Source organism: Nonomuraea sp. NPDC049486 (assembly GCF_040676925.1).
Taxonomy (GTDB): Bacteria; Actinomycetota; Actinomycetes; order Streptosporangiales; family Streptosporangiaceae; genus Nonomuraea; species Nonomuraea ferruginea.
On record NZ_JBFAPV010000003.1, the window covers coordinates 563189 to 620279 of the forward strand.

Here is a 57091-nt window from a genome sequence, read left to right on the forward strand (position 1 = left end):
CGGCGCCACGTTGAAGTCGCCGCACGCCACCACCGCGCGCCCGGCCCGCAGCTCCGCCCGCACCGCCTCGCCGAAGGCGGCGAACCAGGCCAGCTTGTACGTGTAGTGCGGCGAGTCGAGCGTGCGCCCGTTCGGCGCGTAGATCGACCAGACCCGCAGCCCTCCGCAGGTCGCGCCCACGGCCCGTGGTTCGGGCGTGACCGTGACGGTGCCCTTCGCCGAGTCGAAGCCCGGTTCGCCGGGGAAGCCGGGTGACATGTCCTCCAGCCCGATCCTGGAGAGCACCGCCACCCCGTTCCACCGGCCGTCGCCGTGAGCGGCCGTCGCGTACCCGAGCGCGGCCACCTCCCGCGCCGGGAAGCCGTCCGCCGGGCACTTCGTCTCCTGGAGGCAGACGATGTCGGGCTCCTTGTCGGTCAGCCAGTCGAGGAGGCGCGGCAGCCGGGCCTTGACCGAGTTCACGTTCCACGTCGCCAGGCGCATGGTGCCAGCTTGTCAGAGGCGAGGTAGCGTCGCGGGCGTGCGGCTGGAAGGAATGCCGGCGGGTCACCGGCTGCGTTACGGGCCCGCGGCCGAGGGCATCGAGCGGCTGGAGGCGTCGCTGGTGGGCGTGGCGTTCTCGCCGCACCGCCACGACACGTACGCGATCGGCGTGACGCTCGCCGGCGTGCAGACGTTCCGCTACCGGGGCGAGTCGCGTCACTGCCTGCCGGGGGAGTGGCACGTGCTCCATCCGGACGAGGTGCACGACGGGGCGGCGGGGACCGGCGGCGGGTTCGGCTACCGGATCTTCTACATCGACCCGGCGCTGGTGCAGGAGGCGCTGGGCGGGGCGCCGCTGCCGTTCGTGGCCGACCCGGTCATCCGGGGGCGCGGCGTGCCCGCGCCGCTCGCGGCCTGCCTGGCCGGGCTCGACGAGCCGCTCGACGGCTTCGCGCGGGTGGAGGTCGGCGTGCTGGTCGCCGGGATGCTGGCCCGGTACGGGGCGGGACGGTACGGGTCGGCGCGGTACGGGCGCCGGGGGCCGCTCCCGATGGCGGCGCTGGGCCGGGTGCGTGAGCTGATCGCGAGCGACCCGGTGGTGCGGCGGCCGGTCGAGGAGTTCGAGCGGGTGGCAGGGCTGGACCGGTGGACGATCGCGCGCCAGTTCAGGGCCGCCTACGGCACCAGCCCGACGCGCTTCCGCACCATGCGGCAGCTCGACCTGGTGCGGCGGCTGCTCCTGGCGGGCACGCCGGCGCGCGAGGCGGCGGTGGCTGCGGGCTTCGCCGACCAGGCCCACATGACCCGCATGTTCAAACGCGCCTACGGCCGCACCCCGGCCGCCTGGCGAGCCGCCCTCCCCTGACCTCCCGCAGATCCTCCGCACAGGCGGTCGCCCGATCGGGCGGGACCCGTCCGGTACGGGCGATCGCCCGAGCGGGTCAGGTCGGGTCCGGGTGGAGGGGGCGGTCGTCCGGTCAGGTCGGGTCCGGGTGGCGGGTCGCGGTCCGGTTTTCGAGGGCGTGGATGACGGCGGCCATGTCCTGGGCGCCGTGGCCGAGTGCGAGCGTCTCGCCGAAGAGCGCGTGGCAGACGTCCAGCAGGGGCGAGGCCAGTCCCCGTTCCCTGGCCGCCTCGGCGATCAGCCGGTTGTTCTTGAGCACGTCCGCGATCGCCGCCTGGGCGGTGAAGTCCTCCCGCACCAGCTTGGCCGCCTTGGTCCTGGACACGTCGCTGGCCATCGGCCCCGAGTCGAGCACCTCGCGCAGCCGGTGCACGTCCAGCCCGTGCCCGCGGGCGAAGTGCACCGCCTCCGCCAGCCCGGTGACCGTCGTGATCAGGAACACGTTGACGGCCAGCTTCATCAGCAGCGCCCCCGGCACCGGCCCGCAGTCGAAGGCCTCGGCGCACATCGGGCGCAGCAGCGGCCGTACCTCCTCGACCGTCCCGGCGCGCCCGGCGAGCATCGCCACCAGCCGCCCCTCCTCGGCGGGCCGGCGTGACCCGGAGACGGGGGACTCCACGTATCCGCCCCCGGCGGCCAGGACGTCGGCCTCCAGCCCCGCCGAGTAGCCGGGCGAGGTGGTGCCCATGTGCACGATGACGCGCCCGGCCACGTTCCCGGCGAACCGCGGCGTGCCGCGCCCCAGCACCGTGTCCATGGCGGACTCGTCGGCCAGCATGAGGATCGACACCCGCGCCCGCCGCAGCACCTCGTCGGGGCTCGCGCCCACCTCCGCCCCCGCCGCGCGGACCGGGTCACAGCGTCCGGGGGTGCGGTTCCACACCACGAGGGGGATCCCGGCGCGTGCCAGGTTCACTGCCATGGGCTGCCCCATCAGGCCGAGCCCGAGGAAACCGACGTTCATGGGGCTTGTTGTAGCCGGAACGGCCGGTCCGGGTCTTGTACGGTTGTGACACCTCGCCACGCCGTGTCCGGCGGTGCCTTGATCGTACGGATGCGTGCATCTAGCCTCGTTCTGGGTGTTCAAACCTGTTCGGCTAGGGGGGCCACATGGCAAGAACGCGCAAAATCACTGTGGCGACGGCGGCGGTCGTACTCACCACATCCGCTCTGACCACGCCGGCGGCGGCCGCGAAACCGCCCCGCTGCCCGCTGATCTTCGGCCACGGGGGCTATCCCGACAACCCCGGCGCCAGCCTCAAGGACCGCATCCGCCAGGCCAACAACCCCAGCGCCGTGCGCCACATGCGGCGCTCCGGCGCCCAGGGCGTCGAGGCCGACGTCCAGCTCACCAAGCACGGCACCAAGGCCGTCATGTGGCACAACACCACCACCAACGGCCTGACCGGTCCCCGGCGGGCGATCACCGACCTGTGGTGGAGCACCGGCGACGGCAATCTCAGGTCCCGCCGGATCTCCCGCGGCCCCTACAAGGGCGAGAAGGTCTACACGCTGCGCGCCTGGCTGCAACATGTCGCGTCGGTCCGCATGATCGCCCTCCTGGAGGTCAAGCCGGAGGCCAAGCGCGTCCTGGCCAGCAAGGCTCACTCCGCCGCCGCGTGGCGGGAGCTCTCCTACCCGCTCCTGGAGCGGCAGGACCTCCAGCCGATCATGGTCTACTCGACCGACCCGTGGATCCAGAACCAGCTGGCCAAGCGCCACCCGTCGCTGCTCAAGGGCGAGCACGCGCGCTGGACCGACAGCGTCGTCTGGGACGAGCCGCCGCCCGGCTGGAAGGGCAACACCCACCGCTGGCAGAGCATTCTCAAGCTCCGCCCGATCAGCATCATGACCAACTACCCGCTGGAGTACCGCCGCTGGCTGGAGGGCCGGTGCGACTGACGGCTACCTGGCCGCGCTGAAGTCGTTCAGCTCGCGTACGGCACGGTCCATGTCGTCGGCGGTGCCGAGGCGCAGCAGCTTGGTGTAGAGGATGTCGCCGGCGGCGGCGCCGCGGCGGATCGCCAGCGCGCGGGCGGTCATCCGCGCCTGGATCTCGTTGACGATCACCTGCGGGTCGCCGCCCCAGCCGTACGCCGACAGGAACTGCCGCAGCCGCTTGGGCCTGGCCTCGAACGCGGTGAAGCCCTCAGCGGCGGCCACGTGCCGGGAGTGCAGCGGCACCCAGCTCAGCGCCATCCACGCCACGTCGGACTCCACCGAGACCGGGCCGGCGAAGTCCCAGTCGAAGAAGCCGGTCAGGCGGCCGTCGTGCCAGGCGGCGTTGAACGGGCTGGCGTCGTTGTGCGCGATGATCAGGCCGGGCCGCCAGCGCCCGCCGCCGCGCCAGGCCGCGTCCGGCGGCGGCACGAACCCCGCCACGGCCTTGTGGTAGTCACGCAGCCACCAGGCCACCTGCCGCAGCGCGTCCTCGGTGCGGGTCCACTCGGGCCACACCTGGCGGGTGCCCAGCGTCTCGCCTTCGAGGAAGGTCAGGACCTCCCGCCCCTGGCTGTCGACGCCGACCACGCGCGGCGCCCCGGCGAAGCCGACGCGCTCCAGGTGTCTCAGCAGCTCGTGGACGGCCGGGGTCCACGAGCGCACGGTCCTCCTCACTGTCGCGCCCAAGCGGGTCGCGCCCCCGTCGTTGCCTCCATCGAGGCGAGTCTCCAACTCTCACCCACCTGCCTCTGGGCTCGCAGGAACGCCTCAACCCAGGCTCTCAACAGGCAGGGCAATCTCCAAGATGGAGAACTGCCAAGGAACAAGCTTTGTCCACATTTGGACATACAAAAAAGCCAGCTAAACGGGTGTATCTGCTTATACGCCGATTTTTCGTGCTTGACAAGATCTTGTCAGGCCATCCGGCCGGTGCTACCTCTTGCGGATGCGGGTGAAACCGCGCGTCCCGGGCACCACTGGAGGGAAAACGTGCCGACCATACCCTGGTTACGCAGCACCGTTGTCGTCGCCGCCACCGCGGCGTTAGTCCTGCCCCTCGCCACGCCGGCCCTGAGCGAGCAGACCCGAACCGCCGGCAACGACCCGATCGTCCACGACTTCCAAGCAGAGGAACACGGCAAACCCGACGTCGACAACCGGCAGGGAACGGTCCCGCCGCCGATCGGGGCCAACGCGCGCACCGCCGCGCCCGAGGCGACCGTCCGATGGAACGCTCTCGGCACCCCCGCCGTCGTCACCGCCGCCCAGCCGCTCGCCGAGGGCCTCGGGTCAGACCCCGAGCAGGCCGCGCGCGCGTACCTCAAGAACAACGAGCGGCTGTTCGGCCTGTCCGCCGAGGCGGTCGACGCGCTGGAGAAGGTCGCCGTCAACCCGATCGGCGACGGCCACGCCGTGCTGCTGCGCCAGCGCTTCGGCGACCTGCCCGCCGGGGTGGACGGCATGGTCGCCGTCGGCGTCCATGACGGGACCGTACGGCACGTCACCTCGACGCTGTCACGCGAGAGCGCCGCGCCGCCGGCGGCCACGCTCAGCGAGCAGCAGGCGCTGGAGATCGCGGCGAGGGACGGCGAGATCGACCTGGCCACCGCCGTCACCAAGCGGGTCACCAAGGTCGCGGTGCCCGCGCCCGACGGCGTGCACAGCGCGTACGAGGTCGTCCTGATCGGCGGCGCCGACGGCGAGGCCGCCGCGTACACCACGCACGTGGACGCGGTGAGCGGCCGGATCCTGGTCCGCGAGAACCTCGTCGACCACCACCACGACGCGGACAACCCGAAGTGGGACGTCTTCCCCGCCAACCCGCCGGCGAACTACTCCTCCCGCGACACCCGCGAGACCTGGTGCCACGAGGGCGAGCGCGGCTGTGACTACGTGCCCGGCGGCGACCCGGCGACCGGCAAGGCGTGGGACGTGGACCACGCCACGGACCAGCCCACCGGCACCAGCCTCGGCAACGCCGCGCGCACGTACGAGAACCGCGCCAGCGGCGACCCGTTCACCGTCGGCACCCGCAGCAACGTGCTCACGCCGAGCCGGAACTACCAGTACCCGTGGCGCAACACCTGGTTCGAGGCCAAGTGCAACCCGGCCGTGTTCGACCAGGAGGGCGAGGCCGACCTGGAGGCCGCGATCGCCAACCTGCACGTGATGCACAACCGCATGCACGACTGGTCCTACCGGCTCGGCTTCACCGAGACCGCGTGGAACATGCAGCAGGACAACGGCGAGCGCGGCGGGCTCGGCGGCGACCCCGAGCAGGGCAACGCGCAGGCCGGCGCCCGCGACCTGACCGTGCGCGACAACGCCAACCAGATCACCGGCCCCGACGGGGTCGCGCCGATCACCAACATGTACCTGTGGCAGCCCATCGCCGGCGCCTTCTACGCGCCGTGCGTGGACGGCGACTACGACATGTCCGTGATCGGGCACGAGTACAGCCACGCGATCTCCGGCCGCATGATCGGCGGCCCGAACGCCGGCTGGAGCGGCGCCCAGGCCGGCGCCATGAACGAGAGCACCTCCGACCTGATCTCGATGGAGTACCTGTTCGAGTACGGGTTCCGCCCCGCGGGCAAGACCCCGTACGTGACCGGCGGGTACGTCACCGGTGACCCGGAGCGCGGCATCCGCAACTACGACATGTCCAAGTCGCCGCTGAACTACAGCGACATCGCCTACGACCTGGTGGGCCAGCAGGTCCACGCCGACGGCGAGATCTGGACGGCGACCCAGTTCGACGTGCGCGAGGCGTTCGTCAAGAGGTACGGCAAGGGCACCGCCAAGCAGCAGCGGGAGTGCGCGGACGGCAAGAGGCCGGTGGACAAGTGCCCGGGCAACCGGCGCTGGGCGCAGATCTCGTTCGACGCGCTGCTGCTCATGGCCTCCGGCGCGGTCAGCTACGTCGACCACCGCGACGCGCTGCTCGCCGCCGACACCATCCGGTTCGGCGGCAGGAACCACGACATCATGTGGCGCGCGTTCGCCGCTCGGGGCCTGGGCGCGGCCGCGGCCAGCAACGGCTCCGGCGACCCGGACCCGACGCCGAGCTTCGTCGACCCCGAAGGCCGCAACGGCTCGCTCAAGCTCAAGCCGCTGGGCGAGGCCAAGGGCGCGGCGCTGCGGCTGTACGTGGGCGACTACGAGGGCCGCGCGGTGCCGGTCGCCGACACCGACCCGGCCACCGAGCTGGGCGACACCGTCGAGATGACGCCCGGCGTGTACGACTTCGTGGTCACCGGAGCCGGCTTCGGGCACACCAGGATCAAGGGCGCTGTGGTGCCCGGTGTCACGCTGCCGCTCCCGCTGGCCCTGACCCGCAACCACGCCTCCGGCTCGGCCGGCGCCACGGCCGCGGGCGACGGCGTCAACCACGGCAGGCTCATCGACGAGACCGAGGCCACGAACTGGGCCTCGCTCACCGGCGCCCCGGCCGGCAAGTCGGTCACCGTGGACCTGGCGGGCGACAAGCCCGTCAAGATCCGCCGCGTCCAGGTGAGCGCCATGCTGCGGCCCAACGTCAACGACCCGGCCGACCCGGGCGGCCAGAACCGGTTCTCGGCCCTGCGCTCGTTCGAGGTGCTGGCCTGCGCCAAGGACTGCGCCGATCCGGCGAAGTTCAGGAAGATCTACACCAGCCGGGCGGACGCCTTCGACACGGCGCTGCCCCGGCCCCGCGGAGCCGACCTGCTCATCAAGTCGTTCCGCGTGCCCGCCACCGACGCCACCCACCTCATGATCCGCGCGCTGACCACCCAGTGCACGGGCAACCCGCTGTACGCCGGAGAGCAGGACGAGGACCCCAACTCGGCGACCGACTGCGGAACGGCCAGCCCGGCCCGCGACCAGGTCAGGGCCGCCGAGTTCCAGGCGTTCTCGCACTGACCGCCGGCCCTGCGGCCCGCGCTGTGCGCGGGCCGCAGGGCCCAAGCATGCGAAACTTGCGCATTTCTGGGGCCACTTGGGCGATCGGTGACGGTTTGGCATGGATTATGCGTCGCTATGATCACGCAGTCTTGTGGTGAGGGGATCTCGGACCGTTGTCTACGCGCAGTCGCACTACATCCGTGGAGGCCCCGTGCGCTTACCCGTCGCCATAGCGGCCGTCGCCGTATCCGCCGCGCTCCTCACCTCAGGAGTGGCCGTCGCCGAACCCGTCCAGCAACCCGCACCGCCGTCCCGGGACTTCGGCAACGGGCCGGACCGCAACGAGGAGGCCGCCGGCCTCGGCGAGCGGGCCTCCGCCCTGCGCGCCGCCCCCGGCGAGGACTTCCGCCGCCGTCCCGGCCATGACCAGGGCTACCCCCGGCGGAACACGCTGCCCGTCCCCGCCGAGAACCCCGCCGACGCCGCCATCAAGCTCGGCCTCGTCCCGTACCACGGCATCGCCGCCAAGCTGAACGACCTGCAGCGGCGCAGCGACCGGGTGAGCGCCGAGATCACCGGCCGCAGCCACAACGGCCACGACCTCTACCTGGTGACCGTCACCGCGCCCGAGAGCCGCGGCGAGGCGCGCGAGCAGGACCGGATCCGCGAGCGCATCGAGAACGACCCCGCCGGGGCGGCCCGCGACCGGAAGCTCGTCAAGAAGTACAAGGCGCCGGTCTTCTTCAACGGCAACATCCACGGCAACGAGTGGGAGGGCACCGACGCCGTCCTGCGCGTGATCGAGGAGCTCGCCACCAGCACCGACCCCAGGACCGCCGCCCTGCTGGGGCGGACCAGGCTGTACTTCAACGTGACCGCCAACCCCGACGGCCGGATCGCCGGGACCCGGCAGAACGGCGCCGGGTTCGACCTGAACCGCGACTTCATCACGGCCTCCCAGCCCGAGGTCAGGGCGATGCGCCAGATCATGATCGACACGCAGCCGGTGGCCATGCTCGACCTGCACGGGTACGTCAACGGCACGCTCGTCGAGCCCACCACGCCGCCGCACGGCGCGAACTACGAGTACGACCTGTTCATCACCAACGCCTACCCCAACGGCCTGGGCATCGAGGCGGCCATCCTGGCGCTCGGCTACACGCCGGAGGCGGACGGGGTGTTCCCGCCGCAGATCCCGTTCCGGGACTCCGCCGAGGGCTGGGACGACTGGCCGCCGATCTTCACCCCGCAGTACGCGCCGTTCCAGGGGGCGGTCGCCTCGCACACGATCGAGTTCCCGATGCGGGTGAACGGCTCCGACTACACCAACCGGCCCGTCGAGGAGCTGCGCCGCCGCTCGGCCATCAACGTCGACATCGCCGCCGCGGCCGTCCGGGCCACGTACGCGTTCGTGGACTCCCGGCACGACCGGATCATCGCCGACCAGATCGAGGTGTTCAGGCGCGGCGCGGCGGGAGAGCCGGCCAAGGAGGTGCCGCTGGGCATCGTGCCCGGGTTCGGGCCCGAGGACGTCTACACCACCACCTACCCGCGCGCGTACGTCATCCCGGCGGGCAACGCGCAGCGCTCGGCCACCGCGGCGGCCCGCCTGGTGGACCACCTGGTCGCCAACGACGTCCGGGTGGAGCGGGCGAAGCTGCCGTTCCGGGCCGGCGGGAAGACCTATCCGGCGGGCTCGTACGTGGTCGACATGCGCCAGCCCAAGCGAGGGCTGGCGAACGTGATGCTGGAGCCGGGGCAGGACATCTCCCCACGGGTCGACGCCATGTACGACATCTCCGGCTGGAGCCACGCCCTGCTCTGGGGCGCCACGGTGGACACTGTCGCCTCCGGCTCGCTCCACGTGGTCGGCGTGCCGGTGAGCGCGGCCGCGCCGACCGGGTCCGTGCCGGACGGGCGCGGGCCGCTGGCGCTGGCCGTGCGTGACGCCAAGGAGGTGCGGGCCGTGAACGACCTGCTCTCCCAGGGGGTCGAGGCGGTCTGGGCGGACGGCGCCGTGGTCGTCCCCGCCGGGGCCCGCGGCGCCGCCGAAGCCGTGGCCGACCGCTACGGCGTGGCCTTCACCAGGGCGCGCTCGGGCGACGGCGTCCCGCTGACGCCGGTCCGCGTCGCCGCGGCGGTCTCCGCCGACGAGCTGTTTACGCTGCGCGAGCTGGGCTTCGCCGTCACCCCGGTCTCCACCGCCGTGCTGAACGCCGGCTTCGACTGGAGCGGCGCGGACGTGCTCGTCGTCTCCAGCGGGCTCAGCTACGCCGCGCTCGACCCGCAGGCCAGGGCGGCGCTCGACGCGTTCCTCGCGAGCGGCGGCGTGGTCACGCGCGGCGGCACCGGCGCGGCCTTCAACGCCGCCGCGGGGCTGCTCACCGCGACCTCCGTGGCGGGCCGGGGCGATGCCAACGGCGTCGTCAGGGTGACGAACGGCGACGGGCAGGTGGCCGGTGACGCGCCCGCCCACGCGTTCGTCTACTCGCCGCGCTGGTTCACCGGCCTCGGGCCCGAGGTGACGGTCGAGCAGTCGTACGCGGCCGGCGACCCGCTCGTCTCCGGCCACTGGCGTCCGAACCCGGACGGCACCGGCGGCCAGGACGCGGCGGCTGGTCAGGCGGCCGTGGTGAGCGGGCGGGACGAGCGGGGCGCGGCGGTGGTGCTCTTCGGCACCGAGCCGCTGTTCCGCAACCACCCGAAGGGCCTGTTCCCGCAGGTCGCCCGGGCGCTCTACTGGTCCGCCGCCGTCACCGGCAGCCCCGTGACCACCCGATAGCCGGCGTGGCCGGCGGCCCCGCGCGGGCCGCCGGCCCGTCCGTCAGTCCGGCGCCGGGACCAGGGGCAGGAACTGGTCGTAGAAGTCCGTCTTGATCCGCAGGACCCGCTGCTCGGTCTCGCGGAAGCCCGCCGCGGACTCCTCCCCGGTGACCAGCTCGGCCAGCCGGGCGCCGAGCTGGTCGGAGTGCGTCGCGGACGGGAGGGACTCCGCGCCGAGGGGGTGCGCCTTGGCGTCGTGGACGAGATGGGGATGGTAGAACCTCGACCGGTTCACGCCGTCGCCGGTCAGCGCCTGGGCCATCCTCGGCCAGAGCCGCCCGTACTCGGCCGCCACCAGGATCTCGCCCCAGAACCGCAGGATCGTCACGAGCCTCAGGTCGGCGTCGGGCCCGCGGCCCGCCTCGGCGATCAGCCGGAAGATCGCGGTGGTCGCCTCCACCGTGACGGCGGTCGGCGCGGTCTCCACCAGCGCCTTCCTGGACACGCCCAGCCGGAGCATGTCCGCCTTCATGTCCTCCCGGTGCGAGGGCACGCGGCCGTCGCCGCCGGGGTACTCCTCGCGCAGGATGACGCGCGCGATCCGGCGGCTGGACTCGTCCTCCAGCAGGTCGATGGCCAGGTCGTAGGCGGGGGTGAAGGCGAGCGACAGGAACCGCCGCTGGAGCAGCACGGCGGCGAAGCCGTCGGCGGAGAGCAGGGCCGCGCCGGCCAGCACCGGGTGCCGCTCGAACCGCGCGACGAGGTCGTCCTCGAACGCGTCCAGCTCCTTCATGTGGGCCTCCTGGGCGGGATGTCCTTGAGTGATGTGCGCCAGTCGGAGAGGTCGACGTCGTGGCCGACGGCCCAGAGCATGTCCAGCTCGCCCTGGATCTCCGCGCCCATCGGGGTGTCGGCGCCGTCGATCTCCAACTGCGTCGAGTCGACGGCCAGCTTGCCGTGCAGGAACGAGCTGACGAAGTAGCGGTCGTCGGCCCGGTAGACGGCTATCGACGGCAGGGAGTCGTAGATGCGGACGCCGAGCAGGTGCTTCTTCGCCCCGGCCTTCTTGTGCACCGAGGCGAGGACGGACAGGCACCGCTCCACGTTCGCCGGCACGTCCTCTTCGAGCGCCGGGTCGCGCACCACCCGCAGCGCCTCCTCCCGGAGCTTCGCCACGGCCGACCGGGGATGCAGGAGCAGGACGCGCACCCGGACGCCGCGGTGCAGGGCCTCCTCCAGCGCGTCCTCCAGCCGGTGCAGGTGAGGTATCCACGTCTGCAGGATCGCGGCCTCGCGCCTGGCCGCGACCAGGTGGTCGATGAACACGTCCTCGGCGAAGCGGCGGTGGATCCGGGTGACGCCGCCGTAGTGGGAGACCTTGCGATCGCGGGCGATGGCCTCGACGTCGAGGGTGACGATCAGGTCCTTGATCTTCTCGATCGCCCTGAGCCGGTCCAGCTCCAGGAGCAGGAAAAGCGTCACCGTGCTCAGGATGAGCAGCGTGATCTTCGGAATGGCCGCGCCGAGCATGCCCGGGTCGAACCAGCCGAACAGGGCGGCGGCCGAGACCACCGCGCCCAGGCCCACCGTGAGGGTGAGGGTGACGCGCTCCGCTATGTGACGTATTCCGCTGGCCATGGCAGATCCCGGGGGGTTGCGCGCTGCGATTGACTGCGACGATAACCGCGGATCGGCCGCCGCGCTGCGGGAGTGGTGAAGTGCGGTGTTTCGTCCCCGCGCAGGGCGGTCCCCGAGGCGCTGGCGTAGGATGGAGCGATGTTCTGCCGCGTCAGGGACGGCGTCGTGCCGGAGAGGGACGGATGAGGCTCACGCTCGGCTCCCGGACGTTCGGAGAGACGCCGCTGCTGATGGCGATCGTCAACCGCACCCCCGACTCCTTCTACGACCGCGGCGCGACGTTCGCCCGTGAGGAGGCGCTGCGCCGGGTCGACCAGGTGGTGGCCGAGGGGGCCGACATCGTCGACATCGGCGGGGTGAAGGCGGCGCCCGGCGGCGACGTCGACGTGCGCGAGGAGATCGAGCGCACCGCCCCGTTCGTGGCCGAGGTGCGCGAGCGCCACCCCGACCTGGTGATCAGCGTCGACACCTGGCGTCACGAGGTGGGCCGCGAGGTCTGCCAGGCCGGGGCCGACCTGCTCAACGACGCCTGGGGCGGGGCCGATCCCAAGCTGGCCGAGGTGGCCGCCGAGTTCGGTGCGGGGCTGGTGTGCGCCCACACCGGCGGGGTCGAGCCGCGCACCCGGCCGCACCGGGTGGAGTACGACGACGTGGTGGCCGACGTGATCGAGCGGACCGTCGCGCTGGCCGAGCGGGCGGTGGCGGCCGGGGTGCCGCGCGAGCGTCTGATCATCGACCCGGCTCACGACTTCGGCAAGAACACCTGGCACTCCCTGGAGGTGACCCGGCGCGTCGACGAGCTGGTGGCCACCGGCTGGCCGGTGCTGGTGTCGCTGTCCAACAAGGATTTCGTGGGCGAGTCGCTCGACCTGCCCGTGGGGGAGCGGTTGATGGGCACGCTCGCCGTGACCGCGCTGTGCGCCTGGCAGGGGGCGCTGGTGTTCCGGGCGCACAACGTGCCGGAGACGCGGCAGGTGCTCGACATGGTCGCGGTGACGCGCGGCGTCCGCCCGCCCGCGCGCACCGTACGGGGGCTGGCATGATCGTCGCGGCGGCGACCGTTCCCGGTGCGCCGCTGCTGCTGCCCGGCGTCACCGGCGGGCCCGTGCGGGAGGTCGCGAAGACGCGCGAGGCGATGGCCGCGGCCGTCACCGCGCTGCTCGACCAGGGGGCGGAGGAGATCGTCGTGGTGGGCGGCGCGCCCGCCACCCGCCCGTTCCCGCCCGACGCCCCCGGCCCCGAACAACGCGTGGCACCGGGCTGGCGACGGCCGCATCATGACCGCCGGTCCGCGCCCGACGAGCGGCGGGGCGGGGCTGGTGCTTCGCCGGAGGTGCCCGGCGGCCCTGAAGAACGGGTGGCACCCGGCAGCCCCGGTCGGCGATGGCCGGGTCTTGACCATCGGTCCGCGCCCGACGGGCGGCGGGGCGACGAGGTGCTGCCCGAGGGTGCTTACTCAGAGGTGTCCGAGCCGGGTGGCGAGAGTGTGCCGGGGCCGGCTGGTTCCGGGGGGAGAGACGGTGCGGGGGTGGCGGTGGAGGATCTTCTTCCGGTGTCGCTCGCCGTCGGGCGGTCCCTGCTGGGAGGGTGCCCGGTGCCGTGGACGTTGCGGGGGGTGGGTCGTGACGAGTCGCGTGACCGTTGCCTTGAGCTCGGCCTTGAGCTGAGGGAGGGCGGGCGTCCGGCGGGGTTGCTGGTGGTCGCCGACGGCAGCGCCCGGCGCAGTGAGAAGGCTCCCGGTCATCTCGACCCGTCCGCGATCGAGCTCGACGCCCGGATCGGGGCCGCGCTCACGGCGGCCGACGCCGGCGCGCTGCTGCGCCTCGATCCCGCCGCCTGCGAGCGCGCCCTGGTCGCCGGGCGGGCCGCCTGGCAGGTCATGGCCGCCGCCTGCGAGGACAGGCCGTGGCAGGCCCAGGTCCTGTACGAGGAGGACCCGTTCGGCGTCGCCTACTGGGTCATCACCTGGACCTGACGCGGGCCCCGTAGGTCACCTGGACCTCATGGGACCTGGCGTCAGCTGGGCTTGGACGCGAGCCCGGTGTGCGGCGCAAGGAGTGCCCACCCTGGAGGGGATGGTGGGCGGACGTCTCAGCGCGTGGCCGCGTGGAGTGCCCAGTCGCAAGGAGTGCCCACCCCGGAAGGACGGGGTGGGCGGGCGGGTGTCAGCGGAGGCTTGCGTGCTGGGTGGCTGAGGCCCAGGTGCGGAGGTAGGACTCGGCGCCGGCGGCCAGGTCCTGGACGATCTCCGGGCCGGCGATGATCCGCATGTCCTCGATCCAGTCGGGCACCAGGCCGTAGTTCGCGACGCCGTCCTGGTTGACGTCCCAGACCCGCTCGCCGGTGCGCTGGCGGTCGAGGGTGACGCCGTCGAGGGAGGTGAAGGGGTACGTGACCGGGTTCGACGCGTTGCCGGCCCGGGGCGCGGGGAGGCGGCCCATGCCGTTGGCGTCCAGCCCGTACCCGTAACCCGGCACCTGGTGGGCCTGCCGGAGAGGCTCGGTGCGCCGCCACTCGTCCACGAAGTGCTCGGCGTCGTGGCCGTACTGGGTGACCATGCCGCCGAGGGCGTAGATGCGGTCCAGGTAGTGCGGGTCGGTCCAGCTGTGGGAGGAGATGACGCCCGGGTAACCGGCGGCTTCGAGCAGGTCGAGAGCGCTGTCGGCGGCCTTGACGCTCATGTGGTCGACCTCGATCATCATGCCGCGCCGCATCATGCCCTCGATCATGTACTGGCCGAGCGAGGTCAGGCCGCGCGTGTTGCAGTGCGGTGCCGCGGGATAGATGGGCAGCGAGACGCCCGGCGGCAGCAGGCGGGCGATCTGACCGGGCAGCACGCCCGCGGGCTCGATGGTGTTGTCGTGCTCGGCGGTGGTGCAGGTGCGCGCCTGCCAGAACCTGCCGGTGCCGAGCAGGTTGCCGATGTTCACGATCGCGCCCTGGGTGCCCGAGTCGAACCGCACCCCGCACAGCGCGTTGTCGTACTTGTGACAGGCGAACATGCTGCGCACGCCCAGCTCGTACATCTCGTCGAGGCCGCGGTCGATCTGCGCCCGCGTGCACGCGGAGATGCCGAGGACCTGCCGGCAGCCGAACGGCTCGGAGGTCTCCACCCCGAGCACCACGGCCAGTTTGCCCGCCTGGACGACCTGCCGCGCCTCGGCGGGGTCGCGGACGATCCGGAACCAGCCGCGGCCCGGCCCGCCGTGCTCGGCGTCGATGTGGGCCTGCAGTTCGCGGGCGCGCTGGGCCTGGAGCCTGATGGAGTCCATCTCGTCGCAGCCGTGGCGTCGCAGCGGGTAGATGGCGCACAGCTGGCGGTTGGCGACCAGGTGGTTGACCATCACCCGCAGCCCGCCGCGCCAGGCCCGCTCCACCCAGGTGTAATACGCCTGCTGGTGGGTCAGCGAGTCGTGCGCGGGCCAGTCGCGGAACGTCGGCCAGCCCACCGGGTCGTGGGTGCCGGTGGGCGAGCCGGTGCGGGTGAAGTTCTCGAACCAGGCCAGCTCGCCGTTCGGCAGGTGGTCGGGGCAGTCGCGCAGCGCCTTGGCGATGCCGTCGGGATCGAACGGCTTGCCGCACATCAGCATGCCGCCGAACGCCTCGTACGAGAACAGGTGGCTGTGGGCGTCGACGAGGCCGCGCACGTCGGCGGCGGCCGAAGCGGTGGCCGGGGTGGTGGCGGAGGTGGCGGTCGCCGGCGCGGAACTCTGCGCGATCAGCGAGCCGGCCAGGAGGACGAGGCCGGAGGTGATGCGGACGAGGGATCGGAGGCTCTTCACGGACACCTCACAAGTGGGGGGTGCACTCAGCATCCGCCGCCCTCAAGGACCCGGCAAGGCCCAAACATGAGCTGCTCTCATCAACTCGCGAGCCGGACCAGCCGCGTGATCGTCACCAGCACCCCGGCGGCCGCGGCCGCCAGCAGCGCGATCGACAGCGGGGCGGCGTAGTACGTGACCTGGGCCCAGGTGACGGTCCGCCCGTTCATGAGGGTCGAGACCAGGTCCGGATAGGCGGCCAGCAGCGCGACCGGCAGCAGCGCCGGGACCAGGCGCACCGCGATCCGCCACCGCGGCCTGCCCGCCCGCTCGGCGGCCCAGCGCCGCGCCCGGAGCGCGCCCGTGATCCCGAGGCCCGCCGCCAGCAGCGCGATCGCGGCCAGCACCAGCTCGAACAGCTGCCGGTCGCCTCCGGGCACCTCGGGCGCCCGGCCCTCGCTCATGGCCACGAGGCCCGTCATGACCGCGTAGGTCTCGTCGGTGAGCCCGGCGCTGTCCGTCATGACCGCGAACCCGTACCCCGTCCCGGGGGAGATCGCCTGGACGGCGTTGTAGGTGAACAGGTTGCCCGAGTGCACGAGCAGGCCGGACTCGCGGCCGGGGCTCCAGCCCATCCCGTACTCGTGGATCCCGGAGGGGGCGTGCATGGTCTCCAGGCTCTGCCGCTGCACCAGGGGGCGGCCGTCGCCCGTGTGGAGCCTCAGCCACCTGCCCATGTCGGCGGCGGTGGTGATGACGCCGCCGCTGCCGCTCTCGTCCAGGAACCCGTCCAGCTCGGGACGGGGCAGCCAGAGGCCGAAGATCGAGTTACGGCCGTCGGCCGGTCTGACGACCTCGTCGCTGACCGCGCTGGACGTCATGCCCAGCGGGGTGAAGATCCGCTCGAGCAGGTAGTCGCCGAAGCGGCGGCCGCTCGCGGTCTCGACCAGCCTGGCGGCCAGGTTGTAGTTGACGTTGCAGTACTCCCAGCGGGTGCCGGGGGCGGCCGCGAGCCGGTCGTCGGCCAGCCGCGAGGTGTAGTCCGCGAGCGAGGCGGCGTCGCCCAGATCCGTGACGTCCACCGAGGTGTCGGACAGGCCGGAGGTCTGGTTGAGCAGCTGCCGCACGGTGATCCCGGCCGCCCGCGGGTCGGCCATGCGGAACCCGGGAAGCTGCGCGGCGACCGGCTCGTCGAGCCGGATCTCGCCCCGCTCGACGAGCGTCATGACCGCCGCCGCGGTGAACGACTTGCTGACCGAGGCCACCCGCATCGGGGTGCCGGCGGTGATCGGGGCGCCGCGGGAGTCGTGCCCGTACCCGGCCGCGTGCACGACCTCGCCGTCCCTGGTCACCACCAGCGACATTCCGGGCACGCCCGTCGACTCCATCGCCTGCCGGGCGTAGGCGTCGACGGCGGCGGCCGTGAGCTCGCCCGGCACGCGGGCGTCTCCGTCGAGGGCGGCGGGGGTGAGGGCCAGGACCAGGGAGAAACCGGCCAGAAAGGACTTCATGGGCAAGCACCGTACGAAGCCCGGTACCCCTGCCGGATCCGCCGAACGTCCAGTGACACCCCTGACGAAGGTGAGGAGTCTCGCCTGAGTCAGGCGACGGAGCTGTACAGGGGGTCGCCCGTCCACGCGTAGGTCATGTAGACGACGCCCGCGTCGGTGGTGGTGCAGCCGGTGAGCTTGAGCCCGGCCGGGAGGGCCCCCTCGGCGAACATCCGCTTGCCCTCCCCGAGGACGACGGGGAAGACCATCAGGCGGTACTCGTCGACCAGCTCGGCCCTCTGCAGCGTGCGGATGAGGTCGCTGCTGCCCTGGGTGATGATCTCGCCGTCGGTGCGCCGCTTCAGGTCGGCGACCGTCTGCGCGGCCTCGCCCGCAAGGACCTCGGTGTTGCGCCACTCGGCCGTCATCGGCGACCTGGTGGCGACGTACTTGGGCATGCTGTTGATCTCGGCGCCGCCGTCCTCGTCGGACACGTGCGGCCAGTACGAGGAGAGGATGTCGTACGACCTGCGGCCCAGCAGCATGCCGTCCGCGCGGTCGAGCTGGTCGCCCATGATGCGGTTGAACCCCTCGTCCACGTGCGGGGCCAGCCAGCCGCCGTGCTTGAAGCCGTTGTCGTCGTCCTCGCCGGGCCCGCCGGGAGCCTGCATGACACCGTCCAGCGAAACGAAGGCGGAAACCACCAGCCTGCTCGTCATCTCGTACTCCTTCTTCCCGATACGGGCCCTTTCTCCGAGCCCGCCGTGTTCATGTCCCCAAGGCTGCCGATGCCCTCTTAAGAGATGCTTCAGGTTTCCTTCAGCGAAGGGCCGGTCCCCCCGAAAGGAGGGACCGGCCCCGGCCGTCACGGTATCCGGGCGTAGCCCGCGGCACGGGTGGTGAACGTGCCCCGGCCCTGCGTACGGCTGCGCAGATGGGTGGCGTAGCCGAACACCTCGGCCAGCGGCACCGTGGCGGTGGCCACCACCGTGCCGGCCTTCGCCGCCGTGCCGCTGATCCGGCCGCGCCGGGCGGCCAGGTCGCCCAGCACGCCGCCCGCGGCCTCCTCCGGCACCGTCACCGTGACCTCGACCACCGGCTCCAGCAGCGCCATCACGCAGGACCGCAGCGCCTCGCGCAGGCCCAGCCGGCCCGCCGCGCGGAAGGCCGTCTCGGAGGAGTCCTTCACGTGCGTGGCGCCGTCGGTCAGCGTGACGCGCAGACCGGTCACCGGGTGGCCGCCGAGCGGGCCCTCGGCCAGCGCGTCGCGGCAGCCCGCCGCCACCGCGCGCACGTACTCGCGCGGCACCCGGCCGCCGGTCACCGCCGACTCGAACGCGAACCCGGTGCCCGGCTCCACGTCGAGCACCACGTGCGCGAACTGCCCGGCCCCGCCGTCCTGCTTGACATGCCGGTAGAGGAGCCCGGACACGCCGCGCACGACCGTCTCGCGCAGCGCCACCCGGGGCCGGCCCACGGCGACCGCCATCCCGTGCTCGCGGCGCACCTTCTCCACCGCCACCTCCAGGTGCAGCTCGCCCAGGCCGGACAGCAGCGTCTGCCCGGTCTCGGGATCGGTCCGTACGGACAGGGACGGGTCCTCGTCCGTCAGCCGCGCCAGCGCCGACGACAGCCGCCCGGCGTCGGTGCTCCGGCGCGGTTCGACGGCCACGGACACCACGGGCTCGGTCGCCGACGGCGGTTCGAGCAGCAGCGGCGCCTCCCGTGCGCACAGCGTCGCGCCGGGACGCGCCGCCTTCGGCCCGGCCACCGCGACGATGTCCCCGGCGACCGCCCGGTCCACCTCGGTGTGCCGGTCGGCCTGCACCCGCAGGATGCGGGCGACCCGTTCGGTGCGTTCCGCGCCCGCGTCCAGCACCGTGTCACCCTTGCGCAGCGTCCCCGCGTACAGCCGCAGGAACGTCAGCCGGCCCGTCGCGGTGGAGCTGACCTTGAAGGCCAGCGCCGCGAGCGGCGCCTCGGGGTCGGCGGCGCGCTCCTGCTCCGCGCCGGCGTGCGTGCCGCGCACCGGCGGCACGTCCAGCGGCGAGGGCAGGTACGCGACGACGGCGTCCAGCAGCGGCTCGACGCCCCTGTTCCGGTACGCGGACCCGCACAGCACCACGACGCCGTCACCGGAGCGGGTGAGGTCGCGCAGCGCCGTCTGGAGCGTGCCGGCGGAGATCTCCGGTCTTGCGCAGAACTCCTCCAGCGCGCCCGGGTGCAGCTCGGCCACGGCCTCCTCCAGCAGTCTGCGGCGCCGCCGCGCCTCGTCCAGCAGGTCGTCCGGCACCGGGCCTTCCCTGAGCACGTCCCGGTCCCAGGTCAGGGCCCGCATGCGCGGCAGGTCGACGACGCCGGTGAAGGCGTGCTCGCGGCCGATCGGCAGCTGCGCGACCAGCGGCGTCACCCGCAGCCGGTCGCGGATCGAGGCGACGGCCGTGTCCAGGTCAGCGCCCGCCCGGTCCAGCTTGTTGACGAAGGCGACGCGCGGCACGCCGTGGCGGTCGGCCCGCCGCCACACCGACTCGCTCTGCGGCTCGACGCCCGCGACCCCGTCGAACACGGCGACGGCGCCGTCGAGCACCCGCAGCGAGCGCTCCACCTCGTCGGAGAAGTCGACGTGGCCGGGAGTGTCGATGAGGTTGATCCGGTGTCCGGCCCACTCGCAGCTCACGGCCGCGGCGAAGATCGTGATGCCGCGGTCGCGCTCCTGGGCGTCGAAGTCGGTGACAGTCGTCCCGTCGTGCACCTCGCCGCGCTTGTAGGTGGCGCCGGTGGCGTACAGGACGCGTTCGGTCAGGGTGGTCTTGCCGGCGTCGACGTGGGCGAGGATGCCCAGGTTGCGGACGACGGCAGGCGATCGAGTGGTGTGACGGCGCACGGTCCATGACCCTTCTTGCGGGATGGAGAACAGGACGGCGCGATGTGCCGGACGAGAAGAGGGGCAGGGCAGAGCAGGGCCCCGCCCGGGAGGATCAGGGGTTCGTCACGGCGTCCGGTGGCGGGCGCGCAGCCGGCACCGGGCCGCCGGAGACACCAGGATCACCTCGTACCGCGACGGGGGGACGGCGGCCGCGGTGCTGTGGTGGCGCACGGCGGGCTCCCCTCACACGTCGGAGCGCGCCACTGCGGCGCGCGGTACGGCGGCGAGTCTAATGATCGCGAGGGTGACGCGGAACCGGTTTTTCTGGTCAGCGTGACGTCCAGCGGGGGCCGTCGAGGCGCTCGCCGTTGTGCAGCGCGGTGAACAGGTCCTCCCACAGCGGCATGACGACCTCGGGCGAGTAGCTCTGGGCGGTCCTCGCCGCGGCGGCGCCCAGCCGCCGGCGGGTGTCGATGTCGCCCATCAGGCGCGACAGCGCGGCGCCCAGCGCCTCCGGGTCGCGCGGCGGCACCAGCACCCCGTCCACGTCGTGCGTCAGCACGTCCGCCGGGCCGGTCGGGCAGTCGAAGGCCACCACAGGCAGCGCGTGGCCCATCGCCTCGATCATCGCCATCGGCAGGCCCTCGATGCGGGAGCTGAGCGCGTAGATCGACGCCGCGGCCATCTCGTCGTGGATCGTCTCGGTGCGGCCCATCAGCTTGAACCGGCCGGTCAGGCCCGCCTCCTCGATGCGCTCGCGCAGCTTCTCCTCGGACGGGCCGGTGCCGAAGACCTTCAGCTCCCACTCGGGGCGCTCGTCCGCGATCGACGCGAACGCCTTGATGAGGTAGTCGAAGCCCTTCTGCTTGACCAGGCGGCCCACCGCGATCACCACCGGTGCCGTGTGGTCGGAGTGCACGCGCCCCGCCATCGGGATCCCGTTGGGGATGCGGATGACCGGGCAGCCGGGGAGCGCCTCTCGGTATTCGGCGCGGCTGGTCTCGGTCAGCACCACGACCGCGTCGAAGCGGCTGTAGTGGCGGCTGATCTGCTCCCGCACGGGCTTCCGGTACGAGCCCAGGTTCATGTGGTCCTGGGCCACCCGGATCACGCCGGACGTGGCGCGGCGGGCGGCGATGAGGTTCAGCGCCGGGCGGGTGGTCACCAGGATGCCGTCGCTCAGCGGGCTGACGTAGTCGATGACCGCGCGCTCCACGCGCTCGGTGAAGTAGCCGGCGGCGAACTCGCCCGCGGGCACGATCTTGCCCCGCGCCCGGCGCCACACCTTGCGGGCCAGGGAGTCGGTCTCGACCGCCGTCCGCTGGTCGACCAGGGCCCACACCTTCACCCGCGGATCGATGGCGAACTGCGGCTTGGTCCGTCGGCGGACCGCGCTGACGATCTCCACGTCGTGACCCGCGGCCGCCATGGCGTTCGCCTGGTTGACCACGGTGCGGATGGTCCCGCCCATGCCGTAGGCGTGCAACAGCATGTACCGGATCTTCATCTCTTGCGTCTCCGAGGCATGTCTCAGCCGGATGGCGTCCCGGGGCCACCCGTTTCATGCGGATCGAGGCTAATGCCTCTAGCTGGGAGTTCACTGGCAACGGCCCATGGACCCGCTCAGCCAGGGTACTGGCGATCCGGAGGACAATGATCAACGGAACGGGCGTCAGGGGCGGATCGAGCGGCGCAGCAGGGCCCAGGACCGCTCGGCCGCGGCCGGCCGGGCCTCCGCCGAAGCGCTGGACAGCACCCCGGCCAGCATGGCGATGACCAGCAGCAGGTCGTCAGCCGTGACGTCGGGGCGCACGGTCCCGTCGCGCCGCGCCTGGTCGAGCTTGCCCGCCAGCAGCCGGGCCACCCGGGTGCGCACCGCGGCCATGCGCTCGTCGGCCGAGGTGACCAGGTCCAGGAACGCCACCGAGGCGACGGTCTGCTCGATGATCCGCGCGAACAGGTCGTCGAGCGTGGTCGCCCGCTCGGCGGCGAGCGATTCCAGTTCGGACACGTTTCCGTCGAACACCGCCAGCGCCAGGCTCGCCCGGTCGGGGAAGTGGCGGTAGAGGCTGCCCTGCCCCACACCGGCCCGCCGCGCGACCGCGCTCAGCGGAGCGCCGAACCCGGCGGTCGCGAACAGCTCCCGGGCCGCTGTGACGAGCGCCGCGCGGTTCTCCGCCGCCGCGCTGGGCCCTCTGTTGGCTTTCCGTACGTGCGCCACGGCAGCAACGGTAGCCACCGGACAGTAATGTCCTGGGGCTTGCGGCGAAATGTCCAGTACGTGCCATGGCCATTCCGGTCAGGAGGCGCGAGGGGAGCCGAGGCTGCGGGAGAGGGCGCGGGCGGTGGCGCGCAGGGCGGGGGCGAGGGCGCGTGGCTCGGCGCCGGAGGCGGGGACCACCACCGACAGCGCCGCCACCACCCCGTCGTCGGCGCCGCGGACGGGCGCGGCGACGGTGAGGAGCGGCCCCGGCTCCGACCGCTCGGCCACCGCCAGCCCCGTCTGGCGCACCCGCGCCAGCGTCCGCCGCAGCGCGGCCGGTGAGACGGGCAGCCCCTCGGGCTCGTGCACCAGCGGCTCCGCCAGCACCCGGTCCTGGAGCTCGGGCTCGGCGTGCGCCAGCAGCACCAGGCCGACGCCGGTCGAGTGGAGCGGCAGCCGCCCGCCGACCCGGTAGAGCACGTCGACGGCGTCCCTGGCCGACAGCCGCTCCACGAGCAGGGCCTCGTGCCCGTCGCGCACCGCCAGCAGCACGTGCTGGTGCGTGGCCTCGTACAGATCCTCCATGTACGGCAGCGCGGCCTCGCGCAGCCCGTGCCCGCGCGGCGCGAGCGAGGCGAGCTCCCACAGCCGCAGCCCGATCACGTACCGGCCGCCGCCGTCGCGTTCCAGCGCGCCCCAGTGGAGCAGGCGGCGGGCCAGCCGCAGCGCCGTGCTCGGCGGCGTGCCGGTGGCGCGGCTCAGCTCGGCCAGCGTCATCGCCCGGCGGGTCGCGGAGAAGGCGCCGAGCAGCGCGAAGGCCCGGTCGATCACGGGGGCGCCGTGCGGCGGCCGGTGTCCGCGTGGAGCGTTCGTCACCCGTGCAGTGTGCCAGTGACGCATGCCATTGAGTGAAATCCTCCCTGGTGCGCGCCGGGGCCACGCCCTAGGGTTTGCCGATCAAGACAGATGTGGAGGCGACGATGACCGCGAACCCCGGATCCGACCGGCTCGACGCCCTGCTCGCACAGGTGCTCGGCTCCGTCGGCGGCGCGGACCCGCGGGTGCGCGAGCTGGTCGGCGGCCTGGTCGCCCACCTGCACGCGTTCGTGCGCGAGACCAGGCCCACCGAGGCCGAATGGCTGCGTGCCGTCGACTTCCTGGTCCGCGTCGGGCAGACCTGCACCGAGACCCGCAACGAGTTCATCCTGCTGTCCGACATGCTGGGCGTCACCTCGGCCGTCGACGAGGTGAACCACACCGGCCCGCCCACCATGACCCCCAGCTCGGTCGAGGGCCCCTTCCACTCGCCCGCGCCGCCCCGCCCCATGGGGGCCTGGATCGCCGAGGGGCCCGAGCGGCACCGCGGCGAGCCCGCCGTCGTGCACGGCCGCGTCACCGACTGCGACGGCAACCCCCTCGCCGGCGCGGTGCTCGACGTCTGGCAGTCGAACGACACCGGCCTGTACGACAGCCAGGACGCCGAGCAGCCCGACGGGAACCTGCGCGCCCTGCTCACCACCGGCGACGACGGCGCGTACTGGTTCCGCACGGTGAAGCCGAGCAGCTACCCGGTGCCGACCGACGGCCCCGTCGGCGAGCTGCTGCGGGCGATCGGCCGCCACCCCATGCGGCCCGCGCACGTGCACATCAAGGTCCAGGCGGCCGGGCACCGGCCGCTCACCACCCACATCTTCGTCGCCGGCGACCCCTACCTCGGCTCCGACGCCGCGTTCGCGGTCAAGGACGCGCTCGTCACGGACTTCCTGCCGTCCGCCGACGCGCGTTTCGGCATGGACGGCCCGTTCCTGGCGGCGGAGTTCGACATCAGGCTGGTCGAGGAAGGAGACCCGCGGTGAAGCTCGTCGGCATGGCCGCGCGCGACAACGGACGGCACGTCACGGTCGGCGTCCTGGCGGACAGCACCGTCACGCCCCTCGCCGAGGTGACCGACTTCTACAGCGACGTCCCGTACTGGCTGGACCGGGCCCGCCAGGCGGGGCCCGGCGGGGTGCCGCTGGCGGAGGTGGAGCTCGCGCCGCCCGTGCCGCCGTCGGCGCGGGTGCTGTGCGTCGGGCTCAACTACCGCGCGCACGCGGCGGAGGGCGGCTTCGAGCCGCCCGCGCACCCGACCGTGTTCGGCCGGTGGACGGCCTCGCTCTCGGTGACCGGCACGGCCGTGCCGGTGCCCGCCGGAGAGCCGGGGCTGGACTGGGAGGGCGAGGTCGCCGCCGTCGTCGGCGCGCGGCTGGCCGACGCCGGCGAGACCGAGGCGGGGGCGGGCGTCCTCGGGTACGCAGCCTTCAACGACATCACCGCCCGCACCGCCCAGAAGCTCACCAGCCAGTGGACTCTCGGCAAGAACGCCGACCGCAGCGGCCCGATCGGCCCGATCGTCACCGCCGACGAGACGGGGAGCCCCGCGGACGGATGGCGCGTGGTCACCCGGGTCAACGGCGAGGTGATGCAGGACGGCGACACCAGTGACATGATCTTCACCGTGCCCGCACTCCTGTCCCGCATCAGCGCCACGCTGACACTCCACCCCGGCGACGTCATCGCCACCGGCACCCCGGAAGGCGTCGGCTACGTCCGCACGCCGCCCCGGCTGCTGACGCCCGGCGACGTGGTCGAGGTGGAGGTCGACCGGCTGGGCGTGATCCGGACGCCGGTCACCGGCCCGGCCGGCAGGAGGGGCGCGTGAGCCGGGTCCTCGTCGCGGGAGGCGGCCCCGCCGGGCTGGCCGCGGCCGTCGAGCTCGGCCGGCGCGGCGTCACCGTCACCGTGGTCGAGCCGCGCACCACGATCGACCAGGACCGGCCGCGCGCCAAGACCACCAGCATGCGCACCATGGAGCACCTGCGCCGGTGGGGGCTCGCCGACCGGCTGCGCGCCGCCGCGCCGCTGCCCGTCTCCTGGTCGCAGGACGTCCTGTTCTGTACGAACCTGCTCGGCGTCGAGCTCACCCGCTTCCCCCACGCCTTCGGCCTCCACCCCGAGCGCGACGAGCGGTGGGCGGAGCCCGGCCAGCAGGTGCCGCAGCCGATCGTCGAACGGCTGCTGCGCGAGGCGGTGGCCGAGCTGCCCGCCGTCACGCTGCTGACCGGGGTCGCCGTCACCGCGATCGACCAGGACGGCGACCGGGTCCGCGCCCGGCTCTCCGACGGCTCTGCGCTCGAAGCCGACTACTTACTGGGCTGCGACGGCGCCGCCGGGGTCAGCCGCGAGGCGATCGGCGCGTCGTACGAGGGCTCGTCGGGCGAGCGGCCCAACCTGAGCGTGGTGTTCCGGGCGCCCGGCCTGGCGCAGAAGATCCCGCTCGACCCGGCCGTGCAGTACTGGGTGATCCATCCGGAGGTGTCCGGCCTGATGGGCCGGATGGACCTGGACGACAAGTGGTGGGCGATCATGGTGGGCGTCGACGTGCGCACCTCCGCCCCGGACCCGGAGCGGCTGGTGCGCGTGCTCATCGGCGCCGACCTGCCGATCAGCGTCGTCAGCACCGACCCGTGGGTGGCCCGGATGCTGCTCGCCGACCGCTACCGCGCCGGCCGGGTCTTCCTGGTCGGCGACGCCGCCCACCTCAACCCGCCGTGGGGCGGCCACGGGTTCAACACCTGCGTCGGTGACGCGGTCAACGTCGCCTGGAAGCTCGCCGCCGTGTTCCAGGGCTGGGGCGGCCCCGGCCTGCTCGACAGCTACGAGGCCGAGCGCCGCCCGGTGGCCGTCCAGACCGTCGCCGACAGCTCCGCCCAGGAGAAGCTGCTCGCACCTACCTTCGCCGACCGGCCGCTCACCGGCGCGGGCCCGGAGGCCGCCCGCGCCCGCGCCGAGACGGCCGCCGCGCTGCGGGTCAAGGCCGGCGAGTTCTACAGCGAGGGGCTCGTGCTCGGCTACCACTACGCGGGCTCGCCGATCGTGGCCGACGACGGCTCGCCCGTCCCGCCGCACACCCCGCAGGACTACCACGGCTCGGGCCGGCCGGGCGCGCGGCTGCCGCACGCCTGGCTGCCCGGCGGCCGTTCCCTGTACGACACGCTGGGCGAAGGGCTCACGCTGCTGCGCCTGACACCGGAGCCCGGCCCCGCCTTCGAGGAGGCGGCGCGGGCCCTCGGGGTGCCGTTCACGGTGGTGGACCTGGCGGGCGAAGGGCTGCTCGACAGGTACGGCGCGCCGCTCGTCCTGGTCCGGCCCGACCAGCACGTGGCCTGGCGGGGCGGCGGCGGCGACCCGGCGGCGATCCTGCGCACGGTGCTCGGGTTCAGCGGGGCGTGAACCAGACGCTGATCTGGTTCAGCTGGTCGGCCGGGCCCTCGGCGAGGACCCGCACGGTCTCGCCGTCCATCCCGCCGAGCACCAGCCGGCCCTTCTCGGGGCCGATGACGGTCGCCAGGAAGTGGCTCCTGTCCAGCCAGCCGTTGAACACCATGCCCTTCGCCGGCGGGATCACCGCCTTCCGCTCGCCGGTGGCCGCGTCCCACAGGCAGACGTCGCGCGACCCCTCCCGGCAGGTGGTGGTGAAAACCCGGCCGGCCGTGGTGTCCGCGACGCCGCCCCGGATCAGCGCGCCCTTGCCGGTGAACGTGCGCAGCACCCGGCCGTCGAGCCCGACATACCGGATGGCGCCGTCGCCGCCCTGGGTGACGAGCGTCGAGCCGTCCGGCCCCCACCCGTAGCCGGCCTCGCCGCCGAAGTCCGTGCGGCGGGTCTGGACGCTCTTGGCGGCCGGGTCGACGACGACGAAGCCGACGGTGCGCTGCTCGTCCGGGCCCGCCCTGAGCGTCAGGAGCAGGCGGCCGCCGTCGGCGGTCCAGGCCGGGTCCAGCGTGAGTCCTGGCTTGCCGGCGGTCCGCAGCGTGACGTCCTCGCCGGTGCCGCGGTCCACCAGCCGCAGCGTGTTGTGGTCGGTCACGTCGAGGTTGGAGACCGGGAGCGCGGCCACGTACCGGCCGCCGGGGGAGACGACCGGGATCTGGAAGCTGCCGAACCGCCGGAACTGCCCGGTCCGGGGATCGCGGACGTAGGCGGGGAAGTCCGCCTCCGCGAAGCCGCCGTAGTAGGAACTGGCCCAGATCGGGTCGGCGGGGTTCTCGTGCAGCTCGACCCCGGTGCCGGGGAGGGGCGAGGTGGTGGTGGAGCCGGTGCTCATCGGACCGGAGGAGACGCGCTGCGGCGCCGGCGGGACCGGGTCGTCCGGCGTGCTCCCGAGACCGAGCACGACGGCCGTCGCCGCGCCCGCCAGAATCACGGCGGCGGCGCCCGCGACGAGCACCCGCCGCCGCGGCCCGCGCGGGGCGGGCTCGGGGGCCGCGCTCCTGGTGCCCTCGGCGAGCAGGCGCCGCGGCTCCACCCGGTGACCGAGCAGCCGCAGCAGCGCGGTGCGCGCGGTCGGCCGGGCCGCCGGGTCCTTGGCCAGGCAACTGCTCACCACCTCGCGCAGGTCGCCGGAGAGATCGCCCAGGTCCGGCTCGGCGCGCAGGATCCGGTTCACCAGCGCGGGCACGTCGCCGGAGCCGAACGGCGGCGAGCCGGTCGCCGCGCACACCACCGTGGCCGCCCACGCGAACAGGTCCGCGGGCGCGCCCGCGCCGCGCCCGAACTGTTCGGGGGCCATGAACGGCGGCGTCCCCGTCAGGTGGTCGCCGTCCGGTTCCGCGGCGTCGAGCGTCCTGGAGATGCCGAAGTCGATCACCCGCGGCCCGTCCCTGCCGAGCAGCACGTTGCCCGGCTTGAAGTCGCGGTGCACCACCCCCGCCTGGTGGATGGCCGCCAGCGCGGTCACGCTGCCGATCGCCAGCCGGCGCAGCTCGGCCCCGCCCAGCGGCCCCCGCTCGGCGAGCACCCGGGCGAGCGACGGCCCGTCGACGAACTCGCTGATCACGTACGGGACGCCGTCGAGCTCGCCGCTGGCCAGCACGCTCGCCGTGCAGAACGCCTTGACCCGCCGCGCCAGCTCCACCTCCTTGGCGAAGTCGGCCCTGGCCTCCTCGTCCAGCGCGTGCGCCAGCAGCTTGATCGCCACCCGCTCGCCGGTGGCCGACTCGCCCAGGTAGACGACGCCCTGCCCGCCCTCGCCCAGCCGCCCCGCGACGCGGTACGACCCCACCCGCGCGGGGTCCTCCGTCAGCAGCGGCCTCGGCTCCACGGTCACCGCCGGATCGCCGCCCACTGGCGGTTGCTGCCGCGCTCGTCCACGTCCGCGAGCACGCGCTTCGTCCTCCCGAGGAAGTCCACGACCTTCACCTGGAGGCGGCCCTTCTTCTTGCCGGGATCCTCGATCAGCAGGTGGTCGTCGTCGAACCAGCCGATCAGCCGGACGTCGTCGTCGAGGCCCTCCACCGTGGCCTTGCGGGCGCCGGTCACCGCGTCCCAGACGCACACGTCCCCGCTCTTCGGACAGACGGTGAAGAACTGCCTGCCGTCGGGCGAGTACCAGTCGCGGTCGCGCGGCATGCCCACCCAGTGCTTGGTGGTCGTCACCTTGCCCGACATGTCGTACGTCTCGATGCCCTGCGACTTCTCACCCGAGTAGCCGCGGGCGATCGTCCCGTCCGGGAGGAACGTGAACGGCAGCGAGATCGCGTCCTTGTACTGGGTGTTGACCACCGTGGAGGTGCGCGCGGCCACGTCGACGACGACGAAGCCCGAGAACAGCTTCGCGTCCTCCGTCCTGATCGACAGGAGCAGCCGGCGGCCGTCGCGCGACCATGCGGGCACCTGCGTCGACTCGGGCTTCTTCACGGTCTGGACGGTGAAGGTCTCGCCGGTCGACAGGTCGCGGAACCGGACGTGGTCCATGTCGGAGTTCTGGTACTTGAGCCACGGGTTGAGCGCCACCCACCGGCCGTCCGGCGACACCCGGGGCTCCTCGGCCAGGCCGACCTCCTCGAACCGGCCGGACGCGTCCCTGACGAACGTCTTGAAGGGCCGGCTCACCTGGAGGTAGGCCGTCAGGCGCGCGACGTCGTCCGGGTGCTCGTGCAGCGTGGCGCCGATGTCGGGCAGCTCGACGTCCTTGTCCGCCTTCGGGGGGACGCTGGCGACCGGCGCCGTGGTCACGCTGGGGGTGATCGGCGCGCCGGAGGTGATGACCGCGCCGGGCGAGGGGGACGAAGCCGCCGAGGTGGTCACCCACGGGGGCGCCAGCGTGTACACGGCGGCGCCCGACAGCAGCGCCCCGGCGGCGAACGCCGCCACCGCGACCAGCGGCCCCCGCCCGCGCCGCGCGGGCGGCTCGTTCCTCCCGCCGGCCTGCGGGAGCAGCTTGCCGGTCAGGAACCGCGTCTCGCCGACCAGTCGCAGCAGCACGTCGCTGGAGGAGGGGCGGCGTGCCGGGTCCTTGTCCAGGCACCCCTCGACGACGCCCCGCAGGTCCCCGAGATCGGGCAGGTCGGGCGGCTCGCCGACGATCCGGTTGACCGTGCCCGCCATCGACCCGCCGTCGAACGGGGAGCGCCCCGTGGCCGCCGACACCAAGGTCGCGGCCCACGAGAACATGTCCGCCGCCGGCCCCGGCTCCGCCCCGTCGAGCCGCTCGGGCGCCGCGAACGCGGGCGTCTCCACCTGCCGGGTCGTCGTCTCGGCGGAGGCCGCCATCGCCCCCGCCACGCCCACGTTGATCAGCCGGGGGCCGTCGGGACCGAGCACCACGTTCTCCGGCCGCACGTCGCCGTGGACCGCCCCCGCCTGGTGGATCGCCACCAGCGCGGTCACCGTGCCGACCGCGAGCCGGTGCAGCGCCGCCTCCCGCAGCCGCGTCCCGCCCGCCGTCACCGCCGCCAGCGTGGGCCCGTCGATGTACTCGCTCACCACGTAAGGGCGGCCGCCCGCCGTGCCCGAATCGAGCACCTGGGCCGAGCAGAAGGCGGACACCTCGCGGATCGACTCGACCAGCCGCAGGAACCGCTCCTGGTCGACCTGCGGGCCCAGCAGCTTCACCACCACGGGCCGGCCGGCCTCCGCGCCCTCGGCCGCGTACACGCCCCTGCCGAGCCGGCCGATCAGCCGGTACGGGCCCACGTGGGTCGGGTCTTCCTCGCGCAGCGGTAAGAACTCGGGCATCCCGGTTTCTCCTCCCGGCAGGTGAGGCTGCCGCGTAGATCACCGATTATGAGTGTTCACCGGGCGGATTGACATGCCCTTGACACCCATTGTGCGCCCGGATCCGCGCGGGAGCGCTACCCCGGATCCCGGTGCGCCCGCACCGCCCCCACCAGCAGAACGACCAGCCCGAGCACGATCCCGGCGAGCACCAGCGGCTCGTTCCAGCCGGTGACGAAGGGGGTGGCCGCGGTGACCGCCCAGAGGACGGCGACCGCGTACGAGAAAGGGGCGAATCTGACGTGTATCCGCCGCCAGGCCTCGTCGCTCGCCATGGACGTCCTCGTACGGACCCCGAAGAGAGGGTTGCGCGGCAGCCGCCGGGACGCGCCCAGCAGGCCCAGGGCGAGCGCGAGGAACGCCGCCCCGCCGAAGAGGACCGCGACGATGATCTGCTCGCCCGCCGTCATGATCGCCCCTCCTCGGATCGAGGCTGTCACGCGCAGAGGGCGGTGTCCAGGGCGGCTTCCAGGTTCTTGACGGCGGGCAGGTCCGACGGCAGGGAGGTTACCGCGACGGTGGCGGCGCGGCCGTCCTCGGTGACGCCGTTGCCCGTGGCGTAGCCGGGGGCGGAACCGCCGTGGGACCAGGCGAAACCGCCGCAGCTCAGCTTGAAGGTGGCGATGCCCAGCCCGTACCGGGCGCCGCCCACGGTGTCGAACTCGGGCGCGGCGACGGTCTTCTTCATCTGCTTGAGCTGCGCGGGCCTGAGCAGCTCGCCGTTCATGAGCGCGGTCATGAACGTGTTGAGATCCTTCGGGGTGGCCACGAGCGCGCCCGCCGCCCACGCCATCGACGGGTCCAGCCGGGTGACGTCCCGGTACGGGTCGTCGGCCTTCAGCGCGAGGTAGCCCTTGGGGTGCGGGCCGCGGATGTCCCGCTCGCCGACGCCTGGCCAGTACGTGTCGCGCAGGCCCAGCGGCTTGATGACGCGCCTGGTGATCTCCTCGCCGATCGGCCGGCCGGTGACCTTCTGCACGACGAGCCCGGCCAGGACGTAGTTGGTGTTGCTGTAGTCCCAGCCCTTGGCGGGGGAGTCCCGGCGCGCCAGCGCCGTGTCCACCAGCTCGCGCGGCTCGAAGTGGCGCTCCAGCACGGAGAAGAAGTCGCCGATGAGGACGTCGTCGTAGTCGCGCAGGCCGCTCGTGTGCTGGAGCAGCCGGCGGGTGGTGATCTTCCGCCCGTCGACGCCCTTGCCCCGGACCACCCCGGGCAGATACTTCTCGATGGGCGCGTCCAGGTCCAGCTTGCCCTCACCGGCCAGCTGGAGCGCGACCACGGCGGTGAACATCTTGGTGTTGCTGGCGATCCGCACCCGCCCGTCCGCAGGCATCTTCGCCTCGGTCTTCAGGTCGGCCACGCCCGCCGTGTAGGTGCGGGTCCGCCCGTCGCGCCCGCGCACGGCCGCGATCGCGCCGGGGAACGAGGACTCCTGGACGAGCGTGTCCAGGCGCTTCTGCACGGGGTCGGCGGGGGCGGCGTGCGCGACCGGGGCGGTCAGGCCCAGCCCGGCCAGCGTGGCGAGTGCCGACGCCGCCAGGATGCGTGCGGGGTGCTGCGACATGGGTGGCTCCCTCTGCTCGGATGGCTCGTTCTCGAACACCACCCAGCCTGTCGGCGCGCCCCCTCAAGATCGATCCAGTCCGCTGGAGACCGCTGGTACAGCCTGCACTACGTCGTGGGAACGGCAGCGGCGAGCAGGTGCTCGTCGCCCGGCCGGCAGACGAGCTGCAACCCGACAGGCAGCCCGCCGGCCAGGCCCGCCGGCACGGACAGCGCCGGGAAACCGAGCACGTTCCACGGAGAGGTCAGGGCCAGCAGCGCGGCGCGGACGCCGACCGGCCGGCCGTCGAGCACCGTCTCCCGCAGGCCCAGCGGCGGGGCGGTGAGCGGCACGGTCGGCAGCGCGAGCACGTCATGGTCCTCGAACAGCTTCTCGGCCACCCCGGCGAGCCGCCGCCGCTCCGCCGTCGCGCGGACGTACTTCCAGCCCGGCACCCGCATCGCGCCCCTGAGCCGGTCGAGCACCTCGGGCTGGAACAGCTCAGGCGCCTCCGCCACCCGCTCGGCGTGCACCTCGGCCGCCTCTGCGCCGCCGATCGTGACGTACACGTCCATGAACGCCTCGGCGGCTCCCGGCGGGAGCGCGACCCGCTCCTTCGCGCCCGCAGCCCCGGCGGCGACCCGCACCACCTCGGGGTCGCAGGGGTGCAGGTCGGAGGGGTCGAGCCAGGCGACGCGGGGCGTGACGGAGCCGCTCTCGACGGCGTCCCTGCCGCTGAGGAGGCGGTAGGCGAGGAAGCACTCGCCGGCGGTACGGGCGAGCACGCCCACGTGGTCCAGGCTGGGCGACAGCGGGAAGGCGCCGTCGGCCGGGATCGCGCCGTACGCGGGCTTGAGACCGGCCACCCCGCACAGCGCCGCGGGGATGCGCACCGAGCCGCCGGTGTCGGTGCCGATCGCCAGCGGCACCAGCCCCGCGGCCACGGCGGCGCCGCTGCCGCCGCTGGAGCCGCCCGACATGCGCGCGGGGTCCCACGGGTTGCGGGACGCGCCGTTGGCCGAGCAGTCGCCGGTCGGCCCGTACGCGAACTCCTGGGTCGTGGTCTTGCCCACGATGACCGCCCCGGCCTCGCGCAGCCGGGTCACGCACGCCGCGTCGGTGTCGGGGACGTACCCCTCGAAGTGCCGCGAGCCCATGGTGGCGGGCATGCCCGCCACCAGCAGCAGGTCCTTGACCCCCACCGGCAGCCCGTGCAGCGGGCCCCGGTCGGCCCCGCCGGCCAGCTCGGCGTCGGCCTCCCTGGCCGCCGCCAGCGCGCCGTCCTGGTCGACGCTCACGAAGGCGTTCAGTACGGGATCGAGCCTGGTGATGGCGTCGAGCGCCTCCCGCGTCAGCTCCTCGGCCGTCGTGCGGCCCGCCCGCAGGTCGCGGCCGAGGTCGTCGATGGTGCGGCCGGCGAAAGGCCCGGAAGACGTCGTCATGCAGTCACTTCTACATGCTCACGCCACGCGCCCCACATGTGCGGGTGATTAACCGATTCAGGGTTCACGACATGACCTTTGTTGGGTCGGCCTGCTGAAACTTTCAGTCGGTTCGGTGAACCAGTTAAGAAAAGCGTTGACGGTGTGGATCAGCGTAGGTAGCGTCCCCGATCGCGTACCCCGCCATCAGCCGGAGGCGTCCATGCGGCTCACCGCCCTCGTCACCGCCCTGCTCGTCGCCGGAGCGACGCTCGTCGCGGCGCCGGTCCAGGCCGCGGCCCCCGCGCCGCCGACCGCGGGGCCCGCCCTCGCCGCCACCCCGCCGATGGGGTTCAACAACTGGAACGCGTTCGGCTGCGAGGTCAGCGAGACCCTGATCAAGGAGACGGCCGACGTCCTGGTCTCCAGCGGGCTCAGAGACCTGGGGTACGAGTACGTCAACATCGACGACTGCTGGTCCCTGCGCGAGCGCGGACCCGACGGCAGGCTCGTCCCCGACCCTGACAAGTTCCCCGGCGGGATCGACGGCGTCGCGGACTACGTCCACGCCAAGGGCCTCAAACTGGGCATCTACGGCGACGCCGGCACCAGGACGTGCGCCGGTTATCCGGGCAGCCTCGGCCACGAGGAGATCGACGCCCGCACCTGGGCCGGCTGGGGTGTCGACTACCTCAAGTACGACAACTGCAACAACCAGTCCGACGGCTCGCAGGAGGACTACATCCGCCGCTACACGGCGATGCGCGACGCGCTCGCCCGAACCGGGCGGCCGATCGTCTACTCCATCTGCGAGTGGGGCACCTCCCAGCCGTGGACCTGGGCCGAGGGCGTCGGGGAGCTGTGGCGCACCACCGGCGACATCAGCGACGACTGGTCCAGCGTCCGCTCCATCATCCGCCAGAACGCCCCCCTCGCCCCGTACGCGGGACCGGGACACTGGAACGACCCCGACATGCTGGAGATCGGCAACGGCGGCATGACGGCCACCGAGTACCGCACCCACATGAGCATGTGGGCGATGATGGCCGCCCCGCTGATCATCGGCACCGACCTGCGGGCCGCCTCCGCCGAGACCCTGGAGATCCTCGCCAACCGCGAGATCATCGCCGTCGACCAGGACCGGCTGGGCGTCCAGGGCGCGGTCGTCTCCGACGAGAACGGCCTCATGGTGCTCGACAAGCCGCTGGCCGGCGGCGACCGGGCGATCGCCCTCTACAACTCCACCGACACGCTCGCCACGGTCAGCGTCGCCGCCGCCGACACCGGGCTGCGCCGGGCCGGCGCGTACCGCCTGCGCGACCTGTGGACCGGCCGGACCCTCCAGGCCCGGTCCACCATCTCCGCCGCCGTCCCCGCGCACGGCACCGTCGTCTACCGGGTGAGCCCGCTGCGCGGCCCCGGCGACGTGCCGCCGTCCGTCGTCGCCGGCGCCGCCCTCGGCACCGTCGTCCCCGCCGACGGCGGCACGCTGACCACGGCGGTCACCAACCGCGGCGCCGGAGACGTACGCGACGTCAAGGTCACCGTGCGGACGCCCGAGGGCTGGACCGCCACCGCGACCGGCCCGTCCGGCAGCGCCCGGCTCCGGACGGACGCCGCCCTGGAGACCACCTGGCGGATCGGCGTCCCCGCGACCGCGGCGGCCGGCCGCCACCCGATCGAGATCACCGCCGCCTACCGGTGGGGCCGCCGCTCCGCCAGCACGTCCAGCGAGATCGTCGCCGTGGTCGTGACCGCCCCCGGCGACGGCCGCCGCCACCTCAGCACCGTCGCCCCGGTCAGCACCGTCAACGCCACCGGACCCGTCGAGGCCGACCAGAGCAACGGCGGGCCGCTGGAGGACGACGGCAACCTCATCACCATCGGCGGCCGCGTGTACCAGCGCGGGCTCGGCACCACCACCGGCAGCGAGATCAGCTACTACCTGGGCGGCCGCTGCTCCCGCCTGGTCACCGACGTGGGCGTCGACGACGAGGCGGCGGCCGGCGCCCCCGCCACGTTCACCGTCCACGCCGACGCGCGCACCGCCGCGGCCAGCGGCCCCATGACCTCGGGCCAGGCGCCCGCCACGCTCACCGCGGACCTCGCCGGCGCCGACTGGCTACGCCTGACCGCCGAGTCCGGCGCGGCGGCGGTCCACGCCGACTGGGCGTCACCGGTGCTCACCTGCGGCGACGTCCCCGACGACAGCCCGGTGCTGCCGGTCTCGCGCACCCTGTTCTCCTTCGAGACCGGCACCGACGGCTTCACCATCGCCAACCCCGGCGACGGCGGCACCGTCGCCTTGTCACCCCTCTTCCACACCCACGGGACCAGCGGGCTCAAGGTGTCCACCCCGGTCGCCGGCAACTGGTTCGGCAGGCCGCTGGACGAGCCGCTCGACCTCACCGGCACGAGCATGCTCAGGTTCGACGTGCGGGCCGGCGAGGTCGGCACCGTCGGCGAGATCGCCATCCAGGTCGGCGAGGACATGTCGTGGTGCCAGGGCGGCCGGTGGGGCTGGATCGGCCCGCACTCCAGCAGGACCGTCACCGAGCGGTTCGACCAGATCGCGTGCCCGCTCGGCGTCACCCTCGACCCGGCCGACGTCCGCGCCGTCTGGGTGTTCCTCAACACCGGCGGCGACGTGCACATCGACGACGTCCGCGCCGAGTAGGGCGCGCTGTGCGACGATGCGGTGTCGTCCCGCGCCGATCGGAAGCAGATGAGATACGGAGTACGCGAGTTCGAGCTCACGCTGATGCACCGGATGCGCGACGTCAACGCCCCGCGGGTGGAGCGGGCGCTGCACGACCCGGGCCGAGCTGCGGGCCGCGCACGCGCACTGGACCAGGCTGGCGCACGCCGCGCGGGCGCCGAAAGGGCTGACGGCGCTGCGGTCGGCGCTCGGCCCGCCGGCCCGTGAGGGCGAGCGGCCGGTCGGCAGCCTGACGTGCGAGGTGGCGTGCTGGGCGCTGCCGCCGTGGCCGGAGCTGGAGTTCGAGGTGCTGACCGGGCCCGGCGGCGCCCCGCACCACTGGGCGGCCGACTTCCGGCACGACGGCGCGACCTACCGGGCCCGCTTCGGGTACGGCCTCTACCAGGGCAAGGAACGCGTCACGCGGTGACGAAGTCGGCGACGAGCACCGTGGCGTCCTCCGCCGGCTCCACCACCGACATCTCGTCGTACAGCTGATCCAGGCAGGACGCCGGGGACCGGCCGTCGGCGAACAGGGCGGTCATCCGCTCCGCCCCGAGCGCCGTGACCACGCCGTCGGTGACCACCACGATGCGATCGCCCTGGTGGAGCGGCACGCTGCCGACCTCCGGTTCGGCCGTCCCCACCGGGCCGTCCCCGTGCGTCGTCAGCCGCCGCGGCCGCCCGCCCTTCGCGCAGTACCAGATCGCGCCGCCGCCGACGTGGGTGTAGCGCAGGCGCGGGCGCTCGCCCGCGTCGAGCACGATCAGGTCCAGGCCGGTGGCCCGCTCCGCCAGGGCGAGCTCGTCGCGGGCCGCCCGCGCGCAGCCGCCCAGATCCTCCTCTTCCGTACCGGCCGTCTGCGGCCGTGCCGCGACCACCGCGCCCAGGGCCAGCGCGGCCGCCGTGTGACCGCGCCGGCCTCGCCCCCCTCCGTCCGCCACCGCGATCAGCCGCTCCTGGATCACGTAGACGTCGGACGGACGGCCGTTCGAGCCCTCGTACGTGCCGCCCGCTGCCGACAGCCGCGGCCGTGCCACCGGAATGCCCGGTGGCCACGGCCCCCGCCTGCCACGGACCGCCATCACCGACAGGCAGGAGATCAGGATCGAGATCGAGATGAGCGTCATTGAGGTCCCCCCTCGGCCGCAGTGATCGCGACAGGGATCAGTACACGCCGCCCCGCCCGGGGTGGCATGACGGTCGATCAGCCGTCATGCCGCAGGGGGCGCGGACGGTGGAAGGTGCGGGAGTGAGACAGGCCCGAGGAAGGCTGCCATGCGATCCATGACCGCGCACCCGGCCCGCCCGCGCCCGGTGCGTTATCGTGAGTGCCGACTTGTGATCTCGTCGCGGGCGGACGGGCGATGGCTCACCTCGGTTCCACGCGCTACGACTCGGCGGCCAGGCAGCTGGAGCGCACCGCCGCGCGCACCGCTGCCGGCGCGCGCGGTGTCATCGGCCTGGTCGCGGCCGTCGCCGCGGCGCTCGGGGCCGCCCCGCCGGTCTCCGCGGCCTGGCTGGCTCCCGCCCTGGCGGCCGAGCTCGGCTGGACCGCCCTGTTCCTGTGGCGGATGTGGCGCGGCACGCGGCTGCCGGCCTGGCTCGTGGCCGGCGACGTGGCGATCACCGTGGCGCTCTGCCTGGCGCAGCGTCACCTGGTGGCAGGGGAGGCGCTGGCCGGCGGCGCGAGCTGGGTCGCGGGGCTGGTCACGATGACGATCATCGTGCCCGCCGTCGTCTGGCGGCCCGCGGCGGCCGTGCCCACCGGCCTGGTCGTCGCGGTGGCGTACCTGGCCGGGATGCGGCTCGCCGACCCGGGGCAGGACGTGACCGTCTCGCTCGGCATCCACCTCGTCCAGGTGCTGGCCATCGCGGTGCTGATGACGCTGCTGCGCCGCTCCGCCGCCTCCGCCGACGGCTTCCTGCGGGAGAGCGCCAGGGCCGACGTCGCGCTCATGGTCGAGCGGCTGCGCCGCGAGGACGAGCTGAAGCAGGTCGGCAGCGTGCACGAGACGTCCCTGCACACCCTCACCATGGTCGGACTGGGAACCTACGACGGGCCCTCGGCCACGCTGCGCGAGCAGGCGTCCCACGACCTGTCCGCGCTCGACCGGCTGCGCGACACCCCCGGCAGGGAAGGCGTGCCCATCGCCCTGGACGCGCTGCTCGACGAGGTGGCCGGGCGCGCCACCGGGCTGCGGGTGCGCAGGCGGCTCACCCACGAGACCGTGCCGGGCGAGGTGGCCGAGAGCTTCGCCCGCGCCGTCGCCGAGGCCCTGTCCAACGTGGCGCGCCACGCCGGCGTGCGCGAGGCCGAGCTGACCTCGCGCAGGAGCGGCGGCGAGATCCGCGTGGAGGTCGCCGACCACGGCCGCGGCTTCGACCACGACCGGCTGCCGCCCGACCGGTTCGGCGTGCGCGGCTCCATCCTCGACACCATGCGCGCCCTGCCCAACGGCGGCGCCGACATCACCTCCGGCGGCGACGGCACCCGGGTCACCCTCTGGTGGCGGCCATGACCGGCGACATCGAGCAGGTCGCGCGGCGCTACGCCCGCTACACGGCGATCGGCGCCGTGGTCATCGCCGGCGTCTGGCACGTCGGCTACGACCTGACGGTCACGGTCACCGGCTGGCACGACTTCCGCTGGCCCGTGCTCGCGGCCGTCGCCTGGGTGGTCTACACCGCCGTCGGGGCCGTCGCCGCCGTGGCCCTGTTACGCGGCGCCGAGCCGTCCACCGCGGGGACGGGCCTGCTCGTGGCCGCGACGCTGGCCGTGGACGTCGCGGTCATGCTCGCCTGCCACCCGCGCGACCTGCTCGGCACCATCGACTGGGGGTGGGGCTCGGTCGGCTGGGTCGGCGTCATGCTGCTGTGGAACCGGCCGCGCCGGCGGGCCGAGCTCATCGCGTTCCTGGCGGCGAACGCCGGGCTCATGCTCGCCGCGATGGCCGTCACCGGCACGTTCGACCGCGTCTCGGTCGCCAAGTATCTGGTGGTCGTGGCCGGCAGCATCACCCTGCAGCTCGGCTACAGCGTCGGCTGCCACGCGCTGCGCGCCAGCGCCGAGGACGCGGCGCTGCTGGCGCGGCGGCTCGCCGCCGACGACGCCTGGCGGATGTCCGCCCAGCGCATCCACGCCGACCGGCTGCGCCGCTACGCCGCCATCCGCGACGTGGCCGAGGACCTGCTGGAGCGGCTCGCCGACGGCGCCGACCCCGGCGACGCGGGGGTCCGCGAGGAGTGCACGGCCGGCGCCCTGCGGCTGCGCCGCCTCATCACCGAGCGCGAGGACGTGCCCGACGCGCTGGTGACCGCGCTGCGCGAGCGCATCGACGCGGCCGAGCGGCGCAAGGTGCTGGTGACGGTCCCGCCGTTCGGCGGCACGCTGCCCGACCTGGCCGACCGCGTACGCGAGGACCTGCTCAGAGTGCCGCTCCAGGCGCTGGACGGGGCCAGGTCGCGGGCCAGGGTCACCGTGTCGGCCATGTCGACCATGGTGAGCGTGGCCGTCGTGGCCGACAACGACGACCTGCCCGTCAGCCCGGCGCCGGTGCGCGAGGCGAGCGGGGTCGTCATCACCTACCAGCGGCAGGGAGGGGAGGTATGGGTCAACAGCATCTGGCAGGCCCCGTGACGGTCGCCCTGGTCGAGGACCACCAGGTGGTGGTCGACGGCGTCCGGTCCTGGTTCGGGCAGCCGGGCCCGGTCACGCTCGTCGCCCAGGGGCCCACCATCGAGTCGGTCCGCGGCGTCCACGCCGACGTGCTGCTGCTCGATCTCAACCTCAACGGCACCATGATCGTCGACCGGATCGGCGACCTGTGCGAGGGCGGGCAGCGGATCATCGTCTTCTCCGAGCACGAGGAGCCGGAGACGGTCCGCGCCGTGCTGGACGCGGGCGCCTCCGCGTTCATCGGCAAGGGGCGGGCCACCCGCGAGTCGTGCGTCGAGACCATCCTGGAGGTGGCCGCCGACCGGCCCAGCGTCACCCCGCCGATGGCGCAGGCGATCGCCACCGACGAGAGCCCGCACCGGCCCCAGCTCTCCGACCAGGAGCGGCTGGCCCTCCTCTACTGGTTCCAGTCCATGTCCAAGGCGTCCGTGGCGGCCCGGATGGGCATCAAGGAGCGCACCGTGCGGCAGTACATCGACCGGGCCAGGGTCAAGTACGCGGCGGCCGGCCGGCCCGCCCCCACCAAGGAGAAGCTGCTCATCTGTGCCATCCAGGACGGCCTGATCAGCCCGGGGGAGGTGGACGTCTACACCTCGCTGGCCGCCCGTCCCGACCGGTAGGCGATCCGGCCGCCGAGCATGGTCAGCCACGCGTCCACGCCGGACAGCTCGTCGGCCGGCAGCGACCGGACGTCCGCGTCGAGCACCACCACGTCGGCCAGCTTGCCGGGGGCGAGCGAGCCGATCACGTCCTCCATGCGCAGCGCGTACGCCGCGTCGACGGTGTGCGCCCGCAGCGCCTCCTCCAGCGTGACGGCCTGCTCGGCGCCGATCGGCCCGCCCTCGCGGGTCCGCCGCCGCACCGCGTTGGAGACCGTCTCCATGGGCCGCAGCGAGGAGACGAACGAGTCGCTCGACAGCACCGGGCGCAGCCCCGCGTCCAGCTCCTCGCGCATCGGCTGCAGCCGGTGGGCCCTCCTGTCGCCGAGCCGGCGCACGAAGTCGGTGCCGCTGTCGTACAGGAAGTTGGGCTGGTTGACCGGGATGACGCCGAGTGAGGCGAACTCGCGCACCTGCGCCGGCGTGGGGTGGCCGCAGTGCTCGATCCGCGGCCTGGCGTCGTCGCCGGACACCGCGACCGCGGCCTTGAGCGCGTCGAGCGTGTAGCCCATCGCCCGGTCGCCCTGGGTGTGCACGCCGACCTGCCAGCCCGCCGACGCGGCCCGTCGCACCAGGTCGACGAGCTCCTCCGGCCGGTGGTAGAGCGTGCCGGTGAAGTCGTCCCCGTACGGCTCGTCGAACATCGCGGTGCCGCCCAGGAGCGTGCCGTCGCAGTAGAACTTCATCGCGCCGAACCGCAGCCGGTCGTCGCCGAACGGGCCCGCCAGGCCGATCGAGGTCAGCTCGTCGAGCATGTGCGACAGCGGCATGACCACCGTGCGCACCGGCAGGGTGCCCGCGTCCCAGGCGGACCGGTAGATCTCCAGCTCGCGGCGCGACACCTGTGGGTCGCACACGGTGGTGACGCCGGCCTTCAGGTACGGTTCGGCGGACATCTCCAGCCAGGAGCGCAGCTGCTCGCGCGGCAGGTCGACGTGGAAGTTCGGGCCGTGGCAGCCGATGTCGACGGCCACGGGCAGCAGCAGCTCCATGGCGGAGTCCAGCACCATCCCGGTCAGCCGGCCGCCCTCGTCCCTGACGAACGCGCCGCCCGCCGGGTCGGCCACGTCCTCGCCGATGCCGCGCCAGGCCAGCGCCGCGGAGTTCACCACGGCCTGGTGCCCGGAGACGTGGTAGACGATCACCGGGTGGTCGGTGGTGGCCTCGTCGAGCTGCCGCCGGGTGGGCCGGCCGCCGGGGAACTTCGCGTCGTCCATGCCGTACGCGCGGATCCACTGGCCGGCCGGGGTCCTGGCCGCCTCGGCGGCGATCCTGGCCACCAGGTCCTGCGCGCTGCCCACCCCCGGATAGCGGGCGTCCACCGCCACCAGCGACTCCGCCGTGGACAGCAGGTGGTTGTGCGGGTCGATGAACCCGGGCAGCACGCTGCGCCCGCCCGCGAGCACGACCTCCGCGCCCGGCCCGGCCGCGGCCAGCACCTCGGGCTCCCGCCCGACGGCCAGCACGCGGCCGTCGCGCACGGCCACGGCGTCCGCGGCGGGGTTCGCCGGGTCCATGGTGATGACCTTGCCGCCGGTGATGACGATGGTGGACACGCGAGTCTCCTTGCGGGATCAGTGGGTGGCCGGGGCGGCCGGGGCGGGGTCGCGGTAGCGGGGCGCCACGGCCAGGCAGATCGCGCTCAGCGCGCACATGCCGACCAGCATCGCCACGGCCGGCCAGGCCGCGCCGCCTGCCGCGCCCACGAAGGCGGTCGCGACGATCGGGGACAGGCCGCCGAAGATCGCGCCCGCGCCCTGGTAGGCCAGCGAGATGCCGGTGTAGCGCACCTGCGGCGGGAACATCTCGGACAGGATGGCCGCCATCGGCCCGTACGTCCCCGAGGTGGCCAGCCTCATCAGGCCCAGCATCGCGAAGATCAGGAACGCGTTCTGCGAGCCGAGCACCGCGAACTGCGGCACGGCCAGCGCGGCGGTGATCACCAGGAAGAAGACCACGACCTTGCGGCTGCCCAGCCGGTCGCCCACCCAGGCGATGGCCAGCGTGGCCACCAGCTCGACGAACGCGGCGAAGCTCAGACCGCTGAGGATGAGCTGCTCGGACGCGCCGACCGACTCGCCTGTCGCGTACGCCAGCAGGAAGGTGGTGAGGATGTAGTAGCCGCCGATGGCGACCGGCAGCGTGCCGATGCCGAGCAGGACCGACCGCCACGAGAGGCGGAACACTTCCTTGATCGGCGTCGCGGCCTTCTCCACCTTCTGGAAGACGGGCGACTCCTCGACGCGGAGCCGGATGAACAGGCCCACGAACACCAGCACGGCCGAGACGATGAACGGCACCCGCCAGCCCCACGTGTGCAGCACGTCGTCGCCGAGCAGCGTGATGAGGCTGAACGCGCCGGTGGCGAGCAGCGCCCCGGCCGGGTTGCCGAGCTGGGCGAACCCGCCGAAGAAGGTCTTGCGGCCCTCCGGCGCGTGCTCGACCGCCATCAGCACGGCCCCGCCCCACTCGCCGCCGACGGCCAGCCCTTGCACGAAGCGGAGCACCACCAGCAGCAGCGGCGCGAGCGCGCCGATGCTCTCGTACGTGGGCAGCACGCCGACCGCGAAGGTGGCGACGCCCATCATGACCAGCGTCACCACCAGCGCCGACTTGCGGCCCACGCGGTCGCCGAAGTGTCCGAACACGATGCCGCCGAGCGGCCGGGCGAAGAACCCGACGGCGTAGGTGGCGAACGACGCCATCAGGGCGACCGTGGGGCTCGACGCGTTCGGGAAGAAGAGATCCCCGAAGACCAGCGCGGCCGCTGTGGCGTAGATGTAGAAGTCGTACCACTCGATCGTGGTCCCGACGAAGGCGGCGCCGGCCGCTCTGTTGGCGCGTTTCATGGGGTCCTCCGGGGTCATCAGGGGGTGCGATGACGATATGCGCAGGTCACAGCACCGGCCCCCGGGACAAATGGCACCGTTGGCGATGAATTAGAGTGCGGTATGCACCTTGCAGAGGATGCGTCATGGCCCTGACCGTCGCCCAGGCGATGACGCTGCCCGGGATGAGCATGCGCCTGCTCGCCGGACGGGCGGGGCTGGGCCGGGAGGTCCGCTGGGCGCACGTGTCGGAGCTGGCCGACCCGGTGCCGTGGCTGCGCGGCGGCGAGCTGGTCCTGACCATCGGGCTCGGCCTGCCCGGCGACGCGGAGGGGCGGCGCGCGTACGTCGAACGGCTGTCCGTCGCGGGCTGCGCGGCGCTCGCGTTCGCGCTGGACGAGGCGATGACGGAGGTGCCGCGCGACGTCCGGGACGCGGCCGACGTGTGCGGGCTGCCGGTCCTGGAGATTCTCACCCCGTTCGTCGCCGTGACCGAGGCGGTCGCCCGCTGGCACGCCGACGAGCGGGTGCGCGGCGAGCGCAAGGTCGTCGCCGCCCAGGAGGCGACGGCCAGGGCCGCGCTGACCTCGGGCACGACGGGCATCCTGCGCGCGCTGGCCGAGCACGCCGGCGGCGAGGCGCTGCTGCTCGGCCCGCACGCCGAGCCCGCCGCCGCCAGCCCGGAGGGGGAGCGGCCGTGGCACGCCCGCGCCGTGGAGGCGGCCGGCCGCGCGGCCCCGCGCAGCGCCGGGGTGCTCGACGACGGCATCCAGGCCGTCCAGGTGCAGAGCCTCGGCTTCGCCGGGCCGCCGATCGGCTGGCTGGCGGTGTGCACCGCCTCGCCGCTGGACTGGCACGTGCGGATGCTGGCCAACCAGGCCGCCTGCCTGCTCGCCCTGGAACTCCTGGGGGTGCGGGCCGGCCGGGTCAGGGAGCACGTCCAGCGCGGCCGGCTGCTGTCGGCCGCGCTCGACGGGGTGCTGCCCGCACCCGCGCTCGGCGAGCTGTGCCAGGTCGCGCCGCCTCCGTACGAGGTCGTCCTGGTACGGGAGGAGATCGCCCTTGAGACGGCCGTCGAGGCGCTCGAAGAGGTGGCGGCCGGCTCCCATGCCTTCGTCTGCGCCCGGCCCGAGGGCACGCTGTTCGTGCTGCCGGAGGACGGGCGGCGGCGCGGCGGCGACCTGTGCGGCCTGCTCGGCGCCGCGGGCGGCGGCTGCCGGGCGCACCGCCTGGACGAGCTGCCCGCCGCCGTCCGGCACGCGGCCGGGCTCGCCGCGCTCGGCGGCTACACGCACGTCGACGACCTGGAGCCGTGGGCGCTGCTGCGGGAGGCGATCGTGCCGGACGCCGCCGGCCGCTTCGCCGCCGCGGTGCTCCGCCCGCTGCGCGAGCACGAGGAGCGGCACGGCGGTGACCTGATCGCGTCCGTGCGCGCCTACTTGGAGTCGGGGGAGAACCTGGAGACCGCCGCCCGCCGCCTGGGCGTGCACCGCAACACGCTGCGCCGCCGGCTCGCCGCCGCCGAGCGCGTCTCCGGCCGCCCGCTGTCCGATCCGGACCACCGGCTGCAGATCTGGCTGGCGCTGTCGCTCGCCGACCTGGTCCCGCCGGGCCGGCCATGAAAGTTTCTTGCCGTTGCTAGATCGTCTGCGCATGTCAGAGGGCTGACCTGCTGAGGGCGGGCGCGCCGCCGGTTGCTCGACAAAAAATTTCGGCTCACCATCGAAATGTTTCGACCCCCCGATGGGAGAGGTGCGGATGAGAGCACGTCACCGTATAGCCGGAGCCGCGGTCGCCACCGCCCTCTTGGCCGTCCTCGGCCTGGTCCTCGCCGCCCCGGCCTCGTCGGCCCAGCTGGTGGAGGTCACCGGATTCGGGACCAACCCCACCAACCTGCGGATGCACCTGTACGTGCCCGACGGCGTGGGGTCGCGGCCGCCGGTGCTGCTGGCCGTGCACTACTGCACCGGCTCGGGCCCCGCCCTGCACTCCGGCACCGAGTTCGCCTCGCTGGCCGACCGGCACAAGTTCATCGTCGTCTACCCGTCGGCCACCAGGAGCGGGGCCTGCTTCGACGTCTCCTCGCCGCAGGCGCTGCGGCGCGACGGCGGCAGCGACCCCGTCGGCATCATGTCCATGGTCCGGTACGTCCACCAGCGCCACGGCGGCGACCCGGACCGCACCTTCGTCACCGGCGTCTCCTCCGGCGCGATGATGACCAACGTGCTGCTCGGCGACTATCCCGACGTGTTCAAGGCCGGCGCCGCCTACATGGGCGTCCCGTTCGGCTGCTTCGCCACCACCGACGGGTCGAGCTGGAACAGCCAGTGCGCCAACGGGCAGATCGTCAGGACGCCGCAGCAGTGGGGCGACCTCGTCCGCGCCGCCTACCCCGGCTACGCGGGCCCCCGGCCGCGCATGCAGATCTGGCACGGCACCGAGGACAGCACGCTGCGCTACCCCAATTTCCAGGAGCAGATCAAGCAGTGGACGAACGTCCACGGCCTGGGCCAGACGCCGTCCTCCACCGACACGCCGCAGGCCGGCTACACCCGCACCCGCTACGGCGGCACGGGCGGCACGGCCCCGGTCGAGGCGATCAGCCTCCAGGGCGCCGGGCACGACCTGCCCAGAGGCGGGATGGCCGCCGAGACCATCCGCTTCTTCGGCCTCGACTCCGGCGGCGGCCCCACCTCCACACCCACCATCACGCCCACCGTCTCGGGACCCTGCCAGGTCGGCTACACCATGAACACCTGGAACACCGGCTTCACGACCGCCGTCTCCATCACCAACAGGGGCACCTCGCCCGTCACCGCCTGGTCGCTGGCCTTCACCCTGCCCGCCGGCCAGACGATCACCGGCGCCTGGAACACCACGATCACGCCGTCGAGCGGCCAGGTCACGGCCACCAACGCGCCCTACAACGGCACCATCGCCCCCAACGCCTCGGTCACCTTCGGCTTCCAGGCCACCCACGCCGGCAACACCGCGAAACCCTCCGCCTTCACCCTGAACGGGGCCGCCTGCGCGGTCCAGTGAGTCCCCGGGACGCCAGGAGGATGACCGCCCGGCGAGGCGGCGCGCGGGTCACCACCGGGGGTGACCCGCGCGCCGGCCGGACAGGCGGCAGGCGCGATCTCCGGGAGCCGTCCGGGCCCTCGACCGCCGGTGCAGCGGGCGATCGAGGGCCCGGCGGTGTGCCGCTACCCGGCTCCGAAGAACCGGGTGATCGCCTCGGCGAGCGCTTCTGGATGGGTCAGCGGGGCGGCGTGCCCGGCGCCGGGGATCTCGCGCATCCGGCCGTCGCGGACGTGACCGGCCACATGCCGTGCGCCCGCGCGGTAGAAGGCCATGGTGCCGGACCCGTACAGGACCAGCACGGGAGCGGAGACCGCGCCCAGCACGGCCGGGTCCTCGACGGTGGGACCTCCGGACGACTCCACCTGCCCGAGGAGGCTGAGCAGGTGCGGGACGTATCGGCCTGCGGCCTCGAAGTAGCCGGCCTCCTCGGCGACGGCGAGTTCCTCGTCGCCGAAGGGCCCGCCGGCGAACGCCCGGATCGCGGCCGTCACGTCGCCTCCGGCGGCCAACTCGCCCATGCGGGCGATGGCGCCGACGATGACGGCTAGCTCCCGCTCGTCCATCAGACCCCGCATCGGAGGCTCCAGGAGGGCCACCGCGTCCACCGCGCCGGATCGCGCCGCCGTGTCGGATCGCGGCGTGCCGGACCGCGCCGCCGCGCCGAGCGCCAGGTTGGCGCCGGCGGACCAGCCCACCAGCCCGGCCGGTTCGCCCAAGCTGTCGACGTAGGCGAGGACGTCGTCGACCTGCCTGCCCGGGCTGAGGTCGGGGTGGTCGCCGCTGAGGCCGCGGCCGCGCATGCTCGGCAGATGGCAGGTGAACCGGCCGGTGAGGTGTCCCACCAGCCGGCCCCAGTCAAGGTCGCCGTCGCCGATGGCTCCGTGCAGGAACACGAGCGGCCGCCCCCGGCCGTGCACGGTCCCGCCGATGGTGACGCCGTCGGTGGTGGTGACGTGGTGCGTGCGCTGTGTGCTCATGGCAGGCTCCGGCGTTCAGGCGAAGTAAACAGGTTTACTTTAGCCGGGGCCTCTTCAATAAGTAAACACGTTTACTTTCTGGTGTCACCGTGCAGCAGCGCCCGCACTCCCTGGCGGACGTACTCGACCACCTGCTCGGGCGGCGCGGTGGCCAGCCGTCCCTCCGGGGACGCCCACCGCATCACCCGGATCCCGGCGAGCAGCGCGGCGGCCAGCTCAGCGCGCAGCCGCGGGTCGTCACCCGCCGCGACCGTGGTGAACGGCCCGACGACGGTGGTCTCGGCGTAGTCCCGCACCTCCTCGGGCAGCTCCACCTGACCAGGGGTCCCCCCGAGGAGCCGCCAGACCGTGAGCAGGTCGTCCAGGGCGAGCGGGCTCTCCGAGCCGGACCCGTACAGCTCGGCCATCCGGTCCGGCAGCTCCTCGGCCGGCACGTCCAGCTGCCCGAACATGGCCGAGTCCGCGGCCGCCATGGCGAACAGCCCCGCCTTGGACCCGAAGTAGCGGTACACCAGGGCGACGTTGACGCCGGCGTCCGCGGCGACGTCCCTGACGCTGACCGCCTCGTAGCGGTCACCGGCGAACCGTCGGCGGGCCGCCTCCAGCAGCGCCTGCCGCGTCGCGGCGGCATCGCGGCGTCGCCGCGGCGCCGCCGCGCCCTCGGGGGTCTTCTTCTCCGCCGCCATCTCCGTCACCACCATGACTCGACGTCAACGGCGGTAACGCTAGCGGACACCCGCCGGGCCAGGAGGGTCGTCAGTCCGCCTGGAAGTGCCAGATGACCATCGAGGACAGGCCGGCGCTCGCGGCCCTGGCCGCCTCCGGGGCCAGGTCGGTCAGCACCCACGGCCACACGTCCCAGGGACCGAGCGCCTCGGCCGGGGCGGGCGGCGGGCCGTCGTCCGGCTCCGGCGTCAGCTCCTCGCAGCGGCGCGGGCGCAGGCCGGCGGCCAGGGCGGCGCGCAGGTAGTCGCCGATGCCGTGCCGGTAGGTGGTCACGCGGCCGGGACTGCCGTCCGGCAGGCGCACGGGCGGGACCACGCCGCGCGCCACGCTGTCCGGGTGGATGTCGGAGAGCACCACGTGCCCGCCCGGCCGCAGCACCCGGGCGAACTCGGCCAGCACCGGCCCGAGCGCGGGCACGTGCGTCAGCGCGAGCGAGCAGGTGACCAGGTCGACGGCGTCGTCGGCCACCGGCAGCCGGTCCAGGTCGCCGGGCAGGAACTCGCGGCCGGGCGCCTTCTTCCGCGCCAGCGCCAGCATCTCCGGCGAACTGTCCACGCCCCGCACGCGGTGGCCGTACCCGGCGAGCAGGGCCGTGAGCCTGCCGGTGCCGCACGCCGCGTCCAGGGCCTCGCCCGCCGGGATCGCGCCGAGGATCTCGTGGAGGATCGGCTCGTCGAGGTCGAAGGCCGCGTTGGGGCCGTCGTAGGTGGCCGACCAGATGCGGTAGCCCGCGACGGGGTTCACGCGGGCGACGTCCACGGCGGCGTCGGCCAACCGCGGGTCATCCAGAAATCTCCGGATCTCGGCGATGCGCGCCTCGGTGAACTCGCGTCCGTGCGCGCCGGTGAAGGCCCGCAGCAGCGCCATGCCCTCGATGCCGAGCAGGTATCCCAGGGGATTCTCGTGAATCATCGCCCGCCACGCTAAGCCCCAGCCTCCGGCGTCCGCCACGGATTATCCGTTCCGGGCCACTTGCCGGTGATTGGCCGGATACTCCCGGCGGCCCCGTCCCTACGCTGGGGCCATGGACCCGCGACTCGACGACGATCTCGTACAGCTGCCCGACCTGCTCAAGGAAACCCAGGAGCACGCCGTACGCCTCCTGGAAGGGCTGGCGGAGCGGCCGGTGGCGCCGCCGCCAGGGCGGCGCGAGCCGGTGGCGCTGCCGGAGCGCGGCGAGGGGGCGCGCGGTGCGCTGGAGGCGTTCGCGCGGCGCTGGGAGCCCGGCTTCTCGGCCAGCGCGGGCCCCCGCTACCTGGGGTTCGTCACCGGCGGCAGCACCCCCGCCGCGCTCGCGGGCGACTGGCTGACCGGTGCGCTGGACCAGAACGTGGTGGGCGACCTCGACTCGGCCGCCGCCGGCCTGGAGCGTGAGACGGTCTCGTGGCTGCGCGAGTTGCTCGGCCTGCCGGTCGCGTACGAGGGCGCGTTCGTCAGCGGCGCCACCATGTCCAACGTCACCGGACTGGCCGTCGCCCGCGAGTGGATCGGCGAGCGGCGCGGCGTCTCGGTCGCGGAGCAGGGGCTCGCCGCGCTCGGCCCGGTGCGGGTGCTGTCCGGCAGCCCGCACTCCAGCATCGGCAAGGCGCTGTCCGTGCTCGGCCTCGGCCGCTCGGCGCTGCGGCGGGTCGAGCCGCTGCCCGGCAGGGAGGCGGTCGACGTGGACCGGCTCGCCGAGGCGCTGCGCGAGCTGGACGGGGAGCCGGCGATCGTGGTGGCGAACGCCGGCACGGTCAACACCGTCGACTACGACGACCTGCGGGCCATCGCCGCGCTGCGCGAGCGGCACCCGTTCTGGCTGCACGTGGACGCCGCCTTCGGCGCCTTCGCCGCCCTCTCACCTGAGCACGCCCACATGGTCGACGGGCTCGGCGAGGCCGACTCGATCTGCGTCGACCTGCACAAATGGCTGAACGTCCCGTACGACAGCGCCGTCCAGCTCACCCGCCGCCGAGACCTCCAGGCGCGGGTCTTCCAGAACTCCGCCGCGTACCTCGGCGCGGTCGGCGACGACCCCGACTTCGTCCACCTGACCCCGGAGAACTCGCGGCGGCTGCGGGCGCTGGCGGCCTGGTTCACGCTCGCCGCGTACGGGCGCGAGGGCCACGCGGAGATCGTCCGGCGTGACGTCGCGCTCGCCGCCCGGCTCGGCGAGCGGCTGGCCGCCATGCCCGCCTACCGGCTGCTCGCCCCGGTGCGGCTCAACGTCGTCTGCTTCACCGTCGCCGCTGACCCGTCCCGCGCCGACGAGGTGGCGCGGGCGGTCGCCGCGTCCGGCGAGGCGTTCGTCACCCCCACCGTGTACGCCGGCGTGCCCGCCCTGCGCGCCGCCTTCTCCAACTGGCGTACGACCGAGGCCGACGTCGAACGGGTGGCCGAGGCGCTGGCACGGGCGGCCGGCTAACCCCACACCAGCCGGGCCGTCCGCGCGACCAGCTCCAGCTTGCGCCGCTGGTCGTCGACGGTGAGCAGGTTGCCCCTGGAGGTGGAGGCGAACCCGCACTGCGGGCTGATCGCCAGATCCTCCGGAGGCACGAACGCGGCGGCCTCGTCGATGCGGCGGCGCAGCTCGTCGGGTGACTCCAGGACCGGTACCTTGGACGAGACGAGCCCGAGCACCACCGTGGTCCCCCGGGGCACGAACCGCAGCGGCTCGAAGCCGCCGGCCCGCTCGGTGTCGTACTCCAGCAGGAACCGGTCCACCGGGACCTCGCCGAACAGTCGTTCGGCGACCGGCTCGTAGCCGCCGCTGGACATCCAGGCGCTGCGGTTGTTGCCGCGGCAGATGTGCATGCCGACCGTGACGTCCGGGTTGATCGCCTTGGTGGCGCGGACCAGCTCGGCGTCCACCGCGATCGTGGCGTCCAGCAGCACCTCCGGGGGAGGGGCGGCGGCGCCGAACATCCGCATGCGGAACCCGGGGTCGATCACGAAGTTGTAGCCCAGCGAGTCGAGCTGGATCCACCGCACGCCGAGCCTGATCAGCTTCCTGATCTCCTCGATCCGCAACGCGACCAGGTCGCGCATCATCGCGCCGGGGTCAGGGTAGGCGTCCGCGCTGATCTCCGGCCGCCACAGCAGGTTCCCCATGGACGAGCTCATCATGGTGATCTTGAAGGGGCCGGGCGCGTGCCGCATCAGGAAGTCGGCCTCGGCGGCGGTGAGGTGCTTCTTCTGGGTGAGCCGGGCGTTCGCGGCCACCATGTCGAAGGAGGTCTCGTCGGGCGGCACCGGCTGACCGTCGCCTCTGAACCAGGCCGAGTTCGTCACCTCGGCCGGCACCACTCCGCCGAGCGACTCCAGCAGGCCGGCCATCCAGGTCGCCCGGCGCATCTCGCCGTCGGTGAAGACCTCGATCCCGGCCTCGCGCTGCAGGTCGATCGCGGCCAGCGCCGCGTCCTCCGTCAGCTTCGCGAGGGTCTCCTCGCTCAGCTCGCCGCGCCGGTGCGCCTCACGGGCCCGCAGCAGCTCGGGCGGCCGCAGAAGGCTGCCGACGTGCTCGGCGTGATGGGTGGTGGGCATGCGTTCCTCCCGGTTCGTCAGGTGGAGCGTCCGCCACCACTTTCCGCCCGCCGCCCCGGATCGTCCACCCGTTCCCACGAGATCGCGTCCTCATCTGCGCCTTTTCGTCAGGACGCAATGGTGTGGCCTCATCTTCACCTCCTGGCACAAGCTGTGGAGCGGGGGAGATCCACTCGGGGGCTTGAGGGGGAGCTGAAACGTGGCTTCGGACGACGGGGGAACCAGAACCATCCGTGACCGCTTCGTACCGCTCGCCGCGGCGGCATGCCTGCTGTCCCTGGCCGCGTGCGCGGCGGAGCCGGAGCCGCCCCTGGACCCGGGCCTCCGTCTCGACCAGCGGCCACTGGTGCTCCCGCTCGACGCCTATCACGCCTCCCCTGAGGAGGAGGCCGTCGTCCTGCGGGCCCGGACCGAGCTCTTCCGCGGCTGTATGGCGAGGCTCGGCTTCACGGCGCCCACGGGCGCCCCCGCCACGGGGATCGACCGCAACCACGAGCGCTATTTGCTGGAGGACGAACGACTCGCCAGGACCCGCGGCTACCACCCGTCGGAGGCGTCGCGGGCCGGGCCGCAGCGGGCGCCCGACCCGGGCTACCTCGCCGCGGCCAACGGCACCGGACGTCCCGGCGCCGCCGTCCCTCCCGGAGGGTGCGAGGCGGAGGCGCACGACCGGCTGATCCCCGTGCCCGCCGCCGAAGCGATGCGGCGCGTCACCGACCTGAAGGGGTGGAGCTGGGAGCGCTCGCTGAGCGACAGCCGGGTGACCGGCGTCTTCGCGGCCTGGTCGTCGTGCATGGCCCGGCTCGGCCATGACTATCCCACGCCGCGGGCGGCGAACAACGACGTCGCGTTCAGAACCGACCGGCCGACTCCCCGGGAGATCGCGACCGCCGTCGCGGACGTCCGGTGCAAGCGGCAGACGGATGTCGTCCGCACCTGGGCGGCCGTCGAAGCCGCCTACCAGCAGCAGGCGATAGCCCGGCACCTGGACGAACTGCGGGAAGGGAAGAAGGCGATCACCTCCCTGGTGGCCGCCTCCCGGGCGATCGCGCGGCAGCGCTGACGGCTCCCGCCCTCATGCTCCCGGACCGGGGCTCTCCCGTTCCGGGCCCACCAGAAAGAAAGGCATCACCACCGATGAAGCGTGTCACGCGTTCTGTCGCAGCCCTGGCCATGCTCGGCGCGGCGGCCATGGTCACGACCGCCACCCCGGCCGCGGCAGCCGCCTGCACCGACGCCGTCTGCGTCTACGAAGGGCGGGGCGGGACCGGGACTGTCGCCGGGTTCACCACCGCCGACAACAACTTCTCCAACAACAAGTTCCTCAACGGCACCAACGTCAACGACCGGATCTCCTCCATCAGCGTGGCGACCAACCGCAACGCCGCGATGTTCTACACCGATTCCTACTGGCGTGGCCACGCGCACCGGATCGAGAATTTCGGGCACAGCCGGCCGCACGACGCCGTATGGGACAACCAGTACAGCTCGTTCCGCTATGTCGTCATCGACTGAGTCCTGACCCGGCCGGTGCCCCGCTGGGGCACCGGCCCTCAGCCGATGCGGACCGGCAGCGAGCGCGGCCCGCGAACCTGGCCCGAGGCCCACCGCACCGCCTCCGGGTCGGCCAGCGAGAAGGACGGGATCCGCTCCAGCCACACCTCCAGGGCCACCCGCAGCTCCATCCGGGCCAGGTGGGAGCCCACGCAGCGGTGGATCCCGAGACCGAACGCCGCGTGCCGGTTGACCTCGCGGTCGATGACGACCTCGCCCGCCCGGTCGAACTGCTCCGGATCACGGTTCGCCGACGGGAACGACAGCAGGATCCAGTCGTCCGCCTTCATGTCCACGCCCTGCCAGGTCATGTCCTCCTTGACCAGCCGGGCCATCGTGACCGGCGCGTATGCCCGCAGGAACTCCTCCATCGCCGTCGGCAGCAGCCCAGGCTCGGCCACCAGCCGCTCACGGTCGGCGGGGGTCTTCGCCAGGTGCCACAGCGACGCGCCGATCGCGCTCCACGTGGTGTCGATGCCGGCGATGAGCAGCAGCGCCATGGTGCCGGACACGTGCTCCGGCTGGAGCTTCTGCCCGTACAGCTCGGCGTCGATCAGGTACGTGGTCAGGTCGTCGCGCGGGTTGTCCAGGTGATCGTGGATCTGCGCGTACAGGTAGTCGAAGAGCTCCTGGAAGTTGGCCATGCGCTCTTCCGGCGGCAGGTTGACGCCTTCGAGCACGTTCTCGATGAACACCCGGAACCGCGGCCCGTCCTCCGGCGGGAAGCCAAGCATGTCCGAGATGACCCGGATCGGGATGTGCTGCGCGTAGTCGGCGGCGGCGTCCACCACGTCACGGCCCTCGAACGCGTCGATGAGCGAGTGGCAGTACGCCCGCGCCGCCGCCTCCCGCCTCGACACCGCGGTCTTGGTGAACGCGGGCAGCAGCAGCTTGCGCGCGTCGTGGTGGAACGGCGGGTCCGAGGAGATCGGCGGGGTGCCGCCCACCGGCGCGAGCTCTCGCGGCGGCCGGAAGTTGCTCATGACGATCGACCGTGAGGAGAAACGCTCGGTGTCGTACGCGACGGCCGCCACGTCCTCGTACCGGGTCGGCAGCCAGCCGCCGCCGAACCGGCCGGTGTGCGCGATCGGGCAGCGCTGGCGCAGGTCGTCCAGGATCGGGTACGGGTCCGCCGCCCACTCCGGCTCCAGGTGCGAGAAGTCCGTCGCCCAGTCCTCGACGGGACCGGTGATGATCTCGCTGCGGGTGCCGAGGGCCTCGTCCTCCTCCTCGCGAAAGTCCCGGGTGAAGCGGTCGTCGACGCTCATGTCAAGCCTCCTCCGATACGGTGATCGCGTTCTCCGGGCAGTTGGAGACCGCCAGACGGGCCGTACGTTCCTCGCCCGGCGGCACGACGCCGTCGCCGATGACCGTCCCGTAACCCTCGTCGTCCTCGCCGAACAGACCGGGCGCGATGTCGTAACAGCGGCCGTGACCTTGGCAGCGCTCGGGGTTGATCTGAACTTTCACGGTGTCGAATCCCTTTTTATGGTGTCTTCGGCGGGCGCGAGACCGTGGACGACGCGGGCGAGCAGCGCGGCCCACTCCGCCTCGTCCACCGCGTGCAGGTCCGGCGGGACGAGCGCGCTGCCGATCGCGAGCAGGAAACAGAAGTGGGCCAGAGCCTCCGGCGACAGCGCCGGGTCGAGCTCGCCGTCACCCTGGGCGACGCGCACCAGCCCGGCGATCCAGTCGGCGCGCTCGCCGACGTAGTCGCGCGTGGGCGTGGCCACGTCCGGGTCGCGGCGCGCGGCGACCAGCGCCTCCACGAGAAGGTAGCCGGGGGCGTCGCGGCGGCGGGGCAGCCGGCGCCCGATGGCCAGCAGCAGCTCGGTCGCCGACCGGTCCGGATCGTCGGCGAGCAGGTCGGCCAGCATCCGGCTCGCGTGCGCCCGCAGCGCCGCCACCAGCAGCTCCGCCTTGGAGCCGAAGTGGGCGTAGAGCGCGCCGTTGCTCACCCCCGCCGCGGCGGCGATGTCGGCCACCCGGGTCCCGTCGTACCCGCGCTCCGCGAACACCTCAGCGGCCGCCCGGAGCAGCCGCTCACGGGTCTCGGCGGCGGTGACACCGGCGATACGCCCCATGCACGAATTAAAAGACCGTTCATTTGATTCGTCAACGGGTGCCCGCTCGCTGGTTCCTTGTTGTCTGACGCGCTCGCAGATGGCAGACAGGCACGGGGGATGTCAGAGGACCTGACAGCAGGCCCGCCGGAGATGTCCTGCCGCATCGCATGGCCCGAACGCGAACACGGCTACACCAGTGCCAACCGCCTTGTCTTCGCGACGGCACCGCGCTGACACCGAGCATGCTTCTGATCGCATGGGCTGTGAACGATCGTTGGGGGAATGAGAGTTCTGGCGTTTAAGTGATCTTGCTGGTGGGGGGCGGAGATGAACCGTGGCTCCCACCCTTGGCGGGGCCACGGTGGCGCGATTGTGGTTAAGCCTTCATTGGTGCGGCCGCCCTGGCGACCTGCTCGATCTTCGCGCGGTAGGCGGCGCGGGCTTCCTCGTCGATCTGCTTCTCGTGTTCGGGGCGCATCCCGGTCCGGCCGTCGAGGCCTTCGCGCAGGATGTCGGCGTGCCCGGCATGCCGGTTGGACTCGCCGAGGACATGGACCATGACGGCGAACAGGTTCGTGTTGGGATAAGGCTCCGGCCACCACGGCACGTGGCCGGGGGCGTCGAGGGGAAGCTCGACGATCGTCGCGTCCGAGTGTTCCCACGTGCGCCGATAGAACCCGATGATCTGATCGCGGGTCTCGTCCTCGGTCGCCCACAGGTCGCTGCCGTCGGAGTCCTGCCACCGAGGCAGGGGTTCCGGGGATGGGCGGTCGAAGACCTCGCCGAAGTACCGGGCCTCGACGCTGGCCACGTGTTTGACCAGGCCGAGGAGGTTGGTCCCGGTCGCTGTCAGAGGTCGGCGGGCGTCGTATTCGGACAAGCCGTCGAGTTTCCAGAGCAACGCCTCGCGGTCCCGCCGCAGTCTCCCGTGCAGATTGTCTTTCGCGAAATCGTCGATCATGGCTCACGATTCTGTCAGGCTGCGCCGGTGGGCTCAGGTTGCGAGCTGCCTGGCGTCGGCTCCGTCAACCATCGCTCACGGCCACATCGCGGACACGCGTCGAAGCACCGCCTGTGGGAGTGCCTCTCAGTTGATCGGGACGGCGGCGGAACCGGCCGAGCGCCGCGTGAGGTGTGCGAGCCGACGCCACTGGTCGAGTGGGAGGGTGACCGGATCGGTGGGCAGCGCCTGAAGGCACACATGGTCGGCACCTGCTGCCAGGTGAGCGCTGACCCGCGCCATGATCTCATCGTCGCCGATCGCCACCAGCGCGTTGACCAGGCGATCGCTTCCGCCATCTGCGAAGTCGGCGTCGTCGAACCCGAGCCGCTGCCAGCTCGCCCGGTACGGTGCGCCGGGAAGGTAGCCGGCGATGTGGGCGCGCGCCCTGGCCCGCGCCTCGTCGGCGCTCACTCCGGTCACCACGGCTTGTTCGACGATCAGGGCACGGTCCGGCCCCAGCACCGCGCGGGCATGGGCTGTGTGTTCCGGCGTGACCAGGTAGGAGAACGCGCCGGCAGACCGGTCCCGCGCCAGTTCGAGGGCCCGGGGGCCCAGCGCGGCGAGCACCCGGGGTGCCTGGGGCGCCGGACCGCTGTCGACCGCGGCCAGTTCGAGTAGGGGATCGGGCTCGTCCAAGTGGTCGAGGTGTTCGCGCAGCTTCGTCAGAGGCCGCTCGTAGCGCAGGCCCAGCACGCCCTCGACCAGCCGGGCGTGGGACGTGCCGAGTCCCAGCACGAACCGGCCGGGATGAGCGTCGAGCAGCGCCCGCGACTGCGACCTGATCACTCGGGGGTGGCGCCCCCAGATCACCGCGATGCCCGTTCCCACGATCAGTGAACGGGTGGCCTTCAGCAGTGTGGACGCCTCCATGAACGGGTCACGGACCAGCCCTTCGCTCAGCCACAGTGCGCGGTAGCCGAGAGTCTCGACCTCGGCGGCGACCTCGGCGGCCGCAGCCGGTGACCGTAGGTCCATGCCGGGCACCCACAGTCCCACTGCGCCGATGAACGGCAGCGTCGACTTCATGAACGAGCTCCTCGCTAGAATCCGGAGTATCGCTCCGGATAATACCGGAGCGCCACTCCGTTACAACTGGGAGAGGGAACGACGTGATGACCGGAAGCCCCCGACGCAGTGACGCGCGCCGCAACCGAGCTCGTCTGATCGAGGCGGCGACTGCGCTCTTCGACGAGGTCGGCGTCGACACGGCCGCGATGAACGACATCGCCCGCCGCGCGGGTGTGGGACCGGGCACGCTGTGGCGCCACTTTCCCGACAAGGAAGCGCTGACGGCCGAAAT

49 protein-coding genes (2 of these 49 cut by a window edge) are annotated in these 57091 nt (G+C 73.2%); 20 read left to right on the top strand and 29 right to left on the bottom strand.

Translation table 11 applies throughout. The annotated features are described in order from the left end of the window. Positions 1 to 483 carry the 5' portion of an exodeoxyribonuclease III gene (locus AB0K05_RS11470; protein WP_148033268.1) on the bottom strand. 315 nt of this gene lie to the left of the window's left edge, so the window shows 483 of its 798 coding nt (coding positions 1-483); the start codon lies at positions 481 to 483; its stop codon lies beyond the left edge, outside the window. Between the two features lie 37 nt (positions 484 to 520). On the opposite strand from AB0K05_RS11470, the gene AB0K05_RS11475 reads away from it, so the two are divergent. Further along, positions 521 to 1348: an AraC family transcriptional regulator gene (locus tag AB0K05_RS11475; RefSeq protein ID WP_261808739.1), complete on the top strand. Its 828-nt coding sequence runs from the start codon at positions 521 to 523 to the stop codon at positions 1346 to 1348. A 112-nt stretch (positions 1349 to 1460) separates the two neighbouring features. On the opposite strand, the gene AB0K05_RS11480 is transcribed toward AB0K05_RS11475, so the two are convergent. Beyond that, on the bottom strand, positions 1461 to 2351 hold the full coding sequence (locus AB0K05_RS11480; RefSeq protein WP_148033267.1) for an NAD(P)-dependent oxidoreductase: 891 nt from the start codon (positions 2349 to 2351) through the stop codon (positions 1461 to 1463). A 146-nt stretch (positions 2352 to 2497) separates the two neighbouring features. On the opposite strand from AB0K05_RS11480, the gene AB0K05_RS11485 reads away from it, so the two are divergent. Continuing rightward, the gene (locus tag AB0K05_RS11485) at positions 2498 to 3289 is read left to right on the top strand and encodes a glycerophosphodiester phosphodiesterase family protein (RefSeq protein ID WP_148033266.1); all 792 of its coding nucleotides are present in this window, start codon (positions 2498 to 2500) and stop codon (positions 3287 to 3289) included. A gap of 3 nt (positions 3290 to 3292) precedes the next feature. On the opposite strand, the gene AB0K05_RS11490 is transcribed toward AB0K05_RS11485, so the two are convergent. Further along, positions 3293 to 3991: a phosphotransferase gene (locus tag AB0K05_RS11490; protein WP_219552138.1), complete on the bottom strand. Its 699-nt coding sequence runs from the start codon at positions 3989 to 3991 to the stop codon at positions 3293 to 3295. Between the two features lie 327 nt (positions 3992 to 4318). Between AB0K05_RS11490 and AB0K05_RS11495 the strand changes: the two genes are divergently transcribed. Both AB0K05_RS11495 and AB0K05_RS11500 read left to right on the top strand, forming a co-directional pair. Next, entirely contained in the window at positions 4319 to 7231 is a 2913-nt protein-coding gene (locus AB0K05_RS11495) for a M36 family metallopeptidase (protein WP_364228592.1), read from the top strand. A gap of 193 nt (positions 7232 to 7424) precedes the next feature. Next, positions 7425 to 9995: a M14 family zinc carboxypeptidase gene (locus tag AB0K05_RS11500; RefSeq protein WP_261808737.1), complete on the top strand. Its 2571-nt coding sequence runs from the start codon at positions 7425 to 7427 to the stop codon at positions 9993 to 9995. 42 nt (positions 9996 to 10037) lie between these two features. Here AB0K05_RS11500 and AB0K05_RS11505 read toward each other — a convergent pair whose 3' ends face one another. Together AB0K05_RS11505 and AB0K05_RS11510 are read right to left on the bottom strand one after the other, a co-directional pair. Continuing rightward, positions 10038 to 10769, bottom strand: a complete 732-nt coding sequence (locus tag AB0K05_RS11505) for a hypothetical protein (protein WP_148033264.1) — start codon at positions 10767 to 10769, stop codon at positions 10038 to 10040. Beyond that, positions 10766 to 11614, bottom strand: a complete 849-nt coding sequence (locus AB0K05_RS11510; protein WP_364228595.1) for a hypothetical protein — start codon at positions 11612 to 11614, stop codon at positions 10766 to 10768. The genes AB0K05_RS11505 and AB0K05_RS11510 overlap by 4 nt, the downstream gene beginning before the upstream one ends. A 182-nt stretch (positions 11615 to 11796) precedes the next feature. Here AB0K05_RS11510 and folP point away from each other — a divergent pair, with 182 nt between their 5' ends. Continuing rightward, positions 11797 to 12657, top strand: a complete 861-nt coding sequence (gene folP, locus AB0K05_RS11515) for a dihydropteroate synthase (protein ID WP_364228597.1) — start codon at positions 11797 to 11799, stop codon at positions 12655 to 12657. Beyond that, positions 12654 to 13589: a hypothetical protein gene (locus AB0K05_RS11520; protein ID WP_364228599.1), complete on the top strand. Its 936-nt coding sequence runs from the start codon at positions 12654 to 12656 to the stop codon at positions 13587 to 13589. Before folP ends, AB0K05_RS11520 begins: the two co-directional genes overlap by 4 nt. A 190-nt stretch (positions 13590 to 13779) precedes the next feature. Here AB0K05_RS11520 and AB0K05_RS11525 read toward each other — a convergent pair whose 3' ends face one another. From AB0K05_RS11525 to AB0K05_RS11555, 7 genes are all read right to left on the bottom strand, one after another. Then, positions 13780 to 15396, bottom strand: a complete 1617-nt coding sequence (locus tag AB0K05_RS11525) for a membrane dipeptidase (protein ID WP_271278691.1) — start codon at positions 15394 to 15396, stop codon at positions 13780 to 13782. An 80-nt stretch (positions 15397 to 15476) separates the two neighbouring features. After that, positions 15477 to 16886, bottom strand: a complete 1410-nt coding sequence (locus tag AB0K05_RS11530) for a serine hydrolase domain-containing protein (RefSeq protein ID WP_271278690.1) — start codon at positions 16884 to 16886, stop codon at positions 15477 to 15479. 89 nt (positions 16887 to 16975) lie between these two features. After that, positions 16976 to 17584 (bottom strand): dihydrofolate reductase family protein, encoded by a 609-nt coding sequence (locus tag AB0K05_RS11535; RefSeq protein ID WP_271278689.1) that lies wholly within the window; start codon positions 17582 to 17584, stop codon positions 16976 to 16978. 146 nt (positions 17585 to 17730) lie between these two features. Then, positions 17731 to 19749 carry an elongation factor G gene (gene fusA, locus AB0K05_RS11540; protein WP_271278688.1) on the bottom strand — a complete coding sequence of 673 codons (2019 nt, stop codon included), beginning with the start codon at positions 19747 to 19749 and terminating at the stop codon, positions 17731 to 17733. Positions 19750 to 20059: 310 nt separating this feature from the next. Continuing rightward, entirely contained in the window at positions 20060 to 21238 is a 1179-nt protein-coding gene (locus tag AB0K05_RS11545; RefSeq protein WP_271278687.1) for a glycosyltransferase family 4 protein, read from the bottom strand. A gap of 165 nt (positions 21239 to 21403) precedes the next feature. Beyond that, a complete protein-coding gene (locus tag AB0K05_RS11550; protein ID WP_364228603.1) occupies positions 21404 to 21952 on the bottom strand; it encodes a helix-turn-helix domain-containing protein in 549 nt (182 codons plus the stop codon). 78 nt (positions 21953 to 22030) lie between these two features. Continuing rightward, a complete protein-coding gene (locus tag AB0K05_RS11555) occupies positions 22031 to 22810 on the bottom strand; it encodes an IclR family transcriptional regulator (protein ID WP_261808735.1) in 780 nt (259 codons plus the stop codon). A gap of 104 nt (positions 22811 to 22914) precedes the next feature. Between AB0K05_RS11555 and AB0K05_RS11560 the strand changes: the two genes are divergently transcribed. The 3 genes from AB0K05_RS11560 to AB0K05_RS11570 are packed head-to-tail and all read left to right on the top strand — an operon-like array spanning position 22915 to position 26206. Next, positions 22915 to 23790, top strand: coding sequence for a dioxygenase (locus AB0K05_RS11560; RefSeq protein ID WP_148033254.1), 876 nt, complete (start codon positions 22915 to 22917; stop codon positions 23788 to 23790). After that, positions 23787 to 24635 (top strand): fumarylacetoacetate hydrolase family protein, encoded by an 849-nt coding sequence (locus AB0K05_RS11565; RefSeq protein WP_364228606.1) that lies wholly within the window; start codon positions 23787 to 23789, stop codon positions 24633 to 24635. The genes AB0K05_RS11560 and AB0K05_RS11565 overlap by 4 nt, the downstream gene beginning before the upstream one ends. After that, positions 24632 to 26206 (top strand): FAD-dependent monooxygenase, encoded by a 1575-nt coding sequence (locus AB0K05_RS11570; protein WP_364228608.1) that lies wholly within the window; start codon positions 24632 to 24634, stop codon positions 26204 to 26206. Before AB0K05_RS11565 ends, AB0K05_RS11570 begins: the two co-directional genes overlap by 4 nt. Here AB0K05_RS11570 and AB0K05_RS11575 read toward each other — a convergent pair. The 5 genes from AB0K05_RS11575 to AB0K05_RS11595 form a co-directional block, all read right to left on the bottom strand. Then, positions 26193 to 28082: a serine/threonine-protein kinase gene (locus tag AB0K05_RS11575; RefSeq protein ID WP_364228610.1), complete on the bottom strand. Its 1890-nt coding sequence runs from the start codon at positions 28080 to 28082 to the stop codon at positions 26193 to 26195. The two genes, AB0K05_RS11570 and AB0K05_RS11575, sit on opposite strands and share 14 nt — an antisense overlap. Next, positions 28079 to 29992 (bottom strand): protein kinase, encoded by a 1914-nt coding sequence (locus AB0K05_RS11580; protein ID WP_364228612.1) that lies wholly within the window; start codon positions 29990 to 29992, stop codon positions 28079 to 28081. Before AB0K05_RS11580 ends, AB0K05_RS11575 begins: the two co-directional genes overlap by 4 nt. A gap of 116 nt (positions 29993 to 30108) precedes the next feature. Then, the gene (locus AB0K05_RS11585) at positions 30109 to 30441 is read right to left on the bottom strand and encodes an SdpI family protein (protein WP_219551170.1); all 333 of its coding nucleotides are present in this window, start codon (positions 30439 to 30441) and stop codon (positions 30109 to 30111) included. A gap of 26 nt (positions 30442 to 30467) precedes the next feature. Further along, on the bottom strand, positions 30468 to 31595 hold the full coding sequence (locus tag AB0K05_RS11590) for a serine hydrolase domain-containing protein (protein WP_364228614.1): 1128 nt from the start codon (positions 31593 to 31595) through the stop codon (positions 30468 to 30470). A gap of 107 nt (positions 31596 to 31702) precedes the next feature. Then, positions 31703 to 33016, bottom strand: a complete 1314-nt coding sequence (locus AB0K05_RS11595) for an amidase (RefSeq protein ID WP_364228616.1) — start codon at positions 33014 to 33016, stop codon at positions 31703 to 31705. A gap of 202 nt (positions 33017 to 33218) precedes the next feature. On the opposite strand from AB0K05_RS11595, the gene AB0K05_RS11600 reads away from it, so the two are divergent. Together AB0K05_RS11600 and AB0K05_RS11605 are read left to right on the top strand one after the other, a co-directional pair. Continuing rightward, positions 33219 to 35672, top strand: coding sequence for an NPCBM/NEW2 domain-containing protein (locus tag AB0K05_RS11600; protein WP_364228618.1), 2454 nt, complete (start codon positions 33219 to 33221; stop codon positions 35670 to 35672). 283 nt (positions 35673 to 35955) lie between these two features. Then, complete coding sequence (locus AB0K05_RS11605) at positions 35956 to 36123, top strand: hypothetical protein (RefSeq protein WP_364228620.1); 168 nt, start codon at positions 35956 to 35958, stop codon at positions 36121 to 36123. On the opposite strand, the gene AB0K05_RS11610 is transcribed toward AB0K05_RS11605, so the two are convergent. Further along, complete coding sequence (locus AB0K05_RS11610) at positions 36113 to 36823, bottom strand: SpoIIE family protein phosphatase (RefSeq protein ID WP_364228622.1); 711 nt, start codon at positions 36821 to 36823, stop codon at positions 36113 to 36115. The two genes, AB0K05_RS11605 and AB0K05_RS11610, sit on opposite strands and share 11 nt — an antisense overlap. A 237-nt stretch (positions 36824 to 37060) precedes the next feature. Here AB0K05_RS11610 and AB0K05_RS11615 point away from each other — a divergent pair, with 237 nt between their 5' ends. From AB0K05_RS11615 to AB0K05_RS11625, 3 genes are read left to right on the top strand one after another with little or no spacing between them, the layout of a single operon-like run. Continuing rightward, a complete protein-coding gene (locus AB0K05_RS11615) occupies positions 37061 to 38215 on the top strand; it encodes an ATP-binding protein (RefSeq protein ID WP_364228624.1) in 1155 nt (384 codons plus the stop codon). Continuing rightward, on the top strand, positions 38212 to 39333 hold the full coding sequence (locus AB0K05_RS11620; protein WP_364228626.1) for a hypothetical protein: 1122 nt from the start codon (positions 38212 to 38214) through the stop codon (positions 39331 to 39333). The genes AB0K05_RS11615 and AB0K05_RS11620 overlap by 4 nt, the downstream gene beginning before the upstream one ends. Further along, positions 39303 to 39992 carry a response regulator gene (locus tag AB0K05_RS11625; RefSeq protein WP_148033243.1) on the top strand — a complete coding sequence of 230 codons (690 nt, stop codon included), beginning with the start codon at positions 39303 to 39305 and terminating at the stop codon, positions 39990 to 39992. Before AB0K05_RS11620 ends, AB0K05_RS11625 begins: the two co-directional genes overlap by 31 nt. On the opposite strand, the gene AB0K05_RS11630 is transcribed toward AB0K05_RS11625, so the two are convergent. Both AB0K05_RS11630 and AB0K05_RS11635 read right to left on the bottom strand, forming a co-directional pair. Further along, on the bottom strand, positions 39959 to 41587 hold the full coding sequence (locus tag AB0K05_RS11630; RefSeq protein ID WP_364228628.1) for an amidohydrolase: 1629 nt from the start codon (positions 41585 to 41587) through the stop codon (positions 39959 to 39961). The genes AB0K05_RS11625 and AB0K05_RS11630 overlap by 34 nt on opposite strands. An 18-nt stretch (positions 41588 to 41605) precedes the next feature. Further along, the gene (locus tag AB0K05_RS11635) at positions 41606 to 42880 is read right to left on the bottom strand and encodes an MFS transporter (protein ID WP_246641233.1); all 1275 of its coding nucleotides are present in this window, start codon (positions 42878 to 42880) and stop codon (positions 41606 to 41608) included. Between the two features lie 125 nt (positions 42881 to 43005). On the opposite strand from AB0K05_RS11635, the gene AB0K05_RS11640 reads away from it, so the two are divergent. After that, positions 43006 to 44481 carry a PucR family transcriptional regulator gene (locus AB0K05_RS11640; RefSeq protein WP_364228630.1) on the top strand — a complete coding sequence of 492 codons (1476 nt, stop codon included), beginning with the start codon at positions 43006 to 43008 and terminating at the stop codon, positions 44479 to 44481. 136 nt (positions 44482 to 44617) lie between these two features. Then, on the top strand, positions 44618 to 45901 hold the full coding sequence (locus tag AB0K05_RS11645; protein WP_364228632.1) for a PHB depolymerase family esterase: 1284 nt from the start codon (positions 44618 to 44620) through the stop codon (positions 45899 to 45901). Between the two features lie 164 nt (positions 45902 to 46065). On the opposite strand, the gene AB0K05_RS11650 is transcribed toward AB0K05_RS11645, so the two are convergent. The 3 genes from AB0K05_RS11650 to AB0K05_RS11660 form a co-directional block, all read right to left on the bottom strand. Beyond that, positions 46066 to 46920 (bottom strand): alpha/beta hydrolase, encoded by an 855-nt coding sequence (locus tag AB0K05_RS11650; RefSeq protein WP_364228634.1) that lies wholly within the window; start codon positions 46918 to 46920, stop codon positions 46066 to 46068. A 71-nt stretch (positions 46921 to 46991) separates the two neighbouring features. Next, positions 46992 to 47621, bottom strand: coding sequence for a helix-turn-helix domain-containing protein (locus AB0K05_RS11655; protein WP_364228636.1), 630 nt, complete (start codon positions 47619 to 47621; stop codon positions 46992 to 46994). Positions 47622 to 47676: 55 nt separating this feature from the next. Next, positions 47677 to 48558, bottom strand: coding sequence for a class I SAM-dependent methyltransferase (locus AB0K05_RS11660; RefSeq protein WP_364228638.1), 882 nt, complete (start codon positions 48556 to 48558; stop codon positions 47677 to 47679). A gap of 112 nt (positions 48559 to 48670) precedes the next feature. Here AB0K05_RS11660 and AB0K05_RS11665 point away from each other — a divergent pair, with 112 nt between their 5' ends. Then, positions 48671 to 50050 carry a pyridoxal-dependent decarboxylase gene (locus AB0K05_RS11665; RefSeq protein WP_364228640.1) on the top strand — a complete coding sequence of 460 codons (1380 nt, stop codon included), beginning with the start codon at positions 48671 to 48673 and terminating at the stop codon, positions 50048 to 50050. Here AB0K05_RS11665 and AB0K05_RS11670 read toward each other — a convergent pair. After that, positions 50047 to 51168, bottom strand: coding sequence for a cobalamin-independent methionine synthase II family protein (locus AB0K05_RS11670; RefSeq protein WP_271276971.1), 1122 nt, complete (start codon positions 51166 to 51168; stop codon positions 50047 to 50049). The two genes, AB0K05_RS11665 and AB0K05_RS11670, sit on opposite strands and share 4 nt — an antisense overlap. Before the next feature lie 199 nt (positions 51169 to 51367). On the opposite strand from AB0K05_RS11670, the gene AB0K05_RS11675 reads away from it, so the two are divergent. Beyond that, entirely contained in the window at positions 51368 to 52231 is an 864-nt protein-coding gene (locus tag AB0K05_RS11675; protein WP_271276972.1) for a hypothetical protein, read from the top strand. A gap of 74 nt (positions 52232 to 52305) precedes the next feature. After that, complete coding sequence (locus AB0K05_RS11680; RefSeq protein ID WP_271276973.1) at positions 52306 to 52683, top strand: peptidase inhibitor family I36 protein; 378 nt, start codon at positions 52306 to 52308, stop codon at positions 52681 to 52683. Between the two features lie 38 nt (positions 52684 to 52721). Here the strand turns inward: AB0K05_RS11680 and AB0K05_RS11685 are convergent, their stop codons facing one another. The 5 genes from AB0K05_RS11685 to AB0K05_RS11705 all read right to left on the bottom strand — a co-directional run bounded on the left by AB0K05_RS11685 (position 52722) and on the right by AB0K05_RS11705 (position 56817). Next, positions 52722 to 53990: a cytochrome P450 gene (locus tag AB0K05_RS11685; protein ID WP_219551206.1), complete on the bottom strand. Its 1269-nt coding sequence runs from the start codon at positions 53988 to 53990 to the stop codon at positions 52722 to 52724. A gap of 1 nt (position 53991) precedes the next feature. Then, positions 53992 to 54192 (bottom strand): ferredoxin, encoded by a 201-nt coding sequence (locus tag AB0K05_RS11690; protein WP_148033233.1) that lies wholly within the window; start codon positions 54190 to 54192, stop codon positions 53992 to 53994. Further along, on the bottom strand, positions 54189 to 54806 hold the full coding sequence (locus AB0K05_RS11695; protein ID WP_271276974.1) for a helix-turn-helix domain containing protein: 618 nt from the start codon (positions 54804 to 54806) through the stop codon (positions 54189 to 54191). Before AB0K05_RS11695 ends, AB0K05_RS11690 begins: the two co-directional genes overlap by 4 nt. A gap of 358 nt (positions 54807 to 55164) precedes the next feature. Beyond that, positions 55165 to 55749 (bottom strand): DinB family protein, encoded by a 585-nt coding sequence (locus AB0K05_RS11700; RefSeq protein WP_271276975.1) that lies wholly within the window; start codon positions 55747 to 55749, stop codon positions 55165 to 55167. Positions 55750 to 55875: 126 nt separating this feature from the next. Then, entirely contained in the window at positions 55876 to 56817 is a 942-nt protein-coding gene (locus AB0K05_RS11705) for a TIGR03620 family F420-dependent LLM class oxidoreductase (RefSeq protein WP_271276976.1), read from the bottom strand. A gap of 86 nt (positions 56818 to 56903) precedes the next feature. Here AB0K05_RS11705 and AB0K05_RS11710 point away from each other — a divergent pair, with 86 nt between their 5' ends. Further along, positions 56904 to 57091 carry the beginning of a helix-turn-helix domain-containing protein gene (locus AB0K05_RS11710; RefSeq protein WP_364228645.1) on the top strand. 376 nt of this gene lie beyond the right edge of the window, so 188 of the gene's 564 nt are visible here — the first part of the coding sequence; its start codon is at positions 56904 to 56906; the stop codon falls past the right edge of the window.

Coding starts and splice junctions, on each gene's coding strand:
- AB0K05_RS11480 (WP_148033267.1), bottom strand. CDS start 2,351: ATGAACGTCGGTTTCCTCGGGCTCGGCCTGATGGGGCAGCCCATGGCA.
- AB0K05_RS11485 (WP_148033266.1), top strand. CDS start 2,498: ATGGCAAGAACGCGCAAAATCACTGTGGCGACGGCGGCGGTCGTACTC.
- AB0K05_RS11505 (WP_148033264.1), bottom strand. CDS start 10,769: ATGAAGGAGCTGGACGCGTTCGAGGACGACCTCGTCGCGCGGTTCGAG.
- AB0K05_RS11510 (WP_364228595.1), bottom strand. CDS start 11,614: ATGGCCAGCGGAATACGTCACATAGCGGAGCGCGTCACCCTCACCCTC.
- folP (WP_364228597.1), top strand. CDS start 11,797: ATGAGGCTCACGCTCGGCTCCCGGACGTTCGGAGAGACGCCGCTGCTG.
- AB0K05_RS11520 (WP_364228599.1), top strand. CDS start 12,654: ATGATCGTCGCGGCGGCGACCGTTCCCGGTGCGCCGCTGCTGCTGCCC.
- AB0K05_RS11530 (WP_271278690.1), bottom strand. CDS start 16,886: ATGAAGTCCTTTCTGGCCGGTTTCTCCCTGGTCCTGGCCCTCACCCCC.
- AB0K05_RS11535 (WP_271278689.1), bottom strand. CDS start 17,584: ATGACGAGCAGGCTGGTGGTTTCCGCCTTCGTTTCGCTGGACGGTGTC.
- AB0K05_RS11545 (WP_271278687.1), bottom strand. CDS start 21,238: ATGAAGATCCGGTACATGCTGTTGCACGCCTACGGCATGGGCGGGACC.
- AB0K05_RS11560 (WP_148033254.1), top strand. CDS start 22,915: ATGACCGCGAACCCCGGATCCGACCGGCTCGACGCCCTGCTCGCACAG.
- AB0K05_RS11580 (WP_364228612.1), bottom strand. CDS start 29,992: ATGCCCGAGTTCTTACCGCTGCGCGAGGAAGACCCGACCCACGTGGGC.
- AB0K05_RS11585 (WP_219551170.1), bottom strand. CDS start 30,441: ATGACGGCGGGCGAGCAGATCATCGTCGCGGTCCTCTTCGGCGGGGCG.
- AB0K05_RS11590 (WP_364228614.1), bottom strand. CDS start 31,595: ATGTCGCAGCACCCCGCACGCATCCTGGCGGCGTCGGCACTCGCCACG.
- AB0K05_RS11595 (WP_364228616.1), bottom strand. CDS start 33,016: ATGACGACGTCTTCCGGGCCTTTCGCCGGCCGCACCATCGACGACCTC.
- AB0K05_RS11600 (WP_364228618.1), top strand. CDS start 33,219: ATGCGGCTCACCGCCCTCGTCACCGCCCTGCTCGTCGCCGGAGCGACG.
- AB0K05_RS11610 (WP_364228622.1), bottom strand. CDS start 36,823: ATGACGCTCATCTCGATCTCGATCCTGATCTCCTGCCTGTCGGTGATG.
- AB0K05_RS11615 (WP_364228624.1), top strand. CDS start 37,061: ATGGCTCACCTCGGTTCCACGCGCTACGACTCGGCGGCCAGGCAGCTG.
- AB0K05_RS11620 (WP_364228626.1), top strand. CDS start 38,212: ATGACCGGCGACATCGAGCAGGTCGCGCGGCGCTACGCCCGCTACACG.
- AB0K05_RS11625 (WP_148033243.1), top strand. CDS start 39,303: ATGGGTCAACAGCATCTGGCAGGCCCCGTGACGGTCGCCCTGGTCGAG.
- AB0K05_RS11635 (WP_246641233.1), bottom strand. CDS start 42,880: ATGAAACGCGCCAACAGAGCGGCCGGCGCCGCCTTCGTCGGGACCACG.
- AB0K05_RS11640 (WP_364228630.1), top strand. CDS start 43,006: ATGGCCCTGACCGTCGCCCAGGCGATGACGCTGCCCGGGATGAGCATG.
- AB0K05_RS11645 (WP_364228632.1), top strand. CDS start 44,618: ATGAGAGCACGTCACCGTATAGCCGGAGCCGCGGTCGCCACCGCCCTC.
- AB0K05_RS11650 (WP_364228634.1), bottom strand. CDS start 46,920: ATGAGCACACAGCGCACGCACCACGTCACCACCACCGACGGCGTCACC.
- AB0K05_RS11655 (WP_364228636.1), bottom strand. CDS start 47,621: ATGGTGGTGACGGAGATGGCGGCGGAGAAGAAGACCCCCGAGGGCGCG.
- AB0K05_RS11660 (WP_364228638.1), bottom strand. CDS start 48,558: ATGATTCACGAGAATCCCCTGGGATACCTGCTCGGCATCGAGGGCATG.
- AB0K05_RS11665 (WP_364228640.1), top strand. CDS start 48,671: ATGGACCCGCGACTCGACGACGATCTCGTACAGCTGCCCGACCTGCTC.
- AB0K05_RS11670 (WP_271276971.1), bottom strand. CDS start 51,168: ATGCCCACCACCCATCACGCCGAGCACGTCGGCAGCCTTCTGCGGCCG.
- AB0K05_RS11680 (WP_271276973.1), top strand. CDS start 52,306: ATGAAGCGTGTCACGCGTTCTGTCGCAGCCCTGGCCATGCTCGGCGCG.
- AB0K05_RS11685 (WP_219551206.1), bottom strand. CDS start 53,990: ATGAGCGTCGACGACCGCTTCACCCGGGACTTTCGCGAGGAGGAGGAC.
- AB0K05_RS11695 (WP_271276974.1), bottom strand. CDS start 54,806: ATGGGGCGTATCGCCGGTGTCACCGCCGCCGAGACCCGTGAGCGGCTG.
- AB0K05_RS11700 (WP_271276975.1), bottom strand. CDS start 55,749: ATGATCGACGATTTCGCGAAAGACAATCTGCACGGGAGACTGCGGCGG.
- AB0K05_RS11705 (WP_271276976.1), bottom strand. CDS start 56,817: ATGAAGTCGACGCTGCCGTTCATCGGCGCAGTGGGACTGTGGGTGCCC.